The organism is Acinetobacter sp. T_3_1 (assembly GCF_025377055.1).
Taxonomy (GTDB): domain Bacteria; phylum Pseudomonadota; class Gammaproteobacteria; order Pseudomonadales; family Moraxellaceae; genus Acinetobacter; species Acinetobacter kookii.
Genome location: NZ_JACHVD010000013.1, coordinates 1 through 57,671, shown reverse-complemented (window position 1 = coordinate 57,671; position 57,671 = coordinate 1). Strand labels below are relative to the sequence as shown.

51 protein-coding genes and 1 tRNA gene (1 of these 52 running past the window's edge) are annotated in these 57,671 nt (G+C 44.8%); 17 read left to right on the top strand and 35 right to left on the bottom strand.

Features of this window, described 5'->3' with window-relative positions; genetic code table 11:
- From H4I94_RS12150 to H4I94_RS12140, 3 genes are all read right to left on the bottom strand, one after another.
- On the bottom strand, positions 1 to 110 hold the 5' portion of the coding sequence (locus H4I94_RS12150; RefSeq protein WP_086199767.1) for a branched-chain amino acid transaminase. Its footprint begins 817 nt before the window's first position; only the first 110 of its 927 coding nucleotides appear in the window; its start codon is at positions 108 to 110; its stop codon lies beyond the left edge, outside the window.
- 18 nt (positions 111 to 128) lie between these two features.
- Entirely contained in the window at positions 129 to 2,888 is a 2,760-nt protein-coding gene (gene glnE / locus H4I94_RS12145) for a bifunctional [glutamate--ammonia ligase]-adenylyl-L-tyrosine phosphorylase/[glutamate--ammonia-ligase] adenylyltransferase (protein ID WP_261183255.1), read from the bottom strand.
- Positions 2,889 to 2,962: 74 nt separating this feature from the next.
- Positions 2,963 to 4,237, bottom strand: a complete 1,275-nt coding sequence (locus H4I94_RS12140; protein WP_261183254.1) for a sensor histidine kinase — start codon at positions 4,235 to 4,237, stop codon at positions 2,963 to 2,965.
- A 1,183-nt stretch (positions 4,238 to 5,420) separates the two neighbouring features.
- Between H4I94_RS12140 and H4I94_RS12135 the strand changes: the two genes are divergently transcribed.
- Positions 5,421 to 7,652: an NADP-dependent isocitrate dehydrogenase gene (locus H4I94_RS12135; protein ID WP_092820319.1), complete on the top strand. Its 2,232-nt coding sequence runs from the start codon at positions 5,421 to 5,423 to the stop codon at positions 7,650 to 7,652.
- 131 nt (positions 7,653 to 7,783) lie between these two features.
- Here the strand turns inward: H4I94_RS12135 and H4I94_RS12130 are convergent, their stop codons facing one another.
- From H4I94_RS12130 to H4I94_RS12120, 3 genes are all read right to left on the bottom strand, one after another.
- Positions 7,784 to 8,110 (bottom strand): hypothetical protein, encoded by a 327-nt coding sequence (locus H4I94_RS12130; RefSeq protein WP_252152019.1) that lies wholly within the window; start codon positions 8,108 to 8,110, stop codon positions 7,784 to 7,786.
- Positions 8,107 to 8,466 carry a hypothetical protein gene (locus tag H4I94_RS12125; protein WP_261183253.1) on the bottom strand — a complete coding sequence of 120 codons (360 nt, stop codon included), beginning with the start codon at positions 8,464 to 8,466 and terminating at the stop codon, positions 8,107 to 8,109. Before H4I94_RS12125 ends, H4I94_RS12130 begins: the two co-directional genes overlap by 4 nt.
- A gap of 93 nt (positions 8,467 to 8,559) precedes the next feature.
- Positions 8,560 to 8,646 (bottom strand) — tRNA-Leu (locus H4I94_RS12120).
- A 194-nt stretch (positions 8,647 to 8,840) separates the two neighbouring features.
- Here H4I94_RS12120 and queA point away from each other — a divergent pair.
- The 7 genes from queA (at position 8,841) to secF (ending at position 16,292) form a co-directional block, all read left to right on the top strand.
- The gene (queA, locus tag H4I94_RS12115) at positions 8,841 to 9,878 is read left to right on the top strand and encodes a tRNA preQ1(34) S-adenosylmethionine ribosyltransferase-isomerase QueA (RefSeq protein ID WP_261183252.1); all 1,038 of its coding nucleotides are present in this window, start codon (positions 8,841 to 8,843) and stop codon (positions 9,876 to 9,878) included.
- Between the two features lie 26 nt (positions 9,879 to 9,904).
- Positions 9,905 to 10,933 (top strand): hypothetical protein, encoded by a 1,029-nt coding sequence (locus tag H4I94_RS12110; RefSeq protein ID WP_261183251.1) that lies wholly within the window; start codon positions 9,905 to 9,907, stop codon positions 10,931 to 10,933.
- Positions 10,934 to 10,963: 30 nt separating this feature from the next.
- Positions 10,964 to 11,530, top strand: coding sequence for a LemA family protein (locus H4I94_RS12105; RefSeq protein WP_261183250.1), 567 nt, complete (start codon positions 10,964 to 10,966; stop codon positions 11,528 to 11,530).
- Positions 11,531 to 11,794: 264 nt separating this feature from the next.
- Entirely contained in the window at positions 11,795 to 12,925 is a 1,131-nt protein-coding gene (gene tgt, locus H4I94_RS12100) for a tRNA guanosine(34) transglycosylase Tgt (protein WP_092820315.1), read from the top strand.
- A gap of 105 nt (positions 12,926 to 13,030) precedes the next feature.
- Positions 13,031 to 13,360 carry a preprotein translocase subunit YajC gene (gene yajC, locus H4I94_RS12095; protein WP_086195837.1) on the top strand — a complete coding sequence of 110 codons (330 nt, stop codon included), beginning with the start codon at positions 13,031 to 13,033 and terminating at the stop codon, positions 13,358 to 13,360.
- Positions 13,361 to 13,411: 51 nt separating this feature from the next.
- The gene (secD, locus tag H4I94_RS12090; protein ID WP_092820314.1) at positions 13,412 to 15,313 is read left to right on the top strand and encodes a protein translocase subunit SecD; all 1,902 of its coding nucleotides are present in this window, start codon (positions 13,412 to 13,414) and stop codon (positions 15,311 to 15,313) included.
- A gap of 10 nt (positions 15,314 to 15,323) precedes the next feature.
- Complete coding sequence (secF, locus tag H4I94_RS12085) at positions 15,324 to 16,292, top strand: protein translocase subunit SecF (RefSeq protein WP_261183249.1); 969 nt, start codon at positions 15,324 to 15,326, stop codon at positions 16,290 to 16,292.
- Positions 16,293 to 16,414: 122 nt separating this feature from the next.
- Here secF and H4I94_RS12080 read toward each other — a convergent pair whose 3' ends face one another.
- The 23 genes from H4I94_RS12080 to cysM all read right to left on the bottom strand — a co-directional run bounded on the left by H4I94_RS12080 (position 16,415) and on the right by cysM (position 38,844).
- Entirely contained in the window at positions 16,415 to 16,849 is a 435-nt protein-coding gene (locus H4I94_RS12080) for an excinuclease (protein ID WP_261183248.1), read from the bottom strand.
- A 20-nt stretch (positions 16,850 to 16,869) separates the two neighbouring features.
- Entirely contained in the window at positions 16,870 to 18,090 is a 1,221-nt protein-coding gene (locus H4I94_RS12075; RefSeq protein ID WP_261183247.1) for a beta-ketoacyl-ACP synthase, read from the bottom strand.
- Positions 18,090 to 18,815 carry a 3-ketoacyl-ACP reductase FabG2 gene (locus tag H4I94_RS12070; protein WP_092820310.1) on the bottom strand — a complete coding sequence of 242 codons (726 nt, stop codon included), beginning with the start codon at positions 18,813 to 18,815 and terminating at the stop codon, positions 18,090 to 18,092. Before H4I94_RS12070 ends, H4I94_RS12075 begins: the two co-directional genes overlap by 1 nt.
- A complete protein-coding gene (locus H4I94_RS12065; RefSeq protein ID WP_131274358.1) occupies positions 18,812 to 19,249 on the bottom strand; it encodes a 3-hydroxylacyl-ACP dehydratase in 438 nt (145 codons plus the stop codon). The genes H4I94_RS12070 and H4I94_RS12065 overlap by 4 nt, the downstream gene beginning before the upstream one ends.
- Entirely contained in the window at positions 19,246 to 20,445 is a 1,200-nt protein-coding gene (locus H4I94_RS12060) for a beta-ketoacyl-[acyl-carrier-protein] synthase family protein (protein ID WP_261183245.1), read from the bottom strand. Before H4I94_RS12060 ends, H4I94_RS12065 begins: the two co-directional genes overlap by 4 nt.
- A gap of 11 nt (positions 20,446 to 20,456) precedes the next feature.
- Positions 20,457 to 21,008, bottom strand: a complete 552-nt coding sequence (locus tag H4I94_RS12055; RefSeq protein ID WP_261183244.1) for a DUF3261 domain-containing protein — start codon at positions 21,006 to 21,008, stop codon at positions 20,457 to 20,459.
- 1 nt (position 21,009) lies between these two features.
- On the bottom strand, positions 21,010 to 22,308 hold the full coding sequence (locus tag H4I94_RS12050; RefSeq protein ID WP_261183243.1) for an NAD(P)/FAD-dependent oxidoreductase: 1,299 nt from the start codon (positions 22,306 to 22,308) through the stop codon (positions 21,010 to 21,012).
- An 11-nt stretch (positions 22,309 to 22,319) separates the two neighbouring features.
- Positions 22,320 to 24,653 carry an MMPL family transporter gene (locus H4I94_RS12045; protein WP_261183242.1) on the bottom strand — a complete coding sequence of 778 codons (2,334 nt, stop codon included), beginning with the start codon at positions 24,651 to 24,653 and terminating at the stop codon, positions 22,320 to 22,322.
- A complete protein-coding gene (locus tag H4I94_RS12040) occupies positions 24,628 to 25,212 on the bottom strand; it encodes an outer membrane lipoprotein carrier protein LolA (protein ID WP_261183269.1) in 585 nt (194 codons plus the stop codon). The genes H4I94_RS12045 and H4I94_RS12040 overlap by 26 nt, the downstream gene beginning before the upstream one ends.
- A gap of 68 nt (positions 25,213 to 25,280) precedes the next feature.
- Positions 25,281 to 25,700: an acyl-CoA thioesterase gene (locus tag H4I94_RS12035; protein WP_261183241.1), complete on the bottom strand. Its 420-nt coding sequence runs from the start codon at positions 25,698 to 25,700 to the stop codon at positions 25,281 to 25,283.
- Positions 25,701 to 25,719: 19 nt separating this feature from the next.
- Positions 25,720 to 27,252: a histidine ammonia-lyase gene (gene hutH, locus H4I94_RS12030; RefSeq protein ID WP_261183240.1), complete on the bottom strand. Its 1,533-nt coding sequence runs from the start codon at positions 27,250 to 27,252 to the stop codon at positions 25,720 to 25,722.
- Positions 27,252 to 28,130: an acyltransferase gene (locus H4I94_RS12025; protein ID WP_409976762.1), complete on the bottom strand. Its 879-nt coding sequence runs from the start codon at positions 28,128 to 28,130 to the stop codon at positions 27,252 to 27,254. The genes hutH and H4I94_RS12025 overlap by 1 nt, the downstream gene beginning before the upstream one ends.
- A gap of 55 nt (positions 28,131 to 28,185) precedes the next feature.
- The gene (locus H4I94_RS12020) at positions 28,186 to 28,920 is read right to left on the bottom strand and encodes a glycosyltransferase family 2 protein (protein ID WP_261183238.1); all 735 of its coding nucleotides are present in this window, start codon (positions 28,918 to 28,920) and stop codon (positions 28,186 to 28,188) included.
- Between the two features lie 12 nt (positions 28,921 to 28,932).
- Entirely contained in the window at positions 28,933 to 30,603 is a 1,671-nt protein-coding gene (locus H4I94_RS12015) for an AMP-binding protein (protein ID WP_261183237.1), read from the bottom strand.
- Between the two features lie 12 nt (positions 30,604 to 30,615).
- Positions 30,616 to 31,170: a septation protein IspZ gene (locus tag H4I94_RS12010; RefSeq protein WP_131274367.1), complete on the bottom strand. Its 555-nt coding sequence runs from the start codon at positions 31,168 to 31,170 to the stop codon at positions 30,616 to 30,618.
- Positions 31,167 to 31,415, bottom strand: a complete 249-nt coding sequence (locus tag H4I94_RS12005; protein WP_092820298.1) for an acyl carrier protein — start codon at positions 31,413 to 31,415, stop codon at positions 31,167 to 31,169. The genes H4I94_RS12010 and H4I94_RS12005 overlap by 4 nt, the downstream gene beginning before the upstream one ends.
- 9 nt (positions 31,416 to 31,424) lie before the next feature.
- On the bottom strand, positions 31,425 to 31,685 hold the full coding sequence (locus tag H4I94_RS12000) for a phosphopantetheine-binding protein (RefSeq protein ID WP_092820297.1): 261 nt from the start codon (positions 31,683 to 31,685) through the stop codon (positions 31,425 to 31,427).
- Positions 31,682 to 32,491, bottom strand: coding sequence for a lysophospholipid acyltransferase family protein (locus tag H4I94_RS11995; protein WP_261183236.1), 810 nt, complete (start codon positions 32,489 to 32,491; stop codon positions 31,682 to 31,684). The genes H4I94_RS12000 and H4I94_RS11995 overlap by 4 nt, the downstream gene beginning before the upstream one ends.
- On the bottom strand, positions 32,476 to 33,114 hold the full coding sequence (locus tag H4I94_RS11990) for a beta-ketoacyl synthase chain length factor (RefSeq protein ID WP_261183235.1): 639 nt from the start codon (positions 33,112 to 33,114) through the stop codon (positions 32,476 to 32,478). Before H4I94_RS11990 ends, H4I94_RS11995 begins: the two co-directional genes overlap by 16 nt.
- A 233-nt stretch (positions 33,115 to 33,347) precedes the next feature.
- Complete coding sequence (locus H4I94_RS11985; RefSeq protein ID WP_092820294.1) at positions 33,348 to 35,654, bottom strand: RelA/SpoT family protein; 2,307 nt, start codon at positions 35,652 to 35,654, stop codon at positions 33,348 to 33,350.
- Between the two features lie 29 nt (positions 35,655 to 35,683).
- Positions 35,684 to 37,075 carry a 23S rRNA (uracil(1939)-C(5))-methyltransferase RlmD gene (rlmD, locus tag H4I94_RS11980; protein ID WP_261183234.1) on the bottom strand — a complete coding sequence of 464 codons (1,392 nt, stop codon included), beginning with the start codon at positions 37,073 to 37,075 and terminating at the stop codon, positions 35,684 to 35,686.
- Between the two features lie 6 nt (positions 37,076 to 37,081).
- Positions 37,082 to 37,903: a 3'-5' exonuclease gene (locus H4I94_RS11975; RefSeq protein ID WP_261183233.1), complete on the bottom strand. Its 822-nt coding sequence runs from the start codon at positions 37,901 to 37,903 to the stop codon at positions 37,082 to 37,084.
- Between the two features lie 20 nt (positions 37,904 to 37,923).
- Positions 37,924 to 38,844 carry a cysteine synthase CysM gene (gene cysM / locus H4I94_RS11970; protein WP_092820291.1) on the bottom strand — a complete coding sequence of 307 codons (921 nt, stop codon included), beginning with the start codon at positions 38,842 to 38,844 and terminating at the stop codon, positions 37,924 to 37,926.
- Positions 38,845 to 38,997: 153 nt separating this feature from the next.
- On the opposite strand from cysM, the gene H4I94_RS11965 reads away from it, so the two are divergent.
- The 5 genes from H4I94_RS11965 (at position 38,998) to rsfS (ending at position 44,936) form a co-directional block, all read left to right on the top strand.
- The gene (locus H4I94_RS11965) at positions 38,998 to 41,808 is read left to right on the top strand and encodes an ATP-binding protein (RefSeq protein ID WP_261183232.1); all 2,811 of its coding nucleotides are present in this window, start codon (positions 38,998 to 39,000) and stop codon (positions 41,806 to 41,808) included.
- Between the two features lie 128 nt (positions 41,809 to 41,936).
- The gene (locus H4I94_RS11960) at positions 41,937 to 42,725 is read left to right on the top strand and encodes a crotonase/enoyl-CoA hydratase family protein (protein ID WP_261183231.1); all 789 of its coding nucleotides are present in this window, start codon (positions 41,937 to 41,939) and stop codon (positions 42,723 to 42,725) included.
- A 36-nt stretch (positions 42,726 to 42,761) separates the two neighbouring features.
- Positions 42,762 to 43,628, top strand: a complete 867-nt coding sequence (locus tag H4I94_RS11955; RefSeq protein WP_261183230.1) for an NAD(P)-dependent oxidoreductase — start codon at positions 42,762 to 42,764, stop codon at positions 43,626 to 43,628.
- A 34-nt stretch (positions 43,629 to 43,662) separates the two neighbouring features.
- Positions 43,663 to 44,457 carry a hydroxypyruvate isomerase family protein gene (locus tag H4I94_RS11950; RefSeq protein WP_092820287.1) on the top strand — a complete coding sequence of 265 codons (795 nt, stop codon included), beginning with the start codon at positions 43,663 to 43,665 and terminating at the stop codon, positions 44,455 to 44,457.
- Between the two features lie 77 nt (positions 44,458 to 44,534).
- Positions 44,535 to 44,936 (top strand): ribosome silencing factor, encoded by a 402-nt coding sequence (gene rsfS, locus H4I94_RS11945; RefSeq protein ID WP_092820286.1) that lies wholly within the window; start codon positions 44,535 to 44,537, stop codon positions 44,934 to 44,936.
- A 100-nt stretch (positions 44,937 to 45,036) separates the two neighbouring features.
- Here rsfS and H4I94_RS11940 read toward each other — a convergent pair whose 3' ends face one another.
- The 5 genes from H4I94_RS11940 to H4I94_RS11920 form a co-directional block, all read right to left on the bottom strand.
- Positions 45,037 to 45,657 (bottom strand): hypothetical protein, encoded by a 621-nt coding sequence (locus H4I94_RS11940; RefSeq protein WP_261183229.1) that lies wholly within the window; start codon positions 45,655 to 45,657, stop codon positions 45,037 to 45,039.
- A gap of 21 nt (positions 45,658 to 45,678) precedes the next feature.
- Entirely contained in the window at positions 45,679 to 47,013 is a 1,335-nt protein-coding gene (locus tag H4I94_RS11935) for an ammonium transporter (RefSeq protein ID WP_261183228.1), read from the bottom strand.
- A gap of 370 nt (positions 47,014 to 47,383) precedes the next feature.
- Positions 47,384 to 48,838: an NAD(P)(+) transhydrogenase (Re/Si-specific) subunit beta gene (locus H4I94_RS11930; protein WP_261183227.1), complete on the bottom strand. Its 1,455-nt coding sequence runs from the start codon at positions 48,836 to 48,838 to the stop codon at positions 47,384 to 47,386.
- Between the two features lie 3 nt (positions 48,839 to 48,841).
- Positions 48,842 to 49,165, bottom strand: coding sequence for a proton-translocating transhydrogenase family protein (locus tag H4I94_RS11925; RefSeq protein WP_092820282.1), 324 nt, complete (start codon positions 49,163 to 49,165; stop codon positions 48,842 to 48,844).
- Between the two features lie 11 nt (positions 49,166 to 49,176).
- Positions 49,177 to 50,304 (bottom strand): Re/Si-specific NAD(P)(+) transhydrogenase subunit alpha, encoded by a 1,128-nt coding sequence (locus H4I94_RS11920; protein ID WP_092820281.1) that lies wholly within the window; start codon positions 50,302 to 50,304, stop codon positions 49,177 to 49,179.
- A 977-nt stretch (positions 50,305 to 51,281) separates the two neighbouring features.
- Between H4I94_RS11920 and H4I94_RS11915 the strand changes: the two genes are divergently transcribed.
- Both H4I94_RS11915 and H4I94_RS11910 read left to right on the top strand, forming a co-directional pair.
- On the top strand, positions 51,282 to 52,208 hold the full coding sequence (locus tag H4I94_RS11915; RefSeq protein WP_261183226.1) for a DMT family transporter: 927 nt from the start codon (positions 51,282 to 51,284) through the stop codon (positions 52,206 to 52,208).
- Between the two features lie 186 nt (positions 52,209 to 52,394).
- The gene (locus H4I94_RS11910) at positions 52,395 to 53,582 is read left to right on the top strand and encodes an MFS transporter (protein ID WP_261183225.1); all 1,188 of its coding nucleotides are present in this window, start codon (positions 52,395 to 52,397) and stop codon (positions 53,580 to 53,582) included.
- Between the two features lie 60 nt (positions 53,583 to 53,642).
- Here H4I94_RS11910 and H4I94_RS11905 read toward each other — a convergent pair whose 3' ends face one another.
- Positions 53,643 to 54,287 carry a HEPN domain-containing protein gene (locus H4I94_RS11905; RefSeq protein WP_261183224.1) on the bottom strand — a complete coding sequence of 215 codons (645 nt, stop codon included), beginning with the start codon at positions 54,285 to 54,287 and terminating at the stop codon, positions 53,643 to 53,645.
- A 1,043-nt stretch (positions 54,288 to 55,330) separates the two neighbouring features.
- Here H4I94_RS11905 and H4I94_RS11900 point away from each other — a divergent pair.
- Positions 55,331 to 56,092 (top strand): glycosyltransferase family 2 protein, encoded by a 762-nt coding sequence (locus tag H4I94_RS11900; RefSeq protein ID WP_261183223.1) that lies wholly within the window; start codon positions 55,331 to 55,333, stop codon positions 56,090 to 56,092.
- 324 nt (positions 56,093 to 56,416) lie between these two features.
- A complete protein-coding gene (locus H4I94_RS11895) occupies positions 56,417 to 57,517 on the top strand; it encodes a hypothetical protein (protein WP_261183222.1) in 1,101 nt (366 codons plus the stop codon).
- The last annotated feature ends 154 nt before the right edge of the window (positions 57,518 to 57,671 follow it).

Here is a 57,671-nt window from a genome sequence, read left to right as displayed (position 1 = left end):
ACACCCATACTGTAGTGCAATGTATGAGTTAGGACGTGGATTTTCGCCTCACGCCAGTCAACCATTTGTCCATCTTGCCAGATAAAACCATCACGATCAGCCAAATTCATGGCACACACTCCAAATTTTTATACACAGTCATTTCTATCCAACGCAAAAGTAGCAGTTGGATCAATTAATCTTTGCCATAACTTGCAAACGACCTCTCGGGTATCGTACCAGTCGTCAGCTGCAACTTGCATGGATTGATTTGCAAGGGCTAAACGGTGGCTCTCGGCTCGTTCACGGAGATAAGCTTGAATCAATGCTGTCGCATCGGCGCTGGATAAGCGATCCGTTTTTGCGGCATCCTCAAGGATTCGTACGTTGTCGGAGTAATGGGCGAGATCAGGATTCGACCCACTCCATGCTAATACCGCATACTGTGCCATAAATTCGATATCAACGATACCACCTGCATCCTGTTTTAAATGAAAAATCCCATCTTTTTGCTGCTCTTTGGAAGAACCCAGATGATCTTTCATCTTCTGACGCATTTTCAGTACTTCTGCACGAACATTGGCCTCATCCCGCGGTTGAGTCAAAATACGGCAGCGTAAATCTTCAAATTTTTCTCGCAGTGAAACTTCACCTGCAATGGATCTAGCCCGGACCAGAGCCTGATGTTCCCACACCCATGCACTTTTTAATTGATATTGTTCAAAGGCTTTCAGGCTAGTCACCAATAGTCCCGCCTCACCCGATGGACGTAAGCGGGTATCAATTTCATAGACGCGCCCATCTAGGGTTTGGGTGGTCATCAGCGACATGAATTTCTGTGCCACGCGCATGGCAAACTCAAAACCGCTAATCGGTTTGATCCCATCGGTATCACCCTGTTCACTGATATAGTGAATAAAAACCAGATCCAGATCAGAACCATAACCCAGTTCAATTCCGCCCACTTTCCCATAACCAATCACGGTAAAAGCAGTATGATCCAGCGTACAGCGCTGACCTTCGGCATCCAAGGGAAAACCATGCTTTTTCGCCACAATCTGATAAGCCAGATTGAGCGTGGCATTCACTGAAACTTCTGCAATATCGGTTAAGGCATCGGAGACTTTCATCAGTGGACTTTCCGCCAGTACATCACTGGCCGCCACAGCCAATACATTGGATTTCTTGAATAAACGCAGCACGCGCATCTGATCTTCCACCTGATCAATCTCGATGCGTAACAGTTGCTGACGCAGTGAATCTTCCAGATCCTGACGTTTCGGCAATTCAAAATCCATCGATAAAAACTCATCCAGCAGTACCGGATAATGGGTCAGCTCCTCGCAAATCCATGGACTCACCGTGGCCATCTTCACCAGACGCTGCAGCGCACCTTTGCTTTCAATCAGCATCACCAGATATACGGTACGGCGCAGGACCGATTCGACCAAAGGCATCAAGCGTAACAGCGCCACTTGCGGTTTATCAGACTGCAAAATCGCTTCAATCAGGTGTGGCCAAAAAGTTTTCAGACGCTGTACCGCCTTGGCTGGCAATTTTTTCAGCGCATGTCCATACCAGAACTCATGTACCAAATTTTTGGCATCTTCATCCAGCACCTCATTCAGCTGTTTTTCTAGCTGGGTAAAACTTTCCACCAGTGGATCAGGCTCTTTTTCTTTAATTAAATGCTCAAACTGGTAGATAACCTTGGCACGTTTTTGATTCAATACTTCTAAAAATTGCTCCCAACTGTCAAAACCCAGCGTTTCAATCATGCGATTTCTTAAATCAGGCTCAACCGGTAAAGATTGGGTTTGCTGATCATTTAAAGCCTGAATGGCATGTTCAATGCGGCGCAGGAACAGATAGGCATCTTCCAGTTCAAGTACGGCATTTTGCTCTAGAAGCCCGACTTCTCCCAGGTGATGCAGGCTGACCAGACACTGGCGATCCTGCAGTTCAAGTTTTGAGCCTCCATAAATTAATTGAAAGACTTGAACAATGAATTCGACTTCACGAATACCGCCTGCACCGAGCTTGATATCATCTTCAATATTGCGGCGTTGTACTTCGCGTTCAATCATCGCCTTCATTTCACGCATGGCTTCAAAGGCGGTGTAATCGACATATTTACGAAACACAAAAGGACGGGTCATATCCAATAACTCATCCCCTTCTTTTCCACCCGTCACAATGCGGGCTTTAATCCAGGCATAACGTTCCCATTCACGGCCATGCTGGCTTAAATATTTTTCTAAGGCAGCGTGACTAATCGCCAAGGCTGAACCATCACCCCAGGGACGCAGGCGCATATCGACACGGAATACAAAACCGTCTGCGGTAATATGATCCAGCAGATAAATCAGTTTCTGCCCCCACAGAATACAGAACTGCTGTACGTCGATACATTTGCGACCATTGGTTTCACCCTGTTCATCAAAGGCAAAAATAAGATCAATATCACTTGAAAGGTTAAGTTCTTGCGCCCCAAGCTTGCCCATGGCCACCACAATGAGATCCTGCACGGCACCACCGTAGCCGATCGGCTCACCATGCTTGGCCAGCAAAGGTGCAAGGGCAAAATCTTTAGCCGCACAAATGGCTGCATCGGCAAAATCGGAAAGCTCGCGTGTCAGGGTAACCACATCCGTCAACCGGTTGGCATCCTGCCAGATCCAGCGGAACATCAAGCGCGCGCGCAGCACACGAAGGGCATGCATCCAGGTGCTTTCATCTGTAATCTGCTCTAGCGTGTTATGAACAAAATTCTGGATTTGCAGGGGGGTTAAAGGAAGGAGAAATTGATCAATTGCATAATCTTGTTCTAGTAAAGCGCTGTGTTTTCCCAACACCTGTTCTGCATATTGGCTCGCACGCAATGTGTTCTGCAATTGTTCCGCATTCATTTTAAAACCTTCAGCCTAGTTTTTTCCTAGTTATAACAGCTGAACACAAATACAGGAAAAGAAAAATTGATTTTCTATACTTTTACCTGTTCAATTTTAAGCTGTTCCTGGGCTAAAGCCTGATGGGCACTGGTGGCTGCCGGTAAAGTCACATTGAATGTGGTCCCTTCACCTTCTGTAGAATCTACAAAAATTTGACCATGGTTCAAATCAATAAAGCGCTTACACAAGACCAGACCCAGACCGGTCCCTTTTTCTCCTGCGGTCCCTTTAATACTGGCGGTAACCGATTGCTGGAACAGCTGATCCATTTGTGCCTGACTCATGCCCAGACCGGTATCCCGTACAGAAATATGCACCCCATCTTCGCACTCACTTGCCTGAATGATGACGCGACCCGTACCATCGGTCGGGGTGAATTTTAAAGCGTTGGAAACCAGGTTTTGTATCACCGAAGTGATCATGTTGATATCAGCATAGACCTTGATGCCTTCTTCAATCTGGTCAATTAACTGAATATTTTTCTTTACGGCCAGGCTATTCAATACATCACAAACAATCTTGCTGGACTGTTTTAATTCAAAATTAATAGGATGATAAATAAAACGTCCACCTTCAGCCATTGCCCAATTCAGCAGGCTTTCCAGCAGGTTATACGTCGATTGTGCAGTATCGTACAAATATTCGGCAATACTCTGTACGCTGGAATCATCCAGTGTTTCACGCTCTTGCGCCAGCACTTCTGAAAAGCCGAGTAAACCATGAAATGGAGCTCTCAAGTCATGGGCAATAATCTGGAAAAACTTGGTTTTGCTGAAATTGAGCGCCACTTGTTGCTCGTGCATTTCTTTAAGTTCAGCATGTTCTGCTTTAAGTTCAATAACATGGATTAGACTGTTGGTGAAGTCACTGACCGTTGCAATATCTTCAGGATTAAACAGTTTTTGCAGCTGATCGAAAAAGAGTGCATGACCAATTGAAGTTCCGTCATTTAAGCGCAGATCAAAAGCCAGATAACGCTTGGCCTCTACCCCAAATTGACTCACATGCTGCACCAGGTTCGAATATTGGCTATGCTGATGATCAATAAAATTAAGCGCTTCAAAATAGGGACTTAAACAGGTTTCACCAGGCGAGCAGAAAGCCTTAAAACCATTCGCGGAGGAATACCAGATATAAGGCTCATGATGAAAAGCCAGCACTGCCTGTTCAGCGCCAAGCATATTCCGGGAAAATCTTAAAAAACGCTCCACCTGATTGATTGGTGTAAAAACGCCTAATAATAGTGAAATTTTACATGCACTAAGCTGCTCGGTTTCCGAGCCTATTTCCAGCAACTGCACTTTCATATTTGGTTCATCCAATCACTATTACTTGTTGTTTTAAAAAAAATTAATTATCACCTTTTCATCTTATTAACAAAGTTTCATATCGAAGACAATAAACAAAGACAAACAGTGACAATTTAAGCCCATATGTACCTATAATTTTCACCACAACATCGGCAGCAAATTTCAACGCTATCTAGACAATAAAAAAACCGCGCTATTATTGGCCACTTAATTAGTCACTTAGATTCTTTACATGTATATCCCGAGGGTTGGACTCGAACCGGAACTTTAAAGCCTTTACCAGTCAGCGTTTGACTACAATTGCATGATACCCGATTTCCACCGGCACAGTGAGCGGATTAAATAGCTGCCTCATTATCTATTTGTTTAAACATGGGATAATTACTCCGCTCATCATTCCACTGTTCAAGCCCACTCTCTGTTACAAAAATCCTATATAGCAAATCGCCATATTTCTTTAGAAAAATTGAAAAATCACTATTTTATCCGGCCAGTTTTTTTAAGCCTCCCTCTCAATGCGTTCGCTGTCCCTTCAGAATGTTCTTTTTAAGTAATGTTACTCAAGGCAATAGCACATACTTCATATCTTCTCTTACATCAGGCCTGTAACATGCTCATTTTCGATGCCAGTGATGATCATGATAATTGCCAGAACATTTTTCAGCTGAGTCATAAATAGCATTAATAAAAGCATCTTTTCCCCTATCATTTTCCGGCCGATCTGAAAAGAAATTTACCGCTTGCTCCCCTGTGGATAATTTATTTCCATGATACCCAACATGTTTTAAGTAATTACTTTATAAATCGGCAAAAAATGGCTCTCCGATTTTTTTCAAGCAGAAGGCAAAAAAATAAAATTAAGTTATTGATAATAATATATTAAATATGTATTCAACTCAAAACCACTACTTGTCTGAGCAAGTGGGCGTAACCGCCACATGAGAGACTGGCAGCCCTGTCCCGATTCGAAAAATACCTAAATTTCGCGTAGAATAGAGGGATTGGTGAACAACACTGATGTATACAAATTTTCAGCCAAAGACCAATATGCAAGATATTGCTGTTCGGCTGAGGTGCAATAAGCACCGATATTTTTAATGTTTTATTTAAGCAAACCGGTTCGCAGGACTGAGCCAAAAGCTCGGTGCCTAAAAACTCAATCCAAAGCAAGGGGCTATATATGGCTGGTGGAAAGTCAACAATCATTTACACATTGACCGATGAGGCGCCATTATTGGCGACCTACTCACTGCTGCCGATCATTGAGACCTTTACTAAGCCAGCTGGCGTTGAGATTGTCAAAAAAGACATCTCTGTGGCCGTACGCGTGCTTGCAGAATTTACGGACTTCCTAAGCGATGAGCAGAAGGTACCGAATAACCTCGCAGAGCTTGGCCGTCTCACACAGGATCCAGACACTAATATCATTAAACTTCCTAATATTAGTGCTTCAGTTGGCCAGCTGACAGCTTGTATCAAGGAACTTCAATCGAAAGGTTATGCTCTTCCTGACTATCCGGAAAACCCGGCGACTGAAGAAGAGAAGTCAATCAAAGCTCGTTACAGCAAATGCCTCGGCTCAGCTGTAAACCCAGTACTGCGTGAAGGCAACTCTGACCGCCGTGCACCTGCCGCAGTAAAAAATTACGCGAAAAAACACCCGCACTCAATGAGCGAGTGGAAACAGTGGTCACAAACTCACGTTTCACACATGGATGAAGGCGACTTCTACCACGGTGAGAAATCGATGACTTTAGACCGCGCTCGCAACGTGAAAATGGAGCTTATCACCAAGAGCGGCGAAACCATCGTTCTTAAGCCAAAAGTTGCACTTCTTGAAGGCGAAATCATTGACTCAATGTTCATGAGCAAGAAAGCGCTTTGCGACTTCTATGAAAAAGAACTTGAAGATTGTCGCGAAGCTGGAATTTTGTTCTCTCTTCACGTTAAAGCGACCATGATGAAAGTTTCACACCCGATCGTATTCGGTCACTGTGTGAAGATTTACTACAAAGAAGCATTCGAAAAACACGGCAAACTGTTTGATGAGTTAGGTATTAACATCAACAACGGTATGGCGGGTCTTTACGAAAAAATTGAAACACTTCCAACTTCTGTTCGTGAAGAAATCATTGCTGACCTGCATGCTTGCCAAGAACACCGCCCTGCACTTGCAATGGTTGACTCTGCTAAAGGCATCACCAACTTCCATTCACCTAACGACATCATCGTAGATGCGTCTATGCCGGCAATGATCCGTGCCGGTGGTAAAATGTGGGGTGCTGATGGTAAACAGTATGATGCTAAAGCCGTCATGCCTGAATCTACATTCGCACGTATCTACCAGGAAATGATCAATTTCTGTAAGTGGAACGGTAACTTCGACCCACGCACTATGGGTACTGTGCCAAACGTTGGTTTGATGGCACAAAAAGCTGAAGAATACGGTTCACACGACAAGACATTCGAAATTCCTGAAGCAGGTATTGCGAACATCACCGACCTTGAAACAGGCGAAGTGTTGATGTCTCAAAATGTGGAAGAAGGCGACATCTGGCGTATGTGTCAGGTGAAAGACGCTCCAATCCGTGACTGGGTGAAACTTGCAGTAACTCGTGCACGTAACTCTGGCATGCCTGCAATCTTCTGGCTTGACCCATACCGTCCACACGAAAACGAATTGATCAAGAAAGTTCAAACTTACCTGAAAGATCACGACACTACCGGTTTAGACATTCAAATCATGTCTCAAGTACGTGCAATGCGTTACACGCTTGAACGTGTTGCTCGTGGCCTGGATACAATTTCAGTTACTGGTAACATCCTGCGTGACTACCTGACTGACTTGTTCCCAATTATGGAGCTTGGTACTTCTGCGAAAATGTTGTCTATCGTGCCGTTAATGGCTGGTGGCGGCATGTACGAAACTGGTGCTGGTGGTTCTGCGCCTAAACACGTACAACAACTTGTAGAAGAAAACCACTTACGCTGGGATTCTTTAGGCGAATTCTTGGCGCTTGCAGTGTCATTAGAAGAAATGGGTATTAAAGAAAACAATGCTCAAGCAAAATTGCTGGCTAAAACCTTAGACCAGGCAACAGGCAAACTTCTTGACAACGACAAGTCTCCATCACGCCGTACTGGTGAGCTGGATAACCGTGGCAGCCACTTCTACCTGGCTAAATTCTGGGCTGAAGCGCTTGCTGCACAAGACGAAGATGCTGAACTGAAAGCGAAGTTTGCTCCGCTTGCGAAAGCACTTGCTGAAAATGAAGACAAGATCGTTGCCGAGCTTGCAGAAGTACAAGGCAAGGCAGTAGATATCGGCGGTTACTACGCTCCTGATCAAGAGAAAGTAAATGCTGTAATGCGTCCAAGCGCTACATTAAATGCTGCACTTGCTTCAATCTAAGCTTTTGCAGAACTGACGGAAGTCTGTGATGTAAAAAAACCGGCGTTTAGGCGCCGGTTTTTTCTATGTCTGTCTATAACTATAAGACTCTAATTTTCATTCAAGACTATGAACTAGAATTCAGACCAAATTTAGCTTTCTTGCTTTTTAGGAATGCACCCTACTTTTAAATCATCATAAATTTCTATAGCCGCATCAATCGCACGAAATAGAAGACCAGAAATAATGGCGATAATCGTACCAATAACAAGAGTACAAATTCCTCCTGCTACTAATACCCATTCTGATACCTCTACTAGAGGAAACCAGTCTATTTTTTTGATAAGGAAGACCAAAATATTATTTAGAGGGATAATAATAATTGAGGATAAATATATCCCTGCTAAAATTATTCTTTTCTTTTTGTAACTTTCTTTAGAGGATTGTGCCGTAAGAATAATTTTATTATCTGCAATCAATGCCGTTTAAAATGACGCGCCGTGATTAATTTTCTTATCATAATGAAAAAACGTTGCGGAAATACTTTAATTATATAATCACCTTCCAAATGACTGGTTTTTTCAGAACATACCAATGCTTGTGCAGCGCAATCCTTCTCCAATTTATTTTTGTCCGAATTATAATAATTATCCAAGTATTCTTTAACCGCTTCCAAGCGATTCAAATAAAATTTCCGCCGATGCGTAAAACGCTTAGCTTTATCAAGCCAGACTAAAAAAGGGACAATAGCTAGAAATACAGGCAAAATTTTAATTAATAAATCAATCGTTATCATTTTCATAAAAATAAAGAATATTTTTAATAATAATAACATAAACCCTATCAGTGCTTTAAATTCGATTGTCAGACTTTCCCTCAAGCAATAAAAAACCCCAAGACTTAATATGCTTGGGGTTCTTCAAAATCTTGGTCCCGAGGGTCGGACTCGAACCGACACGTCATCTCTGACAGCGGATTTTGAGTCCGCCGCGTCTACCAATTTCACCACCTCGGGAAAGGTGTTGCAAGCTAATCAGCTTGTGGTGGCTATATTACTATCAAACTTGGAATTGTCAATTATCTAATTTAGCCGATCGCTCAATTTTAAATCAAAATCAAAAACTTTGTCTTAAAAAACATCAGATATCATCTGTTTTACCCTTTTCCAGCCTATAATGCGGATGTTTTTCTTATTTCAATACATTGAAGATGCAACTTTCCGACTTTAACTTTGATCTCCCTGACGAGCTGATTGCCCGTTACCCGCTGGAAACCCGTAGTGCTTCCCGTCTTTTACACTTAGACGCTCAAGGCCAATATCATGACCATCAATTTACAGATATTCTAAATTTATTGAATGAAGGTGATTTGCTGGTTTTAAATGACACCAAGGTTATGAAAGCACGCCTTAAAGGTAAACGTGCCACTGGCGGTGCGGTTGAAGTTTTGGTGGAACGCATGCTGGACAAGTTCATTGCGCATTGCCACATTAAAGCCAGCAATTCGCCAAAAGAAGGTGCAGAACTGTTCATTGGTCCAGATGAAGTCAAAGTCACGGTAAAAGGCCGTCATGAAAACCTGTTCATAGTCGAGTTTTCTCAGCCCATTTTAAATGTTCTGGATTTATATGGTGCTTTGCCGATTCCGCCTTATTTCAACCGTGAAGCAGAATCGATTGATACCGAGCGCTATCAGACTGTCTTTAATGACCCAACTAAACTGGCCAGTGTCGCGGCCCCGACTGCCAGCCTGCATTTTGACGAAGCCCTGTTAAAACAACTGCAAGAAAAAGGCATCCAGAAAACCTTTGTGACCCTGCATGTCGGTGCGGGTACCTTCCTGCCAGTACGGACCAACGATATTGAAAACCATATCATGCACAGTGAATGGTGTGATGTGTCTGAGGAGTCTATGGCGCTGATCCGTGAAACCAAAGCGCGTGGCAATAAAGTCATTGCGGTCGGCACCACCGCAACTCGTGCCACCGAAAGCGCTGCACAGGCCAATGGCGGTGAATTGAAAGGCTGGACTGGGGATACGCAAATCTTCATTTACCCGGGTTATGAATTTAAGGTGGTCGATCGCCTGATTACCAACTTCCATCTTCCCGAATCTACTTTATTGATGCTGGTTTCGGCCTTGTCGAATCGTGATAATATTTTAAATGCCTATCATCATGCTGTAGAAGCCAAATACCGTTTCTTTAGTTATGGCGATGCCATGCTGGTTGATAAAATCACACCTTAATCATTGTCAATAATAAGAAGTACGCCATGCCGCTCGATACTGTTAAACATTCGATTCATATTCGACGTAAAAAAAATGAACGGGTCTTTAACAATGTTGCGCGGCTTTGGGACATCGCCCGCAAGGCACAAACGCATCAGGATATTTTAGATGCGTTGCATCCCTGGAATGCCCCGATCGTGCTCAAATTTGAAAATGTCCTGCCGCTGCTTCTGGCAGCAGCAGGACTTTTTTTTATCCTGCTGATTTTTATCCATCCAGGCAATATCTGGGTTCAGATCAGCCTGATCAGCGGTTTTTTTATGATTTTCTGGGCCTACATTAGCTATGAAGAAAGCAAGCCCGTTGATGAAGTCATTGAATATCTAGAACAGCAGAGCATTGCCAAAAAATACCATCTTGCCTTTCAGCAACAGCCGCAGCATATTTCCGTTCCCCTGCAACCGGTTCTGTTTATTGCGCATTTAAAGCGCCTGTTTCCGGTTTTTAACCAGGGCAGCATTGCCAATGACTTTCCTTATTATGCCAGCACTCAATGGACCGATGATGAAGGCAAACAGCATCAGGTGATGGTATTTCAATATCATTATGTCAATGAAATCCGGATTCGTAATAAAGACGGCAATGAAGTACAGGTGAGTGAAGTACACAAAGATTTATGGGGTGTATTTGTTTTTGATGTGGAAGTACACGGTGTGGCAGTCACTACGGCCAACAAGGAGTTTTATTATCCTTACAGTTTTCCGTGGCATACCAGTGATATTCAAGTCAATCAGAAACTGAATATTTTTGGCAGCGATGAAATGCAGATGGCGAAACTGCTTACGCCGGCATTTGTGCTGAGACTGGATGAATTTTTTGCTCAGCGTCAAGGCGATTTAATTTTCCATCCCGACAGCCATATCTTATGTTTTTTAGGAACGGCCGATTTATTTCATATTTCAAGCCGGGCAAAAAATATTCACGATATTTCCGCATTACGTGGACACTTGCGTACTTTTAAACTACCGTATCTGGAAAGCTTGCAGCGTGATTTAACGCAGTTTTTAAAATAACAATCTTGTAAATGTTTGGGGGACAAATAAATGGGGCTGTTGATTTTTTTATTGTTGATTATTGCCGTGATTGTAGCCTGTATCATGATTCGCAATAATATTGTGCGTCATCACAATGCTTCTATTCGTGCCTGGTCAGATGTCGCCACCTATGAACGTCAGAAACTTAAGATTCTGGATGGTCTGCAACCTTTGGTTGAACAATATTCCAATTTTGAACAAGGCACGTTGGAAAAAGTGACCGAACTGCGCCAGAATATTCTTAACCTCAATGTGAACAATGCCGATGTTGCCCAGTTACAACGTATTGAAAGCCTCAACAAAGAGTTGATGCATAGCCTCAATGTCGTGGTAGAAAACTATCCTGAACTGAAAGCCAATGAAATTTATCTAAAAATGATGAATGAAATTGAAGAACAGAATGAAAATGTCGGTGCAGCCATCAGTATTTTTAACCGTAATGTCGAACTGTTTAACAACCATATTCAGATCTTTCCGAATAATATTGTGAACACCATGACGCTGAGTAAAAAGGCCATTCGCCCCTTCCGCGATCTGGCAGCTACACAGAGTTTTGACTATCGACCGAATTTTTAACATTTAGGACTTTTTGTACTCGTTATCCATCTCTCATTGCAAGAAGTCCGATAACCTAGAACAGTTCTATCATAGCAACCACAGCCTGACTTTACTCAACCAGGATCACTTTTCCCCTCTACCGTGAAAAGGAAAGTAGCGAGTTAAAATTCGACAACACTGGCGTTTATCTTCGTAATCAAGGAAAATAGCGGACTTTTGGCGGCGAACTGTTTTTTCGCTCTTGCACTGCACGCAGTGCTTTGCTCTCGTTCAGGATATTTTATGAAGTTTGAAAAGTTAGGTCAGTCGGGTCGTGCCCGTCGTGGTCGTTTAACGCTTGAACACGGTGTTGTGGAAACCCCTGTGTTCATGCCGGTCGGTACCTACGGTACAGTCAAAGGCATGCTCCCACGTGATGTTGAAGACATCAAGGCTCAAATTATTTTGGGCAATACTTTCCATCTTTATTTACGCCCAGGTCTGGACGTGATTCGTGAACATGGCGGCTTGCACGAGTTCATGAAATGGAACAAACCGATTTTAACCGATTCAGGCGGTTTCCAGGTGTTCAGCCTCGGTGCCATGCGTAAAATCAAAGAAGAAGGTGTCACCTTCCGCTCCCCTATTGATGGTTCAAAAGTCTTTTTATCTCCTGAAATTTCAATGGATATTCAACATACCTTGAATTCAGACATCGTGATGATTTTTGACGAATGCACGCCTTATCCGGCTACGCGTGAAGAAGCACAGAAATCTTTGCAGCTGTCACTGCGCTGGGCAAAACGCTGTAAAACCCACCACCATGATGTATTAAAAAATAAAAATGCCCTGTTCGGTATTATTCAGGGCGGCATGTATGAAGACCTGCGTGATGAATCGCTGGCAGGCTTAAAAGAAATCGACTTTGATGGCTTTGCCATTGGCGGTCTTTCTGTCGGTGAACCGAAAGAAGAAATGATCAAGATTCTGGATCATCTTCCACCGAAAATGCCGGAAAACAAGCCACGTTACCTGATGGGTGTCGGCAAGCCGGAAGACATCGTTGAAGGCATCCGCCGTGGCGTGGATATGTTCGACTGCGTCATGCCAACCCGTAATGCACGTAACGGTCATTATTTTGTGACAGACGGTCTGGTCCGCATCCGCAATGCCAAATATCGCCATGACCAGCGTCCGCTCGATCCAGACTGCGACTGCTATACCTGTCAAAATTTCACCCGCGCTTACCTGTTCCATCTGGAAAAATGTGGTGAAATGCTAGGTTCCATGCTGGGTACCATTCATAACCTGCGTTATTACCAAAGGTTTACACAAGACATCCGTGATGCGTTAGATAATGGTACTTTTGATGAATATGTACAGGATTTTTATGCGCGTCGTGGCCTGGAAGTACCCCCTTGTCCTGAAGATTAATCCATCAGCATTTGCGCTGAGGAAAAAGACAAGGTAAATTGCTGAACAAGTTATCTTATTTATCATCATATTGTTGATATACATTTTTTAGTTTAGGAAATTGAAATGAGCCTTTTTATTTCTACTGCTCACGCAGCAGGCGAAGCTGCACAACAACCAAGTTTGGTAACCAACCTTTTGATGATTGCGGTATTTGTCGCAATTTTCTATTTCCTGATCTGGCGCCCTCAAGCAAAACGCGCCAAAGAACACCGCACTTTGGTTGAAAGCCTGGGTGTAGGAAGCGAAGTAGTATTTGCGGGTGGCCTGATGGGCAAAATCACTAAAATTGAAGGCGATTTTGCAGTGGTTGAACTCAGCCGTGGCGTAGAAGTAAAAATTCAGCGCGCAAGTGTAATTTCAGTTCTTCCTGAAGGTACATTAAATAACCTCTAATCAAAATTAGTCGTGCCCTTGCACGACTTTTTCATTTTAAGAAGAAAACAGATGCGTTACCCAGCATGGAAATATCTGCTGATCCTCGTGGTTTTGGTGGTCAGCACATTATACGCCCTGCCTAGTTTGTACCCCGATGAACCTGCTGTTCAAATTTCCGGTGCCAAAGCTGGTACCCAAATTGACCAGAGCATCGTGCAAAAAGCAGAGCAATTATTACAAAGTGAAAAAATTTCAAGCCATGACAACAGCTTTAGCAATAATGCTGCCCTTTTACGTCTCGACTCCTCTGAAGCACAGTTAAAAGCCAAAGAAGTATTGCGTCGCGGATTGGGTGATGATTACGTTGTTGCATTGAACCTTGCGCCAACCACACCTGAATGGCTACAAAAAATTGGTGCCAAACCCATGAAACTGGGTCTGGATTTACGTGGTGGTGTTCACTTCCTGCTTGAAGTGGACATGGACAAGGCCATCAGTCAGCGTATGGAAACATCGGCGACTGATTTGCGCCGTCAATTGCGCGACAACAAGCTGAAATTCAACAGCCTGTCGTTGAACAACAACACAATTACCGTTCAGTTCGCCAATAACGGCGACCGTGAAGCAGTGATGGATTTCTTGCGTCGTAACGGCAATGAATTCAACCAGCAAGCGATTGCCTCTGAGTCCGGTTCAACTTTACGTTTGAACTATACCGACGTGCGCAAGCAGGAAATTCAGTCCTATGCCGTGAACCAGAACTTAACCACCTTACGTAACCGTATTAACGAGTTAGGTGTGGCGGAAGCATTGGTGCAAACTCAAGGCAGCAACCGTATTGTGGTTGAACTTCCGGGTGTTCAGGACACTGCTGAAGCGAAGCGTGTCTTAGGCCGTACAGCCAACCTGGAATTCCGTCTGGTTTCCGATTTGAATGACCAGTACATCGACCCGTATACCGGCAAATCAACCGGTCAGGCTTTGCCTCCTGGCACTGAAGCTTTTGCGTATGAATCGCTGGATAGCGGTCGTGAATTACTGCTCAACCGCAACCGTATTCTGACCGGTGAGCGTGTACAAAATGCCTCTAGCGGCTTTAGCCAGGATACTGGCGGTGCTGAAGTAAACATTACCCTGGACAGCGCTGGCGGCAAGCTGATGGCAGATGCCACCCGTAATGCAGTAGGTAAACGCATGGCGGTATTGTTCATCGAGAACAAGCAGAAGATCAGCTATGTTCCAGATCCTGTGACGGGTGCGCAAACGGAAGTTCGTACGCCTTATGCTGAATCGGTGATCATTAATGCTGCGACCATTCAGGCAGTGCTGGGTTCCCAGTTCCGTATTACCGGTCTGGATTCACCACAGGAAGCGGCTGAACTTGCCTTGATGCTTCGTGCTGGTGCTTTGGCTGCGCCAATGTACTTCGTTGAAGAACGTGTGGTTGGTCCAAGCCTGGGGCAGGAAAATATTGACAAAGGCGTGTTATCGACTCAAATCGGTTTCCTTCTGGTTGCGATCTGGATGGTGGTGTTCTTCCGCCTGTTTGGTCTGATTGCCAACTTTGCACTGGTCTTTAACCTGGCGATGATCCTGACCGTGATGTCATGGATTGGCGCTTCCCTCACCCTTCCGGGTATTGCCGGTATCGTGATTACCATTGGTATGGCGGTCGATGCCAACGTACTGATCTGTGAACGAATACGGGAAGAAATGAAATGGGGTGCCTCGCCCAAACAGGCGATTGTCGCCGGTTATGATCGGGCCTATAACACCATTTTTGACTCGAACCTCACCACCTTCCTGGTTGCATTCATTTTGTTTGCCATCGGTACTGGTCCGATCAAGGGCTTCGCGGTGACATTAATGATCGGTATTGTCTGCTCGATGTTTACAGCCATTACTGTAACACGTGCCATCGTACAGATTATTTATGGCAAAAAACGTAACTTGAAAAAGTTGAGCATTTAGGAGATCGAAGATGACTGATATGACTCAACCGAAAAAGAAATACGGTCGCCCGGATGATGAGCGCATCATTGACTTTATGAAGATTGCCAAACCGGCGGCAATCATCTCTATTCTTTTAACCTTGGCCAGTATTTTCTTTATTGCCACCAAAGGTCTAAACCTCGGTCTGGACTTTACTGGCGGTGTCTCTGCCGAGCTGAACTATAAACAGCCTGCCAATCAGGTCGAAGTTGTTCAGGCATTGAACCAGGCCGGTTTTAAAGATGCCGTGGTGCAAACCCTGGGCAGCAACAAAGACCTTCTGGTTCGTATGCCTGTTCAGGACATTGAAGTAGAAGATCTGAATAACGCCATCACCAAAGCGGCGCAATTACCGAACAACCCTGCAGTCGTGCATAAAGTGGATTCTGTCGGTGGACAGGTCGGTAACGAGCTTTATGTTCGTTCGGCAGGTGCCGTTGCCCTGGCCTTATTGCTCATGCTGGTTTACGTGACTATTCGTTTTGAGTTCAAGCTGGCGGTCGGTGCGGTGCTTTCGTTATTCCATGACGTGATTGTCACCATTGGTATTTTTGCCATGATGCAATGGCCGTTTGATTTAACCGTCTTGGCCGCAATTCTTGCGCTGTTAGGTTTCTCGTTAAACGATAACATCGTGGTATCCGACCGTATCCGTGAAAATTTCCGCAAGATCCGTGGTGCAACCCCGCGTGAAATTGTCAATATTTCCTTAACGGAAACTTTACGTCGTACCATCCATACCTCCATGACTTTATTGCTGGTCGTTGTAGCGATGATGTTCCTGGGTGGTGAAGGTCTGCACTGGTTCTCGATTGCGATGTTTATTGGTGTATTTGTCGGTACCTATTCTTCAATTTATATTGGTACTGCATTTGCATTATGGCGTGGCCTGAACCGTCAGGACTTTATTGTACAGGTGAAACCTGAATTTGATGAAGAACAGGAAATTCCAAAGTAATTTCTGTACTTTCTTTAAATTCGATAAAAAAGCCCATCATGCGATGGGCTTTTTTATCTGAGCTAAAAATACAAAAAGCTATCGCTTCAACTCGATATTTAAAAATCAGATGCCAATCAAGCTTATAGCTTTGCAAGATCGCCTTTTAAAGCTACGCCTGCAACAGCCATGCCTTTGGCACATTTGTACGTCGTGGTGCTCTTGGTTTCGTTAGACTTATAGAAACTCACAATATTGGTGACTGCATTGGCACCGTTGGCTTTTGCCGTATTCTGGAACTGGATTAAAGCTGAACGCAAGACATGATCACATGAGCTTTCAGCAGATTTGGCAAAACCGTTGGTTTTCTTGTTAGTGACCAAACCTTTTTTAATCACTTTGCCGCCCGCTTTGGTTCCAGCCAAATAAAATTTAACCGAACCGTCCAGTGTACCGTCAGCAACCGCACGATTGACCGCTTCCTGAAAGTTGAAGTCATGCATTTGATCTGCAGCCTGAGCTGAAACAACCCCACCCAAACACAATGCAGCTGTCAGTGCTAATTTTTTGATGAACATGATGTACCCTCTAGTTGTTGTTAGACACGTTTAAAAATCAGGGAGGTATTGATTCCTCCAAAAGCAAAGTTATTACTCATAATAATGTCGGCATGCATATTTCTTGACTGTTTGACGATGTAATCCAGATCGCCGCAGGCCGCATCAATTTCATCCAGGTTTAATGTCGGGATAAACTGGCTACGCTGCATCATTTCAATACTGAGCCATGCTTCAATTGCTCCGCATGCGCCCAGCGTATGCCCGAAATAGCTTTTTAATGAGCTGATCGGTTTTTTACCCACTACGCGAGCGGTGGCTTGCGTTTCTGCAATATCGCCCTGATCGGTAGATGTCCCATGCGCATTGACATAGTCAATCCGGTCTGCCGGAATTTGCGCATCTGACAGAGCCAGCTGCATACAGCGCCCCATCATCTCCGAATCTGGACGTGTCACATGTTGACCGTCGGTATTGCTGCCATAACCAATAATTTCTGCATAAATTTTGGCACCGCGCGCTTTGGCATGTTCATATTCTTCTAAAATTAAACAGCCAGCCCCTTCACCGACCACCAAGCCATCACGCTTGCTATCGAATGGACGCGGTGTTTTTTCCGGATGTTCATTTTGGCTGCTGGTGGCCATCAGCACATCAAACACCGCAGAACCTGCGGCGCTGAGTTCCTCCGCCCCACCGGCCAGCATCACGGTCTGCTTGCCATATTTAATCGCTTCATAAGCCTGACCAATTGCCATGGAACCTGACGTACAGGCACTGGATGTCGGTAAGGTTAAACCTTTCAAGCCAAAATAAACGGTCATGTTGACGGCACTGGTATGCGACATCATACGGATATAAGTCGTGGCATTCAGCTTGTTCATGTTGTTATCAATCAACATGCTGCCAAACTCGCCAATCGCATCGATGCTGCCTGCAGAGGAACCGAAGGCCACACCAGTCTGACCACTGCTTAAAATCGGGTCATTTAACAGGCCGGCATCTTCCAGGGCTTTTTCGGCACAGACCGTGGACATTAAGGCCACCCGTCCCATGCCGCGGGTCACCTTACGGTTAAAATGCTTGGGAATGGTATAGGCTTCGACCGGACCGCCCAGCTTGCTGCGCAAGTCCGTGTACACTTCCCAGTCCGGCATATAGCGAATGCCGCTTTTGCCCTGCTCAAATTGACTAAAAACCTGATCGGCCGTTTCACCCAAAGAGGTAATCCCGGCCATGCCCGTGACCACAACACGTTTCATCAAATCAAGCCCCCATTCACTGAAATCACCTGTCGGGTGATATAGCTGGCATCATCACTGCATAAAAATTTTACGACCTTGGCGACTTCATCGACCTGCCCCATACGTTGTAAAGGAATCATCTTCAAGGCATGTTCTTTGACTTCTTCAGTGACCATTTCGGTTTCGATCAGACCCGGTGCTACACAGTTTACGGTAATCTTGCGTTTCGCCAGTTCCAGTGCCAAGGCCTTGGTCGCGCCAATTAAGCCTGCTTTGGCGGCGCTGTAATTGACCTGTCCCCGGTTACCCATTAAACCTGAAACCGAAGATAAAGTCACAATGCGGCCGCCCTGTTTCAGACGAATCATTGGCATCACCAAAGGTTTGAGCACATTATAAAAACCGTCCAGTGAGGTTGAGACCACTTCATCCCAGTCGCTGTCGGTTAAGGCCGGAAATGCCGCATCCCGGGTTAAGCCTGCGTTCAATACCACGCCATAAAATGCGCCATGTTCTGCAATATCCTGTTCCAGCAATTGCAGCACTTTTTCACGATCATTTACATCAAATAACAACGCATGACTGGCTTGTCCCAATTCCTGAATTTCCTGCACCACCTGTTCGGCTTCCTGTTGTCTGGAGCGTGCATGGACGGTGACATCAAATCCTGCCTGTGCCAGTTGCAAGGCAATCGCTTTACCAATTCCGCGGCTTGAACCTGTTACTAAAATTCGTCTACTCACACTGACTTCCTGATCTCTTCTTTCATTTCTGGCGGCTCAAATACACTCAACATGGCACTAAAACGATGTTCCCGGTATTCAATTTCACATTGAAACTGCCCCAGCCCCTCATGTAAATAACCTTGTTCCGCTTTAATCCGTACGGTTTCCCCCAAAGCAAAATAAGGCACGGGCAACTGCATTTTACGCGTACCCAATAAAAATCCGATTTTAGGCGGCAAGCCTGACATTCGCCCTTTATGTCCTGCATAAGCGCTAATGGTCTGGGCCATCAGTTCAATACTGGTCCAGGTCGGTAAACCTTCCGCCTCACAAAACATCAGTTCAGGCCGAATGACCAGTTCGGCAATGGCAAACACATCATTGGCTTCAATCAGATGATCGACAAACACCATCGGCTGTTCATGCGGGATAAACTGTACTGCATCCATCATTTCAGTTTTGTTCCAAAAATCAAACTAATATTGCTGCCGCCAAACGCGAATGAATTGCTCATTACGTAATGGACCGGTTGTTGTAATGCTGCATCCAGCACATAGTTGGCTTCATCTAGTTCCGGGTCAATGCTTCCCGGATGATGCAGCGGCAACCAGGATTGATCAGCCAAAACCTGTTGGCAAATCACTGCTTCAATGGCACCGGCCGCACCCAGGCAGTGCCCAGTTTTATGTTTGCTGCTGCTGATGGGCACATCATAATGCTGGAACACCGTCTGTACGGCTTTGATTTCCATGGCATCATTTTGTGGCGTTGCCGTACCATGCATATTCAAGTAGCCGATATCATGAGCTGTAACACCCGCCATATCCAGCGCCTTTTGCATGGCTTCGGCTGCGCCTTTGCCTTCCGGATGCGGTGCAGAAATATGCCAGGCATCCATCGACTCGCCGGCTGACATCAGCATGACGGGTGCCGTTTCTTTGGACAATAAAAACAGCCCGGCCGCTTCACCAATATTGATGCCGTCACGCTGTGCGCCACAGGGCTGACATAAATCATTAGACAGACTTTCCAGACTATGAAAACCATTCAATGTCAGTTTACATAGGGTATCGACACCCCCAACCAGTACAGCATCGGCCAGACCGGCATTAATCAGGCGCTGTCCTGCCGCCATGGCTTTGGCACTGGAAGAACAGGCAGTCGAAATGGTATATGCCGGACCTTCCCAGCCCAGATACATTTGCAGGCTTTTGGCCAGGCTGCCCATTTCCTGTTTATAGTGACCGATTTCAATCTCGGTGTGATGGTTGAAATACTGTTTTAGCAGTTTTTCATTGTCGGCAATACCTGAAGTCGAAGTGCCCAGAATAATCGCCAGACGCTTACGATCGAATTGCGCGGTATAGTCACTGATTTCGGTTTCAATTGAACTTAAAGCGGTTAAGGCAAAACGTAGATTACGCGAATCTACATCTTGCAAAAATGCTGGAATATTATCGATTAAGGACTGTTGATAAGCCCCCACCCAAACCTGTTTTTCTGGAATAAATCCTGAAACCAAGCTCAAGGTATTTTGCGGCGTAGTCAGCGCCTGTTTGATCTGTTCAGCCGTATTTCCGAGTGCGGATAAACCCACACTAAACTGAATGCCCACTGCAGGATGTTGTGTCGTGATTTTATCGTCCATACCCATCCCTCTTATTCAGTGCTGTCCACATCAATATTTGCTAAGCCATCGTTGATGCGAGTAATGACCATCTGGTACGGCACCTGCAGATTATCCAGCTCAACCACATCATCCTGCTGCTGAATATTGAGCACATGCTGCTGATTGATCCATACTTTCCGGGTCTGAGCCGAAGTTTCAATACGGACATTCTGCTGCTGTAAGCGGGCAAAATCCGGATAGGTGGCATACAGAATATCGCGCACCACAAATTCAAATGGCAACAGCTTCATTTGCTCGATGCGCTGTTCGACATGCACTTTCTGACCATCAAAACTCAGCTTGAATAATTGCTGTCCGGTCAGGGTCAAAGCCAGCATTTCCAGCTTTGAACCCTGCTGTTGCTGATACAGCAAAAAACTGAAACTCTGGTCTTTCCACTGAATTTCTAACTGATCCTGACGCTGATAATTCTGTGCAACCCAAGCAGCCGTTGCCAGACCTGGTGCGTGAGGTAGCATGGACTGACAGCCGCCACACAGCAGGACTGCGCCGATGAACATCCCCGTCCATTTCAGTTTCATCTTAAGCACCATTCAGTTCTGTTTGCTGTAGCTGTGGATCACGGCAATATTCTGCCAAAGTATTTAAACGCTTTTTGGCATTTTTATGAATTGGATTACTGCTGTCCCAGGCATAACCGGCCAGTAAGGAAGAAACCATACGGCGGATTTTGTCCTCCTGATTTTTCGAGAACACCACATCCTGAAATTCACCGCTATACCACGACTCCACATAGGCACGGAATACCTGAATGCCTTGACGCAGCGGTTTTTCATATTGCTCCATCCAGTTCACCGGCTGGCCTTGCAGCACCTGATCGACCAGAGGAATCGCTAGACTGGAAGATTTCAGGGCAATAGTCACACCGGAAGAGAACACCGGATCGAGGAATTCACCGGCATTGCCCAGTAAGGCATAGTTACGCTGGGCCAGATGTTTGACATCGGCAGAGTAGCCCACCAGGGTACGTACCGGCGTGTCAAATTTGACATTGCGCAGCACATGCGACAGGCTTTCTTCATCTGCCAGAATACGCTTCAGCAAGGCTTCCAGATCATCATCGGCACTGCCCTTAAAGCCATAGCGCTCAAAGAAATCCTGTTCTGCCACCACCCCGAAAGAGGAACGGCCATCGGCAAAGGGAATCAGCCAGTACCAGGCGCGTGGGTCTTTGGCATGCACCGTAATCAGGATTTTTTCCCGGTCAAATTCCGGGTCATTTAAAATGCCATCTTCAATATGGGTAAACACGGCACGGCGTACCGGAAAATCGGACGGGCTTTCCAGATCCAGAAATTTTGGCAAGATGCGGCCAAAACCGCTGGCATCCAGTAAAAACCTGCCCTGAATCTGATAGACCTGCTGCTGTTCATCTTTGACCGTGAGTACCGGATGTTCCAGCTCAACATTGACATCAATCACTTCATGACCAAAACGGATATCGGCACCGTATTTTTCTGCCTGCTGTGCCAGCAAATGGTCAAAATTGGCACGGCGCACCTGCCAGGTGGTACCCGGACCGTCGCTAAATTTCTCGCGGAAATCATAAAAACTGCGCTGCGCGCCCTTTAAAAAAGCTGCACCATTTTTAAACTGGAAAGCAAACTGCTCGACATGCTCACGTACCGTATCCAGCAAGCCGGCTTCCTCTAAAAAAACCATGGATTGCGGCAGCAATGATTCGCCAATGGAAAAGCGTGGAAAATGCTGTTTTTCAATGATCGTGACCTGATAGCCTTTCTGGCGCAGTAATGCTGCTGCCGAACTCCCCGATGGCCCTGCGCCGATAATCAATACATCTGTGTGTTGTGTGGTGCTCATTGCACTGTACCTTATTCTCTCAGCTCTTTTGGCTGATACTGTTGAAGCACAACATGTCCGGCATCGGAAGATGTAAACAATGTTGCGTAGATAAATGAAAAAATAACCCCAAGTAATACCGTCAAGCCAAAGCAGTGAATGGCATAGGTATGGCTAAAGGATAATAACCCGAAACCTAATAAGGTCGACATCATACATAGGAATAAGGCCATGCCAACCACTTGCGGATGATCATGCCCGTGCCGGTAGAAAATGGCATAGTCCACCCCAATCCCGATAATCAGGAAAGTGCCCATGATGCTGAACAGATTGATTTCTACACCCAGCCAGGCCTGAATCGCAAAGGTGGTCATTAAGGCCAGACTGACCGGGAGCACCAAAGGCAAAATCGACTTGATGCCATAAATGATGCCCAAGCCAATCATCAGGCAGATTAAGGCTGAAACCAGTAACCACTGTGCCTGAATACGGTGCTGCTGGAACAGTTCGGACAACAGGTTCACCGGACGCAATAGCTGTGCCTGCGGACTATTCAGCTGCTGCAAGGCAGCCACATCATGCACATTTTGTAGCAGCACCAGACGCTCGGTTGGGCTCATTTGTAAAAAAGCCAAAGGATGCTGACTCATTTCGGCTGGGCTGAGTAAAGGCTGCTGAGAAAGCTGCTTTTGCCAGGCCACCACCTCGGCCGGATTCAGCTGCAATGCCGTAGCGTAGTCCTGTAAAGCACTGGTTGGAATGGCTTGCAGCAATGCAATATTGTGTTGCTGCTCTGCTTTGGAGGGTAGCCATTGGCCTAAGGCCTGAACACCCTCCAGCTTGTTCTGGTTCTGCAAAACCTGCAATTTCTGTAGCAGTTGCTGTTCATTCTGTTCCAGCTGCTGCACCGTATCGCCATGCACCACAAAGTATTCGCTGCTTTGCTGCTGCATAAAGCGTTCACGGACATACTGATCTTCCTGCTGGAGCGTCTTATCTATACTTTGCAGGTTACGGATATCATCATTGCTTTGCAGCAACAGCAGACTGCTGCCTGTAATCATGGCAATGATCAAGATAATACCATAACGTAGGCCCTTGCTGGCCTGTACCCAGGAGCGTGCCTTGCCAATAAAACTCAAACGGCGAATCGCCGGTTCGGCATTTAAAGGCGGCAATCTTGGCAACAATAAAACGCTGGTGATCCATGCCGCAGCCAGTCCCACCATGGAAAATACGGCAATCTGCCTAAAGCCAGGAAATGGGGTAAAACTCAAGAAAATATACGCGACCAGAGTGGTCATCAGGCCCATAAACAGGCTGGGCAACAGCGGTTTGAGTACGGCAAAACCGTCAATCTGCCGATGCTGTGACTGCATGGCCATAAAGTAAAATGAAAAATCGACACAGACCCCGACCAGACTGGCCCCAAACACCAGGGTCATCAGGTGAATTTCACCAAAGACCCAATGGGTGATGGCAAAGGCCACCAGACAGCCGGTACCGACGGCAACCATTTCAGTCAGCATCGGACGAACCGAGCGGAAACCGAACAGCACCAACAGAAAAATCCCGATGGTCGAACCGACTCCAATGGTGGAAATTTCTTTTTCCGCCGAGGTGGTGCCGAACTGGGCAAACAGCAAGGTCCCGGTCCAGTGCGGCTGTACCTGCATCTGTTTCAGCTTTAAACTTAACTGCTCAATCCATGCAGCAGTTTTTTCCTGGTAATCAATATTGTAAGGGCTATTTTTGAGCTCCAGAACGATAAGGCGGGAAATACCCTGCTCATCGCGAATGGTGGCAAAGCCATCTTCAAGTTCAATATCCTGATTGCCCTGTAAACTGGACAAGCCCACGGCATAGCGTGGAAATAATAAGAGCGGGTCTTGCTGTAACAGCTCAGCAGTCACCGGCATGCCCGGGCTCATGATCTGCAACAGGCCCTGTTCGCTCAGCGCGGCATAATCTTTTTGCTCCAGCAGCTTTTGATCCGCGGATGACAGCAGACCGGCACGATGCTGATATAACACCTGGGCAAACCTGTCACTGTCCAGCTGTGCATGTAGAGGTTGCCATAAATCTGTTGCCGCTACGCTCTGTTTAAAAGTCGCTGTGGCATTGCTCAGGGCAGCATCATCTTTGGCATTCAGCACCACAAAGACCTTGTCATTCAGCTGCTGACTGACATATTGCTGCGCCCGTTCCAAGCGGGGATCATGATGGGCTTCCGGCAGTAAGGCAAAGATATTGGTTTGAATATGAATGTCTTTTTTCAACCAAGCCGTACCCAGCGCGATGGCAATCACGCTTAGTACAATCAGCCAGAGCGCAGTAAATTTATTTTGCCAGTTGGAAAAGTGCATTTTCCTCAGCCGTTAAGGTTTGGGGTTGGGTGGTTTGCTGGCTAAAGCGAATGCTGGTGCTGTTATTGGCTTTCTCGCGAATCACGATACGGTCCACATAACGCTGCCCTTGTGCATCAACACGGACAAATAATTTCTTAAACAAACTGCTTTTCGGGGTTAAGGCCACACTCCACTGTGCCGGACTGTAACTGGCCGAAACAACATTGAAGTTTTTGGCCAAAGCCGCTTCATTCCCCGACATCAGCTGCAGGAACATGGTCGCGACCGAGCCATAAGGAGATTTATCAATTTCAATCTGGCTATGCGTGCGCTGGGTTTTCTGTACCAGTTTACGTGGGGTCACAATCAGGTCGGCCTTGACCGGAGTCTGGATTTTCCAGATTACGCCCTGTGACTTGGAAAACAAAACCGTGCCTTTGGACACGAAGGTCTTGTTCATGCTTGCCAGTTTTTTTTGCTGTTCAAAATTGGCCCGCACGGTTGGCGTTTCAGAGAGCTGGCTAAAGATTTGTCTGAGCTGCGGATTTTGCGCATGCACTGCTTGCGACAGCAACATGGTCAGAGACAGAACTCCTGCCAGGAATAATCCTGCTGCACGTGGTAGATTGAGAAAGGTCATCTGCTTTACTCCGCTTTAAACTCAGACCAGGCGTGTAAACGCTGCAATAAAATTTGCGGTGACTGGAAACACATTTCCCGGCTTTCAATATGCACCGCCACTTGGGTGGTATAGCCTTTGGTCAGCCTTTTACCGCTTTCCACATCAAAAATCTGGTATTCAATTTTCAGGCGGTTTTCCCATTCTTTTAAAATGGCACGCACCCGAATTTTCTGCTCAAACAGGATGCCATGCGCATAACGTACATGGCTTTCAATCACCGGCCAAGCATAGCCGGAATCACGCATCTGCTTGTAGTTATACTGAAACTGGTCCAGCAACTTGCAGCGCGCAATTTCAAAATACTTCAAATAATGCCCATGCCAGACCAGATCCATGGTATCTACATCATGAAATGGCACTTCAATTATTACATCGGCATGCATAGTCTGTTTCCCGTCAGATTTAGCGAACAAGTGCGCTATTCAATAATTCCAGATTTTCCAGTCGGTCGACCAAGTGTTGTAATTCGCCCTGTAATGGACGGTCTTCCACCACGTAATCAAAAGTTTGTAATACCCACGCCTTAAATGTGTCGAGGACTTCAGACAATTTTTCATCCAGGGTTTTTAAATGGATGGCTTGCACACTGGCACAGCACAGTGCCGCAATGACCTGTTCCGTTAATACAATGACGCGGCTGGCATCACGCGCGGCAATGGTGCCCATACTGACCTTGTCCTGGTTATGACATTCGGTCGAGCGCGAGAAAATCGAAGCCGAAAGGGTCTGTTTCAAGGCTTCTGCCGTCCATGCCGACACGCCAATCTGTACCGCTTTAAAGCCATGATTCAGCGGCAAGCGCTCATCGGTTGCCCCGGTTAAATTACGCGGCAAACCATTGTTCATTTTATAGTCGACCAGTTGCGCCAATTGCCGGTCCATGAGGTCGGCAATATTGGCGATCATGATTTTCAGGCTGTCCATGGCCTGCGCGATATGACCGCCATAAAAATGCCCGCCGTGCAACACACGCAAATTCACCGGATCAATCAGCGGATTGTCATTGCTGGAATTCAGTTCATTTTCAATAAACTGGCGTAGCCATACTTTCGAGTCTTCAAACACGCCAATAATATGCGGTGCGCAGCGTAGCGAATAACGGTCCTGCAGGCGTGAACTCTGATGCTCGGTTTGCACTTCACTGTTCAGCCAGTCACGCAGCTGCGCGGCAATATGCTGCTGGCCCGGATGCGGTTTTTGCGCAAACAGCACTTCATCAAAATGGCTCGGATTACCTTCCAAGGCCAAGACATTCAGTGCGGTAATGCAGGTGCTGGCCAAACTGATCTGTTCGGCTTTTTTATAGTTCAGGCAGGCAATCGCGGTCATCACCGCCGTACCGTTCATCAGTGCCAACCCTTCTTTAGGACGCATCACCAAAGACTGCATGCCTTTTTCTGCATAGACCTGGCCAATCGGAACAATCTGCCCCTGATAGTAAACATCACGTTCACCGACCAAAGCACCGGCAATATAAGACAATGGTGTTAAATCCCCACTGGCCCCAACCGAGCCTTCGGAAGGAATCACCGGAATCACGTTTTCATTCAGCATCCACACCAGACGTTGCAGCAAGGCATGTGAAACACCTGAATAGCCACGTGCCAGCGAGCACAGGCGTGTCACCACGACTGCACGTGCGCTAATTAAGTCCAGGTTTTGACCCAGACCACAACCATGAAAACGCGATAAATGCAAAGGCAGTTCATTGACCTGATGGGCTGGAATTTCCACCAGACAGGAATCGCCATAACCGGTGGTCACGCCATAAATCACGCCTTCATCTTGCAGCAACTGATCCAGGAAATCGGCACCGCGTTGAATCAATTCGCACCATTCAGCACTGGCCGGTAAAGCGACCGATTTTTTCTGACGCGCTACAGCGACGACATCTTCAATTGATAGCGGATTTTCCCCAACAACTAAAACTTGCATTAATCTTTGTTCCAAAAATTATAAAAATTAAACCATTGATAGGGCGCACGAATACAGTGCTGCTCCAGTAATTCCACATATTTACGGGTCGTCGTTTGCATGGCTTGCAGACGGTTTTTGCGTGGAAAATTCAGCTGTTCGGCAATCGCGTGAATATGCACTTCAAAGCTGTCGGCCACGCGATAACAGAACACGGCGAGCACCGGAACTTTCAGCAAACTGGCAAGAATCCACGCCCCTTGCGGCCAGTTTGCATCTTCGCCTAAAAATGAAATCGACTGTACCCGATCCGACTGCACCGGCACACGGTCTGCGGCAACAATCACCCATTCTCCGCGATCCAGTTTTTCTTGCAGCACCAAGGCTGTTTCAATCCCCAGTTCATCCACCGAAACCAGATTGACATCAGCATGGTCATTGAGCTTTTTTAAGAACTGGTTAAATTTGGTGGCATGCTTTTGATAGACCAAAACATTAATTTTTTGCGGATGTTCCGACTTAATGGCACGCAGCAATTCAATATTGCCAAAGTGCGACACCACAATCACCGCGCCTTTTTGGTAATGCTCACGAAAATATTCATGTCCATGTAAAACCAGTTGCTGTTCTGGGATTTTACCCAGCCAGCCCTCAATTTTGTCCAGAATGCATTCCCCAAACTGCATGAAATGCCGATAGCTCTGTGCCAGACTCGGCGTATGCAGAAATGGAGAATTTCTACCTGCAAAATGGTGCAATCGGGTCAGATATTGCAGTGAAGCCTGACGTGCGGCAGCCGCAAACAGCCAGTACCATAAGATAATAAAATACATCAATACCCGACACAGCCATCGGCCACCCAGACGGTAGAACGCCAGCACAAGACTCAGTGAGGTCATGCCGCCACGTTCCTGAATATCACTCCATTTACCTGAATTCAGCTCGGCCACAGAATCAACCTTTTACTTTCTGTGCCAGCAATTTTGGCAAACGAATCAGCATCCCGCCCAGCAATTTGGCATGAGCCTTACTCATGCCCAGATTGTCGCGCCAGACATGGTAATGAGAAATACCGTCTTCTGGATAAATGACTTTGGTCGGCACATTGATAAAAGGCACATTGGCCCATTTAAGACGCACCAGAATTTCACTGTCAAAGCCCATACGTGGCTGAAATTTTGCCGAATCCAGCACTTTAATGGTTGAGGCTAAGGGATAGACCCGGAAACCGCACATGCTGTCCTTAATGTCAAACGACAGGCTGTTAATCCAGACCCAGATATGCGTGGCATAACGGCCATACAGGCGTTTTTTTGGCACCGATTCATCAAAAACCGGCTGTCCGATGACCATTGCGTCCAGGTGTTGTTGGGAAATTTGCAGAAATTTTGCCACATCCTGCCAGTCATGCTGACCATCCGAATCGAGCTGCAAGGCATGACTGAAACCCAGCTTATGGGCATGACGCAACCCGGTGATCACGGCCTGGCCTTTGCCCTGATTATGACCATGTTCCACCAGTTCCACACTTGGATGCTGTTCAGCAATGCGGTGTAAAAGTGCAGTACATGCAGCATCACTGCCATCATTGACCAGAATGATCGGTTTCTGAAACTGTTCCAGATGGGCGACCAAAGCCTCAATATAATGAGGATGGTTATAAACCGGAATCACAAAACATTGCTGCATATACATCTACCTTTAAATCTGATCGCTCGGCGTTTTAAACAGCAATCGTCCAGAGGCCAAGGTCTGATCCGCATGGGTGAGTTCAAAACTGACTTTGTGCAATTTTCTGGTCAATTGCAATTGCAGCACCATAAAAGGCTTGATCAGATCCTGAAACTTCAACTGCTCGAAACCATTGCACCATTCCAAATCGGCCCAGGTCTGGCGGGCAAAATGCTGAATAAACCCGATCTGCCCCACCCCTGGAAAAATAGGATAATCTGGAAAATGCCCCTTAAAGCATTCCAGTTCAGGTGAAAACTCCAAACGGTAGGATGCCGAATCCGCGACATGCTGTTGTTCCAATACAATAGGCAATAACATAGGCTGAAATAAGGATTTCATGTATTGTTTATTCAGCTTGGATTGGGAGTTTTGCGGTAATTGTGTCAAAAAACGCCACTGTCTTGGAATGGCAATGCTTTCCAGTTTGGCTTTCAGTTGGGCTTTTAAGGCCGCAATATACTGCGCTTTGCTGCCCTTTTGCAGTTGCTGTCTGGCCTGCTCGGACAATACCGCAACACAGGCTAAAATCTGGCGATGTTCCCGTTCCAGAATCAGCACATGACATTGTACGATGTCATCCAGCTCGACAATTTTTTGCTCGATGGCATCCAGACTTAAACGTTTTTCTTCCAGTTTGACAATCCGGTCCAAACGCCCCAACAAACGGAATGGACTTTTTAAATTGCCGGCTTCAACCCGCTCTACTTTATCACCGGTAAAAATCCAGTCTTCACTAAAGGCATGATTGGTTCTGACCTGGAGTTCCTGTTGTGCACTGGTCTGTATATCGACATTGGCAAAGGGTATCCACAAGGCATCATCCTGCTGCCGGTGGGCAATGCCGCCGGTTTCCGAACTGCCAAACACTTCGGTAATCGGACGGTTCAGATAGGGTCTTACACCGGATTCCAGTTTCCCACCAGAGGAATAGACCGTTAAACAGTCTTGCAGCAGCACATCCTGAGTCCAGCGTTTTAACAGTGCCGGACTGGAAATCACATAATTATCCATCTTGAAAACAGTTAATTTTTTCTGGATATCGGCGACATCTTCAGGAAATGCCAGCTGTGCCTGATAAAAGCAGCGACCGCTTGCCAGTGGCCAGAGCAACTTAAACAGCAGACCATAAATATGTTGATGACTGACCGTGGCAATCGCAATCGCCTGCCCAGGCAACTGAAAACTGGCATCCAGCCCCTGCACTTCATTCAGCAACTGACGCAAGCTGCGCGGGATTTTTTTCGGCTGTCCGGTAGAACCGGACGTATAAAAATAAAGCTGTGCCTGAGTCAGAAAGGCATCATCCAGATCGAGTTCAATCGGCTGGTTGTAGCTATGGGATACAGGCTGGCGCTGTAAAAAATAAATATTCTGCCCGGCCAGTTCTTTTTCCAGATCACTGACCCGGTTCGGAGGCAGCAGTACCTGTTTTTTGGCCAGCAGTGCTGCAAATAACAGCACTAAAAAATGGTAACTATCAGGTTCCCAAAGCGCCCAACTTTCCTGTGAAAGTGCCTCAATGGCATGACTTTGTTGCATCACATCCTGCCAGAAATCCTGAAAGCGGATCTGGCTTAAATCAGGCTGAATACACAGCGGTTTCAGTGAATGGAGATGATTTTGAAAATGACACAACATAATATTCTGTTTTTATTCCTGAAGTTGATTTAAGCGCTGCTGTCGCTTACGCAAGATAAATTCGCCCAGTAGTAACAGCCCCATCAACACATAGGAAATAAAGCCGTTATACAATACCCAGACCTGCATAGAGGCAAAGAGTACGGTCGCCAAGGCAATCAGGGCATTCAATACAAAAAAACCGCACCATACAAAGGTGACTTTTCGGGTCCAGATCACCCCAGCTTCGGGCAAATCCGGTTCTGCCAATCGGGCAAAACGCTCAATCATGGATGGGGGGCGGATTAAAGTCGAGGCAAAAATCATACATGCCCCCACACTCATCAACACCGGATACAGTTTTAGCCAGGCATGATCTTTTAAAATCAGGCTCAGACTGCCACACAAAATAGCAAATCCGGTTAAGGGCCACAGCAAGGCATTGCCCTTGCTGAACAGACGCAATAAGCCCAAAACAATCAGCAGGCTGCTGACCCAGACATATTGTCCATGTGCCAAACTATAGCCCACTAAAAAGGGATAGAGCATCAACCCGATTGCCACTATCCCTTTAAAGATCAGTTTCATGCAGCAGACATGTTCTGAATCACAGTCACCACATCCTGTACTGTGCGTACGCTTTTAAAGTCTTCAGGATTAACCTGTTTACCGGTCAATTCCTTGATTTTGACCACCAGATCAATCGCATCGATACTGTCTACGTCCAGATCGGTGGCTAAATTTGCATCCAGCTGCACATCTTCAGGGCTAATCTCAAACAGATCTTCCATCCATTCTCTTAATTTTTCAAGTACTTGTTCCTGAGTTAGCATCACTACCTCTTATGCCTGTTGCTGTGCTTCAACCAAAGCCACCAGACTTTGAATTGATTTAAAATGTTGTTTGGTTTCCGCCGATTCAGCATTCAAATGAATGTTGTAACGCTTTTTCAGCGCCAGGCCCAGTTCCAGTGCATCAATCGAATCCAGACCCAGGCCATCCCCAAATAAAGGTGCTTCGGTTTCAATATCATCTATGCTGATGTCCTCAAGGGCCAGAACATCAATAATCATTTGCTTTAATTCATCAGCAAGATTGCTCATTTTTTAGATAACTCTTGGTTAAAAAATTGGTGTAATTGATGATTCAGCTGACGCACGTGTTTCGGATTCACCGTTACATCCTCGAGCAGATCATCGACTTGTATGGCATCCAGTACCTTCACATGAATATGGAAAGGCTTGGAAGGAACGTGATACCACTTTTCATTCTTGGTTAAGGTTGAAGGCGTGCAGCTAATTAATACGGGACGAATCGGCACGTTGGCACGAATGGCAATATTGGCCGCACCGCGCTGAAATTCGTTCAGCAACTCGCCTTTTGCAGTCCGGGTACCTTCAGGAAAAATCAGCAACGATGCTGCCTGATCCTGCTTTAGCCTTGCCACGCAATCATGAATAAACAGTTCCGAACCGGCATTTAAAATATAACCGGCATTCTGCACCGGACCTTTGGTAAATGGATTTGACCATAAAGCCTGCTTAACTACACAGTTGGCTTGTTCCATCAGCCCGATCAGCACCACCACATCCACCAGGGTAGGATGGTTGGCAATCACCAGTTCCTGCTTACTGTGCTGTAATTTTTCCAGGCCTTCAATGTCATAGGTCATAATTCCGAGTTTTACCATCATTTCGGTAAAGCCCTTGAAGCTATGCTTAATGACTTTTTGGGTACGCTGCTGCCTTAAACCGGGATTCTGAGTCGACAGTTTCACTAAGGGTGCAATTAGCCCCCCAATGGCCACGCCGCCAATCCCGAAACTGGCGAAACTGAAACCGGTTGCGCCCACACGCCACAGGTAGTTGGCTTTTTGCTTGATTTGATCGCGCTTTAACATTTTTGCCATGCCTGAGTTTGAGGATAATCAAGACGCTGTTCAGATTGCTGCCAGAAATCATAAAAATTCTGCGCATCAATATATTTATGACGATGGTTGCCTAGCGCATGTATATCCAATTGCAGGTTGGGCGCTTCAAGACTCACCATTGCCGACATGGCAAAAGCGATAAAAGGCTCAGCTTCGTGATAAATTTCCGGTAATGTCTCATCGTAATACACCACCAGAACGCGTGGATTCGGTTGCGTTGCGGTTTTTAACCAGGCATAAGCTTCAATCAGGGCTTCACTCCACGAAGCCGCCAGACTGGTCGATGGGGTCGCATCCTGACATAAAATGGAATACAGTCCGGCAATGGCATTATGTACGGAAGTTGAAAACTGGGTCGGTGACGGCGTCTGATCTTGTAGTACATCGGCCAGAATTTTTAAAGTCTTATGTTCATCGCCATATTGTGAAGCCCAGACAATATAATCTGCCGATTTGGAATTCAGCGATTGAATAGCACTGCTTAACGCGAGTTTGGCAATCCCTGACAAACGTCTGCGCTGCATGGCTGGAATTTGTTCTAAGGCGGCAACGGTTTCATCGGCACGACTTATGCACAGTTGTGACACATTGATTTGAAGCATTGCCCTAATTTTCCATACCCTAAAATATTTTAGCTCGAGGCTATTTTAATGGGTCGGATTATAGCATTTGTAATAAAAATTACACAAAATGTATCTTGTATAATATTGATTATTTAAAATTATAGTTTTGATTTCATTGTTTATTTTGTTTAAAAACCCTTAAAAAACCGATCAGGCATAAAAAAACCAGCAACACCTGTTGCTGGTTTTTATGGCATCAGTGCAATGCTGGATTAATTGCCTTGCACCAAACGACGCGCACTGATAATGCCCGGCTGTTGTTCCAAACGTGCCAAAAGACGGGATAACTGGGCCAAACCTTTCACCTCAATCAACAATTTCATGTTGGCAATACCATCCGCTTCGGAAATGGTATTCACCTGACGAATATTGATCTGATCCGAGAAGATCACTTGAGTCAGGTCTTTGAGCAGACCACGGCGGTCATAAGCCTCAACAACAATCTGTACACTTTGACCACGGGTCGGCTGCATTTCCCAATCGGCTTCGACGGCACGTTCAGGTTCCTGGGAAATCATGCGTACATAATCCGGACAGGCCACCTTGTGAATACTGACGCCACGATTCAGGGTGATATATCCCCCAATGGATTCACCATGCACCGGCTGACAACACTGGGCAATATGCAGTTCCACATTGTCCAGACCGTCAATTAAAATGCCATGTGCAGACAGGGTATGACTGGCACGCGGATTCAAGGTCGGTTTGAGTACCAGTTCAGGCTCATCCTGACCGATATGCATATGACGGTTGACCTGATTGATCAGGGCATGCAGGCTGATGTCGCCATTCACCAGTCCGATCAGGATATCTTCACCCAACTTGACATTGAAATGATTGCAATAGTCACTTAAATCAATACTTTTGGGATGAATCGCCAGGCGTGAAAGCTCTTTGTTGAGAATTTCACGGCCGACTTCCAGATTTTTACTGCGGTCTTGCTGTCTGAACCAGTGACGCAGCTTATCCCGCGCGCGGGCAGTTTTAATATAACCCAGCGAATTGACCAACCAGTCCCGGTTCGGCTCGCGATCTTTCTTGGTTAAGATTTCAACCTGCTCACCGGTTTTCAGGGTATAGGTCAGCGGCACATAGCGCTGGTTCACCCGTGCGGCATAGCACTTGTTCCCCACTTCGGTATGCACGTGATAAGCGAAGTCCAAAACAGTCGAACCACGCGGCAATTCTTTAATATCGCCATCGCGGCTAAACACATAAATTTTTTCAAAGCCTTCAAAATCTTGAATCTGTTCAAAATTTTCTGGCTCATCCTCTACTTTATGCGCACTGGCATCATTGCGTTCCTGGTAATGTTCCAGTACGGCACGCAATGAATGTAAACGATGATTGAAGGAATGATCGGTATTCTTGGCACCTTCTTTATAGTTGAAGTGCGAACATACCCCAAGCTCGGCTTCTTCATGCATATCCTTGGTGCGGATTTGCACTTCGAGCGACTTGTTCTCTGCAATCACGGCAGTATGCAATGAACGGTAGCCATTGGCCTTGGGATTGGTAATGTAATCATCAAACTGATGCGGAATATGGCGCCAGATTTGATGCACAATGCCCAAGGAGTGATAACACTCGGGTACGGTTTTAACCAGAACCCGCACCGCACGGATATCGTACAGCTGGTCAAAGCTTAAGTTCTTGCTTTTCATTTTTCGATAAATCGAATAAATGTGCTTCACCCGTCCGCTAATTTCGGCTTCAATTCCATGGCTGGCCAGTTCGGTTTTCAGCTTATCAATCACAAACTGAATGTACTGCTCACGCTCCAGGCGCTTCTCATTCAGCAAGGAGGCGATTTCTTTATAACGTTCCGGGGCTAGATAACGGAAAGCGAGATCTTCCAGCTCCCATTTCAGCTGGGCAATCCCCAGGCGGTGTGCCAAAGGCGAGTAAATGGTCAGAATTTCACGCGCAACACGTTCCTGGCGTTCCCGAGAAGCTTGGGTCAGTTCACGCAAGGCGTAGGTACGTTCGGCCAGCTTGATCAACACCACGCGAACATCTTCAGTCACGGCAATCAGCATTTTATAAATGCCGCTTAAATGTTCACGCTGGTTGTTATTAAAGTGGTCTTCCAGACGCTTGTTCTTTTCAATCAGCTCGGACAGCTTCCCCATCGCCAGTGTGCCTTGCACCAGGCCATAGACTTGCTCGCCAAAATGCTCCTGCACTTCTTCCAGCGTCATCACGCCTTCACGAACGCTACGATATAGCATTGCGGCAGACAAGGTCGCCTCATCGACATGCAGATGCGCCAGAATATCGGCCATTTCAATGCCGGTATAGAAGGTATTGGAACGATGGTTGACCGTACTTTGCAGTTCTTTCTGCAAAGTTAAATGCGCTACATCTTCGAGTTGTTTTAGCGCCGTATCATCTAATATGCCACGAACCCGATTTAACCATTCAGCCAAATCTTGTTGGGCTTGTTCGGCATGTTCTACAGTCGCTTCCTCCGACAACTCATTGAGACGTCCAGGAAGCTGCTCACGTACTGTGACCATACCCTACTCCTACTTTTTTACACTTCATATTATAAATCGTTTATTTCGTTGTATTTTTCGAATAAGGCAATAGATTCCACATGTCCCGTATGGGTAAACATATCCATTACCCCAGCCTTTTTTAATCGATAACCATGTTTTACCAGCACTCCCGCATCTCGCGCCAGTGTGGCAGGATTACATGACACATAAACGATTCTTTTTGCACCAAATTTGGGCACATAATACATTATTTCCTCCGCCCCTGAGCGTGGAGGATCAATCAATAATGCATCAAATCCCTGATTTGCCCAAGAATGATGCGCAAAATCTTTTGTTAAATCTTGTGAATAAAATTTTACGTGACTTATACCGTTTTTCTCGGCATTTTCTGCACCACGTTGAACCATTTCCTCACTTCCTTCAACAGCAACCACTTGTCCGGTTTCACCGACACAACGCGCCAAGGGTAAAGAAAAGTTTCCTAAACCACAAAACAGGTCGAGTACACGCTCACCTTGCTGCAATTGAAGCAAATCACATGCCAGCTTCACCATCTGCGGGTTAATGGTGGAGTTGACCTGAGTAAAATCAAGCGGATTAAAGCCAAATTTCACATCAAATTCGTCCAAAGCATAATGCAAACGCATCGCCGCGGCCGGATCATCGACACGATGCAAACTGTCGCCCCCTGCAGGCTGCAAATACAGTTGCCACTGTCTGTTTAACGCAAACTGTTTTAATTGGTTGACATCATCGGATGACAATTTTTCAGTATGGCGCACCAGCAGTGCAATATCCTGATCCCCCATGGCCAATTCTACATGACCAATCGCTGCTTTGCCCTTTAGACTTTGGAGTAGTTGTTTCAGTTCGGTCATGGAGCCAAATTCACGATCCAGCACCATACAGCGGTCAATCGGCGTCAGCTTATTGCTTTGGCGTTCACGAAAGCCCACCACCAGCTGCTCTTTGGCTGGAATATAACGCACACCGATACGTGCTTTACGGCGGTAGTCTTCACGTTGTGAGCGTAAAGGTGCCAACCATTGTTCAGGCTGGATGCCGGCAAAATGTTCCAGATGCGACTTCAAGACATCCTGTTTCAGTCGAATTTGTTTATCTTGCTGAATATGCTGCATATTACAACCACCACAAACACCAAAATGCGGGCATTGCGGCTGAACACGCAAATGTGAAGGCTCGCTCAGGATCTCTACGCAATCGGCTTCTTCTAAACGTTTCACCACATGGGTAATTTGTGCTCTAACCGTCTCCCCCGGCAAGGCATATGCAATAAAAACTTTTTTACCGTGCTTGTCACTCGGATGATCGGGATGCGATCCATAGTGCGCGATTCCCCGTCCTTCATGTGAAAGAGACTCAACCTGAAACGTATAAATCGGATGCTGAGCTGGACGTGGCTTGGTTCTATGTTTCATGAATACCTAGGGTGTGGGAGAGATAAAATCTGTAGCGGTAAATTCGGTATGCTGTGAAGTTTCACGCCATACCTGAAGAAAATCTGCGTGTTGCGGTTGATGCTGTAAATACTGGATGGTGGCTTGAACCCAGTAACGGTGATCTTCAGCCAGCAATTGGCCTTTCAGCAATAGCCAGCGCAAATAGATCAACCAGGTATTCAGCACATCGCCTTCACAGTAGCTGGTTAATTTTAACCACTGCTGTGCACGGACATATTCCGGAACATGGTAAGCACCATCACCGCGCTTGCCCGGAAATCCCAGCAGATGTGCAACATCATCCAGCTTCTGGAAATGACGGCCATTAAACATCGCCATGACATCCATTAAGTCGACATGACGCTGATGGTAACGGTTCTGGTAATTATTATAGCGCTTTTGCTGATCAATTTCGCCCTGATCGAACAAACTTGGTGCCGACAAGCCATGATACATGGCACGGAACAGAATTACCGGCAGATCAAACTGTGAACCATTCCAACTGACCAGAGTCGGATGGCGCTTATCAAAAATGGACAGAAATTTTTTTAAAATTTCCGCTTCGCTATACTGTTCGCGGCTAAATGAAAACAGTGTCATCGCCCCGTTTTCATCAATCCAGAGACCGGAAATACAAACAATTTCATGCAGCGGCAAACGCTGGAAATCCGCCCCTGATTCCTGACGGCGCAATTTCATTAACGCCTGCTCAAGATCTGCTTCGGGCAAATCCAGATGATATAAATGCGCACCTGACTTTAAATCGGTCAGCGTTTCGATATCAAAAATCAAGATAGGTAAGCGCATTTCATCTCACAGTTTTTTAATTATTCAGGGTCGACTACAGAGAATAAACCGGTAGACAGATAACGGTCACCACGGTCACAGACGATGCAGACAATTACGGCACCCGGATTTTCTTCAGCCAGTTTAATGGAAGCCCACACGGCACCGCCTGATGAGGTTCCGGCACTGATGCCTTCTTTGCGCGCCAGTTGACGTGCGGTTTTTTCCGCTTCAATTTGCGGAATGTCCATAATGCGGTCAACCCGCTTAGGATCAAAAATGGTAGGTAGATATTCTTGTGGCCAACGACGGATACCGGCAATATTGGAACCTTCCGAAGGTTGCAAACCGACAATCTGAATATCCGGATTTTGTTCTTTTAGGTATTTGGAAATCCCCATAATTGTGCCTGTCGTTCCCATGGAACTGACGAAATGGGTAATTTTACCGCCGGTTTGCTGCCAGATTTCCGGACCGGTCGTCCGGTAATGGGCGTCCACATTGTCCGGGTTGCCAAACTGGTTTAAGACCAGTCCTTTTCCTTCTTCTTGCATTTGCAGCGCCATATCACGCGCCTGTTCCATATTCTCGGACTCGATCAGCTCGGCGCCATAAGCACGCATGGCATCTTTGCGTTCTTGACTTGAACCTGCAGGCATAATGAGTTTCATTTTATAGCCACGCATGGCAGCCACCATGGCCAAGGCAATTCCCGTATTTCCACTGGTCGCTTCAATCAATGTATCGCCTGGCTTGATTTGACCACGTTTTTCAGCCTGCATAATCATGTTGTACGCTGGGCGGTCTTTTACCGAACCTGCAGGATTGTTCCCTTCAAGTTTCGCCAATACTGTTGCTTGAGTGTGACTTGCCAGACGTTGTAAACGCACCAGAGGCGTTTTTCCTACATAGTGATCCAGTAAAAATTCGTCAGCTTGGAAATCAGGGGTGGTATTACTCATTATTTGCACCTATATCGAGGTGCGCCTATTGTATGGAAAAATGCTTCCTCCTGCACCCATTTAGCAGGCTTTTTATTGAAAGTGATTAAAGCACAGCCAGTTTTAAATAAAGCGTGCTAATATGCAAAGCATAGGGAATCAACTGCTTTAACCATGTCAAATATCAATAAAAAGTTATTTAAGCGTCTACACTTAAATCATGCTTATGGACAACTCATCGCCATGATTTTTGTCCCCATTATGGTTTTGGCATGTGTGGGGGCATTGCTGGTTTTATCCGAAACATCCAATGCCTCACGTGCGCAGCAACGTCAGATGGCTATTGCGATTGTGACCCGCTATCAGCTTACCGCCGAAGCTGCATTCGATCTGCTCAACCGCTATCCATGGCAATATGATCAGGCTCGTAATACCCTGCAAGTGATGCTGGATGAAAAACATCTCATTCGTGCCGCAATTATCGATCCCCAAGGCAGAAACCGTTTAAGTATTGGTTTTCAGGATCAGGAAGCTTGGCCCAAGATTGACGCTAAAGCCGATTTTGTCGGGCCTATCCTGCATAATCACAATCATATCTATGCCTTAAAAATTAATGAACATACCGATAACCCGGCCACACTGGTAATTGAGCTGGATAACCAGCCCCTGGAAATTGCCCACTACCGGGTCATGATTGTGCTGATTGCCACCGGCCTGCTGACGTTATTGCTGCTGTTACTGTGCCTGAATTTCTACTCACGGCGCTGGATTGCGCCAATGTACGAAATCCGGATGCAGTTACAGCGCCTGAATGCCGACACGCTTGATCAGCACATGGTGATTAACAGTACCGGGGAATTGCGCTTATTGCAGCGCGATATTGCCAACGTGGTGAAACGCCTGCACTTTAGCTTTCTGGAACTCAAAGAACATACCGAACAGACCGAAGATGATTTGCGCCGTACTTTAGATACCCTGGAAGTTCAGAACATTACCTATCGTCAGGCACGCGACCAGGCGATTTCAGCCAACCAGTCCAAGTCGGTGTTTCTGGCCAATATCAGCCATGAACTGCGTACTCCCTTGAACAGTATTGACGGTTTTATTCATTTATTGCTGCGCCAAGGCAACCTGAGCAATGAGCAGAACCTGTATTTGCAAACCATCCGTAAATCATCTGCGCATCTGCTGGCGCTGATTAATGACGTGCTGGATTTCTCCAAGATTGATGCCGGCAAGCTGGAACTGGAAACGGCCCCGTTTGACCTGGAAGAAGCCATTTTTGACGTGATGGATATGCTCTCGCCATTGGCTGCGCAAAAGCACATCGATATGGCATTCTATTATGCCGACAATGTGCCAACGCAAGTCATTGGCGATGCCTTACGCTTCAAGCAGATTCTGACCAACCTGATTTCCAATGCCATCAAATTTACCCCAGATGGCGAAATTATTGTCCGTACCCGCATGGAACATGATGACATTGGACAATGCCTGTTGCACTTTAGCGTGCAGGACAGCGGCATTGGCCTGAGCGGTACAGACCGGAAAAAACTGTTTGAATCCTTCTCGCAAGGTGATGCTTCGGTGACCCGTCAATTTGGTGGTACAGGACTTGGCCTGGCCATTTCCAAACAGCTAGTGCATTTGATGCAGGGCCAAATTGGCTTTGAAGACAACCAGGAGCGCGCACCGACCGAAAAAGGCTCGACCTTCTGGTTTACCGCCATGTTTGTGGTGGATGAAGACATTGAAATTGTGCATCCGCACTTTGAACAAATGCAGGTGGTTTCCTATTTGGCCCATCCTGCAACCGCCAACATTCTGCGCCATTATCTGGAAAATTATGGTGTGCATCATGTGGAAACCGGCTCGATTCTGGACCTGTTCAGCCAGCTGAATAAATTCCCGACCAACGATGAAAATACCTGGCTGATTGTCGACCATAGCGGCGATGGTGAAGCACTGCTGAAAGAAATCCGTCAACGCTACCACGGCAATATTGCCGTGTATGGCTATCAGATGGCGCTCGATCCAAACATGCTGAACGATTACCGCGCCCGTCCGCTGTATCAGCCTTTAAGCCGTAGCGCTTTAATTCAGTTACTCAGCAATCAGCCTATTTTCGAGCAAGACGTACATGAAGAATTTAATGGACAAGGTTTGCATGTACTGGCTGTGGATGACCATTTACCGAACCTGATTGTTCTGGAAGCACTGCTTGCAGAGCTGAATGTCACCACCACCAAGGCCTTAAGCGGTCAGGAAGCCATTGAAATTATTCAGCAGCGCATCGAGCAGGAGTTGCCGGCATTTGATTTGGTGTTTATGGATATTCAAATGCCAGTGATGTCCGGAATTGATACCACCCGTGCCATTCGCTCGCTAGAGTCGACCCTGGAGAATCATAAGCGCCTGCCGATTATTGCCCTGACTGCACATGCCTTGGCGGATGAAAAGCAGAAACTGTTGCAGGTCGGTATAGATGATTACGTCACCAAACCGATTCAGATGGAACAGATTATCCAGATTTTGACTCACTGGACCTCGGAAAGCTTTAAGAAAGCGAAAAGCGTAGAGAAATCCATTCTGATTGAAGCTCTCGATCCCAATATTCTGGATTGGCAACAAAGCCTGCAACTGGCGGCCAATAAAGAAGATCTGGCGCTCGATTTACTGAAAATGCTCACTGACAGCTTCCCGACCGAGCTGGAAGAAATGCAGCAATTAATCGAAATGGAAGATTTTCCGCAACTGGAACATGTGCTGCACCGCTTATATGGGGCGACCCGTTATGTGGGGGTGCCTCGCCTTCAGGAAGTCAGCGGTGGATTTGAACAGTTTGTTTCTTCCTTACGCAAGGAACGTCGCAAGGCGGATGAAGCCTTTATTCATGAAACCCTGAAACGCTTTGATGAGTTGCAGTCGGTCATTCAGCAGGTTGAACAGGCTTCACAGCAAATTTTAAACAGGCAAAGTATCTGATCATGGTCTAGCCGAGTTCTAGAAGCCACGTCTATGTTTAGATGTGACTCTGCTGTCATGTATCGCGGCATGTATCAGAGAAATACCCATGTTATGCTCAAAACCATATGAAAATACAGGTCTACCCCATGGCATTACTTCGCATAGAAAAAAACAATGGCATCGCAACCGTTTCCTTAAACCGTCCAGAAAAGCGTAATGCCATGAGCTTTGCTTTACTGCGCGAACTGGTCAATGCAGCCAGACAAATTAAAAAAGACCGCTCCATTCGCTGTGTCATTTTAACCGGCGAAGCGCATGTGTTTAGTGCCGGAATTGACCTGGCTGACTTAAATGCGCCGAAAAATACCGCTTACGCTGCTTGGGAACTGCTCAAACCGGGACAGAGCCTGTTTCAAAAAGCCTTTTTAATCTGGCAGGAACTGCCTGTACCTGTGATTGCTGCAATTGAAGGCTATTGCCTGGGTGCCGGCATGCAACTGGCACTGGCTGCGGATATCCGTATTGCCCACCCGGACACCAAAATGTCGATTATGGAAAGCCGCTGGGGACTGGTGCCGGACATGGGACTCAGCCGTTCGATTAAAGGCATTGTTAATGTCGACCTGGCCAAGGAACTGACCCTGACCGGGCGTATTTTCGATGCCAATTATGCCAAAGAGATAGGTCTGGTGACGCATCTGGATGCATCACCGATCAGCAAAGCCCAGTCAATTGCAGAAGAGATGTTGCAACGCTCCCCGGATGCATTGGCGGCCGCCAAACAGGTTCTTGATGCCATGGAACACGCACCGAGCAAATCGTTACGCCTGGAGAAAATCTGGCAACTCAAATTACTGTTAGGCAAAAACAGTAAACTGGCGCGTAAAAAAGACAAAAACCCGGAAGTTCAGTTTTTACCGCGTCAATATAAGTAAAATAGAGCCATAACAGGATCATTCAGAGAAAAACAGATGAGTTTTGATCGTAATACAAAAATCGCATTCCTAGGCATGGGTCTCATGGGCAGCCGCATGGCGACCCGGCTGATTCAGGCCGGTTTTGACGTGGGGGTATGGAACAGAACGGCATCCGCCTGTGATGTGCTGATTGATATGGGCGCTACGGCCCTAGACTTGCAAAATATTGGGCAATATCCGGTGATTCTGACCTGTCTGGCCGATGATGCTGCCGTACAGGCAGTGTTTGATCACATCCAGGGCCAACTCACTGCGGGTCAAGTGATTGTGGATTTCTCCAGTTTATCTGTGGATAAAACCAAAGCTTTGGCACAGCAGGCACAAAACCAGCAAGTGCAATGGATTGACTCGCCTGTTTCCGGGGGTACCGCAGGTGCCGAACAGGGCACACTGGTGATCTTTGCCGGTGGCGACACGCAAACCATTCAGGATTTATCGCTGATTTATAATGTGCTCTCGCAACGTGTGACGCGTATGGGCGAAACAGGTACCGGGCAAGCCACCAAAATCTGCAATCAGCTGATTGTTGCAGCAAACAGCACCTTGATTGCAGAAGCAGTAGCCTTAGCCAAACAGGCCGGGGTAGATACCACCTTGCTTGCCCCTGCGCTTGCCGGTGGTTTTGCCGACTCGAAACCGTTTCAGATCTTAAGCCCGCGTATGGCAACGCATACTTTTGAGCCGGTGCAATGGAAAGTACAAACCCTGTCCAAAGACCTGAATAATGCCATGCAGCTGGCTGAACAGTTCAATTTAAATATTCCTGTCGCAAAACAGGCTCTTTCACAATTGAAAACCCACCAAAATAACGGCTATGCTGAGGCTGACCTGGCAACTGTCATTCAACTGGTTGAATCTTGAGCAGACCATTTCTTAGCACGCAAGGAGTAACAGCATGATGAAGCTGGCGGTAAATTTATCCATGATTTTTACTGAAGTACCTTTGATTGAGCGCTTTGCTCTGGCGCGCGCGCACGGATTTCAGTATGTGGAAATTCAGTTTCCCTATGAACTCAGCATTGAACAGATTCAGACTCAACTGACCCTGCATGATCTTGGCTTGTGCCTGATTAATGTACCTGCAGGTGACCTGATGCAAGGCGGCAATGGGCTGGCTGGCGTACCGGGTCAAGAAATTGAATTTCATCGTGCCCTGGAAAAGGCCATTGAATATGCCACCGCACTGAATGTATCCAGTGTGAATATTTTGGCCGGCAAGCAACCCCTCGATTCAGATTTGTTGCCTTGCTTAAATACACTGGCAAAAAATTTAAAACTGGCCTGTTCCATGTTTGCTGTACACAACATCCAGCCGGTGTTTGAAATGATTAATGGCACCGACATGCCGCGCTTTCTGGTACAGAATATTGCCCAAGCCCAAGAGATGCTGGAAGCTGTACGGCACCCTGCGCTGAAAATGCAATATGACTGCTATCACATGGCGATGATGGGTGAAGATGTGCTGCAAGGCTTAAAGGAAAATATTCAGGATATTGGGCATATCCAGTTTGCAGACTGCCCGGGACGTCATCAGCCTGATACTGCACAAATTCCATACGCAGACATTTTTCAATGGTTAAGCCAAAGTCCCTATACGGGTTTCACCGCGGCAGAATACAAGCCCCAAGCGCATTCCAGCCATTCCTTTGCCTGGAAAGATAAATATTTTGCAAAACATCCACAAAGTTAAATTATGAACAGATTTGAAATTTAGCCCCAAAACCGCTATATTACACAGTGAGATATTGTCCGGAAATTAAACCTTTTATGAATTTAGAACCATCGCCCAGCGCTTCTAATTCTCTCGAACACGCAATGAATGCTCATGCTAAAGATGTACAAGCTTGCTTAAAAGTTGTACATGAAGCCCTCTTAGATGTAAAAGCAAAAGATATTCTAGAACTTGATGTCAGCTCAATCAGCAATGTGGCAGATGCCATGGTCATTGCGAGCGGTACATCAACCCGTCACATTAAAGCCCTTGCAGACAATGTTGCTGAAGAAGCACGTAAAGCAGGTTTCCGCCCTCTCGGCGTTGAAGGTGAACGTGATGCCGAATGGATCCTCATCGATCTTGGTTTTGTTGTCGTTCACGTCATGCTTCCAACAGCGCGTAAATTTTACGATCTGGAAAGCTTATGGCGCGCAACTCCAGAATCAGTAGCCTAAATTAAAAAAGCGACCTTCAGGTCGCTTTTTTTGTGCTGCTGTTTTGGGGATGCCCAGCCTGAACTTTAGACCGAACATCCACTTCATCAAGATTGATCCGCTATAATAAGTGATGTAAATCCACGGATGGATATTTGCTCTTGATGTCCATTTTCACCCGTGCATAGACCTGATCGGCCTTGCTTGGGCCATAGAATTCGCAATAGCATTCATAGGATGCAGTAATCACCTGAGCATAACTGGTGAGCGGCAAACATTCCGTAAAAGCAGCATCATTCAGATTCGCGGATTGCTGAATGGCAATGCCTAGGGCTTGGACATGATTTTTCACTTCCGCATTAAAATCATTCAGATCAGCGGTAGCTACTGTCTGCACCACCCCATTGATCAAATCAAAAAAAGCATCGGAAAAATCGGCTGAAATCGGCACCTCTGTCAGCACTTCCGTTTGCACTTTCGGCTTGGTATCCAGTAGTACCTGTTTTTCAACCGCCGACATTTCGCATAACACCTGTTTCAACATTTCTTTGCGCTGAACACGCAACTCATCGGTATTGCAAATATCATTCATAAAACGGTTGAGTACAAATGAAGGCTTGTCACCATACTCCTGTTCCCAGTAATTCAATACCCGTTCCAGTACAGTTCCTTGCAAATAATGGCTTAAACCGCGCTCAATTGCCTGTTTCTTTTGCATTACAGTGAGTAATTCATTTGGCATAGCTAAACTCCCCTTCTTGGTTCAGTGGCGTCTGGTAATATCATCTGTTTCAAAAGTCACATCGCGCTGAAATTCAGGATAAGACAGCTCGGCATGTTCGGTATAATCCAAACCGCGCTGTTCATGTTGCGTGCCGACACGCAAACTCCCCAGCATTTTCTTTAGCACTTTAAAGGTAATCATCGCGATTCCAAATCCCCAGGCAAATGCTGCCAGTACCCCTAGCACCTGAATGGAAACAATTTGTGAGTTGAACATATCGGCTTCAAAAAACAGGCCTGCAGCCACTGTTCCCCACGCCCCGCAAAAACCGTGTACCGTCACTGCATCCACGACATCATCCAGTTTTAATTTTTCCATTAAGACCGGCAAGGTACTTACTAGCAAACCTGCAATGGCACCGGTAATGACGGCAAAAAGTGGCGACATGGTTGCACAACCTGCCGTAATACCCACCAAACCGCCCAATGAAGCATTAATGGTGGTCTTCATCAGGATTGCCTTGCCACGAACCAAGGCATACAACATATAAGACACTGCAGCAGCACAAGCGGCCAGATGGGTATTTAAAGCAATACGGCCAATACTGACATTGGCATTCACCGTTGATGCCGCATTAAAACCAAACCATGCAAACCACAAGATAAAACCACCCAAGGCTACCAAGGGCAAGTTATGTCCCGCTAAAAAATGACTTTGCCCATTACGACCAAAACGTCCCAAGCGCGGCCCCAAAACAATGATTCCGGCCAAAGCGACCCAACCACCGATGGAATGCACCACGGTTGAACCGGCGAAGTCGATAAACCCCAAGGCCTTTAACCAGCCTGTACCCTCAAAAATACTGCCCCATGCCCAACTACCAAAGACAGGATAAATAAGGCCACTGACCACGGCAGCAACGACAATATAAGCGACAAAGTGAATACGCTCCGCCATGGCACCACTGGCAATTGTGGTTGCAGTAGCGGCAAACATCATTTGAAAGAACAGCAGATTCCAATGCCAGCCATCCATGTTATCGGGTGCAAAATGACTGGTGCCAATCCAGCCCGAAGCGTTCATGCCGAACATCAGCCCAAAGCCCACCAACCAGAAGACCAATCCCCCCAGACAAGCATCCATATAGTTTTTCATTAATACGTTAACGGTATTCTTGCTGCGTACAGAGCCACTTTCTACCATTGCAAAACCGGCCTGCATCAAGAACACCAGAATCCCGCCGATGACCACCCAAACGCTGTCGAGTGATAAACGTATTTCTTGAATATTGGCTGTGTTTGTCGCAGCTTCACTTGCAAATGCAGGTAGTGAACAGACGCATAACAGCAATACTAGACACTTTATTATTTTCATGAACAGTCCCCCTAAAACTGAATCACAAAAATGCAAAAGAAATGCCAGATTATCGAGATTTATCTTTTTATTTAAAAAGGCCGGCAAATGCCGGTCTTAGCACAACTTAATTTCTAAAAATATCACTAATCAGCAATATCTATTTAGAAATAAACAGTTAATTGCCATTTTATAAAGCATTTTTGTAATATCGCTTGATCAGACAGCACCAAATAAAACAAGAAACCATATCCTTATAAAAATGTATCCTGCTCTATTCTTCAATTTAATTATTGAAAAGTCATATATTCTAGAAACAAAAAACCACCCGAAGGTGGTTTTAATCTCCCTAAATCCCTCTTTATGAAAGAGGAACTTTTGAAGCGTGGATTTAGTGACCGCCGCCGTTAATGGCTTTAGTCATATCTTCCACAACTTTCTTGGCATCACCGAAAATCATCATGGTTTTTTCATTATAGAACAAGTCATTGTCCAGACCTGCATAACCGGTTGCCATAGAACGCTTGATCACCATAATGGTACGCGCCTTATGTGCTTCAAGAATCGGCATACCATAAATTGGTGAACTTGGATCATCTTTCGCTGCCGGGTTGACGACGTCGTTTGCACCAATGACCAACACCACATCAGTTGCCGGGAAGTCAGAGTTGATTTCATCCATTTCCAGAATGTCTTCATAAGCCACGTCAGCTTCAGCAAGCAATACGTTCATGTGACCAGGCATACGACCTGCAACCGGGTGAATTGCAAAGCGTACTTTAACGCCTTGTTCTTTCAGGATTTCACACAGTTCTTTTACGGCATTTTGTGCACGGCCTTGAGCCATACCATAACCCGGAACAATCACTACGCTGTCTGCATTTGACATCAGGAAGCCTGCATCATCTGCTGAACCTGAGCGGTGGTTACGCTGAACCTGCTCGCCCTTGTCACCAGAAGCCACTGCTGCACCACCCATTGCACCACCAAACAATACGTTGATGATTGAACGGTTCATGGCTTTACACATGATGTAAGACAGAATTGCACCTGAAGAACCTACCAGGGAACCGGCAACAATCAGCATATTGTTTTCTAAAGTGAAACCAATACCTGCTGCAGCCCAGCCAGAGAATGAGTTCAACAGTGACACCACAACCGGCATATCGCCACCACCGACCGGTGCAATCCATACCCAGCCAAATGCAAGTGCAAGTGCAGTCATTACCCAGAAAGATGTCATGTCGCCGGTTAAGAAGAAGTTGATACCACAACCAAGCATTGCCAGGAAAATAATCGCCTGTACCGGCTTAACCCAGCCACCCGAAATGGTTTTCGCCCATTTCTTCGCAGCCAGTTTACCGTAAGCAAATACGGAAGCTGTAAAGGTGATTGCACCCACGAAACAACCCACGAACAATTCAAATAAATGAACGCTGCTCATATGTGCATGCTGAACACCAGCTGCTGTTAACGCCGCTTCATTCTGTGCAAATAGGGCAGTTAACTGGTTGTTATGCAAAATCGCGGCAATGGCAATCAATACCGCAGCCAAACCAACCAATGAGTGCATCAAAGCAACAGTTTCTGGCATTTGCGTCATCGGTACGGTACGTGCACGGGCAATACCCACAACAGCACCAAGAACCATTGCACCGACAATCATCCAGATCACAGGATGTTCAGCCACAAAGAAAGTCGTGATCACGGCAATCGCCATTGCGATCATACCGTAACGGTTACCGGCAATTGCAGTCTTTGGACCCGACAAGCCGCGCAGGGTCAAGATAAAAAGAATGGCACCGATCAAATAGAACCAATTGGCATATTCTCGAATAAATTCCATTGATTAGCCCTCTTTTTTCTTTTGCTTTGGCTTAAACATTTCAAGCATACGTGCAGTCACGGCAAAACCACCGAAAATGTTGATACTTGCCAGGAACACTGCAACCGCGCCTAAAATGCTCACGATGTTTACGCTTTGAAAAGCCACGTTGGCATCGACACCAATCACTGGCAAGCCTACGGTTTGAATCATTGCACCAACGATAATGATCGAAGACAATGCATTGGTTACCGCCATAAGTGGCGTATGTAAAGCAGGTGTTACGCCCCAAACCACGTAGTAACCTACAAAGATGGCAAGGACGAAAATTGTAATCGTTTCAACCATGATGACTCTCCTTAACCACGCTTCAGCAGTACTTGACCGCCATGAGTTACCAGAAGGGCTTTTTGAATTTCCTCTTCCGGATTGATGGCAAAGTTTTTCTCTGCATCAAACAGGGTATCGAGGAAATTAAAGACGTTACGTGCATACAGTGCTGAAGCTTCAGTCGCAACTGTAGAAGGAATATTTGGAATACCCAAAATGGTCACGCCATTATCCGTCACGACATTTTCACCGCATTTGGAACCTTCCACGTTACCGCCAGACTCAACCGCCATATCCAGAATGATTGAACCCGGTTTCATTTTGGCCACTGTTTCAGCACGAATTAAACGCGGTGCATCACGGCCCGGCAACAGTGCAGTGGTAATCACGATATCGGCATTGGAAACGGCTTTATCGACAATGACCGCCTGGTCTTTGATGTATTGCTCACCTGGCATCCATCCATAACCATTTTTAGCAGCGTCAGCAGCTTTCTGCTTTTCTTCATCCGACATTGGCACATCGAGCCATTTACCGCCAAGCGATTCGACCTGGTCACGTGCAGTTGGACGTAAATCGGTTGCTTCAACCACAGCACCTAAACGTTTTGCAGTTGCAATCGCTTGCAGACCGGCAACACCTACACCCATAATCACCACACGGGCCGGTTTTACCGTACCGGCAGCCGTCATGAGCATAGGGAACATGCGTTGATATTCTGCTGCCGCCAAAAGTACCGATTTATAACCGGCCAAGTTAGCTTGAGAAGACAGCACGTCCATGTTTTGGGCACGAGACAGCGTACGCGGCAAAAGCTCTAATGCAAATGCAGAAACCTGCTGCGCTGCAAACTGATCCAGCTCAGTGTTGCGATACGGGTCAAACATCGCAATGACTGCGGTATTTGGCGCAAGTTTTTGAATTTCTTCGCCTTGAGGGGCACGAACTTTCAAAATAATCTGACTGCCGGTATAGGCATCATCCGTAATTTTGGCACCGACCTGTTCATAGGCACTGTCAATATAAGCGGCTTTTACCCCTGCTCTACGTTCAATGACTACAGTATGACCAGCACTGATCAACTTCTTGACTGTTTCTGGCGTTGCCGCCACACGATTTTCACCGACAACAGTTTCGGTTGGGATTCCGATCTGCATGAGCGTTCCTCAAGCTAATTTTTCTTAAGTAAACATCGCCGTAAGCAATGTTTCCCCCTAGATGCGTTTTTGTTGAATTTTTGGATTCTAATTGAACTTTTTTAAATTACCACCCAATATTTATTTAATAAATACCCATATTTTGAACTGGTGATTCATAAAAATAATCATACGATATATCATTTATAGGTTTAGCATTTATTTCAGCTGTGCTGAATGACTTTAACTACCACGCTCAATATTTAATGTTTGGCTTTACTTAAGTGCCTGGGCCGAAGCTGCCCTACCTGACCAAAATCCGAGATTGATCTTTCTGACAATACAGCCTTGCTGGCTTGAATTTATTTCTTCCCTCAAATTGCCTGATTTATTTATAAAATTATTAAAATTAAATGGTTTTTTTTATTCATTGACTCTGGTGACATCTGAAAGGCTTTTGTTGTCTTGAAAAATATCCGTCACTGAAAAACTCGTGCTGCGACGATTGCATATTTTTACAACACTAAAAAATAGATAATTTTCTTATTTTTATGCTTTTTTTGCTCTTTTATGTTTATTCGTCCTAAGTCTAATCCGATTCAAAATTTAATAAATATTTTTTTCATCGTCATTTCGCATGATGATGTTTTAAATTTAATCAGCGGGTTGCGCGTATTTATTGCACCCATTTGGTGCAAATAATCGACTTTTAGGCTGATTTCCGACTTTTCATTCACAAATTCACTGATCTTTAGCCTAACAAACCCTTGGCAGAAGTATTGTCCGGATAAAATTTATTCAAGACTGATTGCCCGGATTTCTAACTTTCGCAGAAAATTGTAGCGACGGATAAAAATCAGCCTGAGTTTAGCGATCAATTATTCCATACAGGAATCATCACCATCATATTTTTGCATTTAACCTGGGCGGCCAAAAACTTTATAATTCACATTTAGTTCCTGATTGCTCTGATCAGCAACCCTCATCAAGTAGATAAAATGAAACTGAGTCTAACCAAAACACAACTGGGTTCATTGTTTGCGATCTGTGCTGCTTTCCTGTTTAGTACCAAAGCCATTTTTATTAAGCAAACCTATGCCCTGTCACCTCTGGTTGATGGCACAGTGTTAATGGCTTTGCGTATGGCCAGCGCCTTACCGTTTTTTTTGCTGCTGTGCTGGTTCAACCGTCATCACAATAAAGCGCTGGCAGCGAAAGACTGGGGTTTATTGATTGTTGCAGGGCTAATAGGTTACTACTTTTCAAGCTGGCTGGATTTTGTCGGTCTGATGTATATCAGTGCCTCTCTGGAACGGATTATTCTCTTTCTTTATCCGACCCTGACCGTTTTGGCTTCCAGCGTGATCTATAAACAACGCTTGAGCCTAAAAAGCCTGTTTGCTATCGCTTTAAGTTATGGCGGTACGGTTATTGTGATGTTGCAGGAACAAAGTAATGTCCCTCATGAAGGTCATTTCTGGCTGGGAGCAAGTCTGGTCTTTGCCAGTGCAGTATGTTTTGCTGCCTACTTACTGCTGACCCCACGCCTGATTCAACGGTTTGGTTCATGGAATTTTACCGGTTTGGCCCTGAGTATTGCCTGTATCGGCACCTTAACCCACTATTTTGTTGCCACACCACACCCCCTGAACTTACTGTCCCAGCTTCCTTCCAGTGTAATCTGGTATGGAGTCGCTTTAGGCTTTCTGGTCACCGTATTGCCCACCATCCTGATGGCGCAAAGCATTGCCCGGCTGGGTGCTGCACAGTCTGCCATGATTGCTTCGATCGGGCCAATTCTGACCATTATTTTGGCCACCATTTTTCTGGGTGAGCATCTAAATGCCATTCAATGGCTGGGCTGTATGCTCAATATTGTTGGCGTCATGATGATTACCCTGTCAAAAAAGAAATTCTCACATTAATTTTTTTAGTCTGATTCAAGCCTTGTGCCACCTAAAAGGTGCGGCTTTTTAAATAGCCACAGGACACCGAATAAAGACCGCTTTTCCCGTATATTTGTACGTCCAGACTGTTAGCGCTTGCTATACTCTGCAGGTACATCGCAATGCCGGCAAACTTTGCCTGCCTGAAACAAAACAAGGACGGTTATGAAAACTTCTCTCGACATCAGCCAGGATAAATCTTTGCTCTGGCTGATGGCCATAGCCTGTGGTCTGTGTGCGGGAGCCAACTATTATTGCCAGCCTTTAATCCATTCCATCCAGCAATATTTTCATGTTCCTGAATCACAAGTTGCCTTAACCGTGACGTTTGCCCAGGTATCCTATGCACTGGGCTTGCTGTTTATTGTTCCAATGGGTGACATTGTCAATAAAACCAAATTCATTCCTTTACTGATGATCATGGCGGCCATCGGTTTATTTCTATGTGCTTTTGCCGTCAACTTACCCATGCTTTGGCTGGGAACCATGATTACGGGACTATTTTCAGTTGCGGCACAAGTCCTGATTCCCCTAGCCACCATGGCCGTCAAACCGGAAAAAACCGGTGAAGTGGTAGGTTTCCTGATGAGCGGACTGCTGGTCGGACTGCTGCTATCCACCAGTCTTGCGGGTTTAATGTCTAACCTGTTCAACTGGAAACTGATCTATATGCTCAGTGCGGTATTGATGCTGATTTTGGCTTTTCTACTCAAAGCTAGACTGCCACACATACCCATATTAAAAATGAGCTATGCGCAAATTTTTAAATCCATGGCAATTTTACTGAAACAGGAGCCGCGTTTAGGATTTCGTTCCTTGATTGGCGGTTTTGTATTTGCTGCCATGAGTACCCTGTTTTCGACCATTGCCGTTTTGCTGACCTCATCCCCGTTTTATCTCTCTGATGTGCTGGTCGGTGTTGTAACTTTGGTGGGGGTATTCGGTGCATTGTCTACGTCTAAAATTGGCAAAATTGCCGATCAGGGCCATACTCAATCCCTCACCTGGATAGGTCTGTTCACCCTGATTGTGAGCTGGATTTTTCTTTATTTCGGTGGGCAATCTCTGCCAAGCTATATTTTGGGTTACGGCGTCATCAGCCTGGGTCTGACCATTGTGCACACCAGTAATCAAAATATTATTTTCCGTTTACGTCCAGATGCCAAATCACGGATCAATTCTATTTATATGACCTCTTACTTTATTGGTGGGGCGTGCGGTTCCGCATGGGGCGTTTATTCATGGCATCATGGTGGCTGGAGCATGACCTGTCTGGCAGGATTGAGTCTGGTGCTCTGCGCTGCCTTTTTTGCCTTTCTGGATATGCGCTATCACTCTGCTGCCTCCACTTAGGCATAAAAAACTGGCAAATAAAGAATTTTCTGCCCGACTCGGCTGATTGCAAAATAGAATTTAACAAACTTGTACGACGGGATAAAACGGTTTGCCCAAATCCAGACTATGCGCATTTTCTAGCAGCACAAAGATAAAGGTCGGTAACAAGGCGGCCAGAATATTACAGGCATCCTGCAATTGCCGGCGATTGACCGAACTGTTATAAGTGGCACCGCCATGAATGATCTGATTGCGCAAGGTATAAAGACGATTAAAAACAATAAATAAAATATCTACTGAGGCCTTTTCCTGTAAGGCTTTTTGGACTTTTTTCTTCTCCTGTTCAAAATCTTCTTTCCAGCTGTGCTGGCTGATTTTTTGATTCTGATAATCCCAGAACTCCTGATACACATAGGGATTTTCTAGAAGCAGACGGATGGGTTGGCTAAATTTATCCCAAAGCACATGATAAATTTTATGTTCTCGATCTTTCTGACAAATTAAATATAAAAACTGCCTGAATGTCTGCTTGTCCTGATTGAAGACAATATCTTGCGCATAAATGGCATTAAATGAAATCCACAGGCTCATGAATTTAAGATCAAGGTCGCTATCGAGTTCGAGTGATTTTTTTAACCAGCTTAAGCCGCGATGGATTCTCAAGTTGAAATAATCTGAATGCTCTGCCTTTTTACTTTTAAAAACTTCTTCCAAAATGAACATTTATATTTTCTCTATCCATTATTCTTTTCTTTATAAGAACATACTGAATTCGAGAAATTTCCACAATATAATCAAAGCACTCAATATTCATTTTTTAATGAATAATCAGTACATTTGAGCCTGTTGCATTTTTTGTTTCTTCTCTTGTCTTGGGGCTTTAAGCAGACAGCAGATATAAACCGTGCTTCGGTCGTGCTGATAACGGATTGGATAAATTGTTTTCCTTATATTTTAAGTCAAATTGTTATGTTACGAAGTTCAAGAATAAAGCGTTATAATTTAAGTCAGGAATAAAGATTCACTAAACTTTTACACTAATTATTTAATTTGCTCTACTGAGCAAACAACAGCAACACAATTATCATGAATCTTTGATAGCAATCAGAGTCAAGATCTAATTACTCATTTTTATATGATCAATCTTCTATAAATAATAATTTATGGAAATAAACTGTACCGAGATTGTCGAAAACCCACTTTCCAGAAAAGAATGTCGCGATGACAAAATCAAAATAGACACCTAAAATTAAAGAGCGTACGGTACACTTAGTTAGTGAATGCGAGAATATCCATCAACATGCTGGGCTACAATTACTGCACTCGCTTAAGTTCGAATGTACTCTTGTAGTACTTCTACCTTGATAAAAAAAAGTATCCAGATCAACAAAAATCAATTACTGTCTGATCAACAATGCATCTCAACTTAAATATGAGAACAAAAAACTGTAACAGGTAAATGAAATTCTTCGTAACGCTGCAGCTTTTTTCGCCTAGGCAGAGTTTGACTATCCACAGCAATAATAATTAATTTCATTCAGAAAAACAAAATGCTCAATGGTGTTGAAGCTATCTGAAACTCTTGCTGATTGCACCCTTACGAAACAATGCTTTTCATAGCTTAAATTCTGATTTATAAAGATCTGCTTTAACTTTTAAATATTTATACATCCAAAATCATGAAAAATTTTATATAATTTAACTCGCCCAACTTAAAAAAAAGCAATAGAATAAACTTAAATCTTTTAATTCGTTAAATATATAATATGGGTTTAAATATTGATATTTCTGTAATAACACCAGCCTACAATGCTGAAAAATTTATTACCAGAACATATAATTCTCTTAAAAATCAAAAATTTAAAAAATTTGAATGGATTGTTATTAATGATTACTCCAATGATAGAACTGAAGAATTGATAAAAAAATTTATTACTGAAGCACATTTTAAAATTATCTTAATTAATAACATTGAAAATGTTGGTGTGGCAAAAAGTCGAAATAATGGATTAGATTTAGCAACAGGAGAATATATTTGCTTTCTTGATGCTGATGATTTTTGGTCAGAAGAAAAATTATTGGTACAGCTTCAATATATGAATGAAAATAAATGTTCAATCAGTTATATGGATTACCGGCACGTAGATTATAAAGGCGAGTTTATCAAAGATATCATTACCCCCATAGAATGTAATCGAAACCATCTATTAAAATCTAACTGCATTGGAACATTAACTTGCATGGTTAGTAAAGAGCTAATTAAAGATAGGAGATTTATAAAACATGGACACGAAGATTATATATTCTGGCTTGAATTACTATCAAGCACAGAAAAAGCTGTTAAAGTTATTACTGAAAAACCTTTATGCAACTATACCATATCAAAAAATTCCCTCTCAGGAAAAAAAATAAAATCAGCGCAATGGCAATGGAAAATTTATAGAAATATTTTACAAATAAATCTAATTAAATCTTGTTATTATTTTACTCATTATGCCGTTAAAGGACTATTAAAGCATAAAATTTAGTCATGCATTATGAGAAAAATAAATTGGCTTGATAGACAGCTTTGTTAGATTAAAAATTTTAGTTTATCCAGGAATCCATAATTATTTATAAGTAAATTTAACTAGAACAATTTGTTAATGGGAACCTAATAAAAAAAATTAGGTATAATTATTAACACCATAAGCTCTCATTAATATTTTATTAAAAACAATTATTTATTCTTGTTAAAATTTATTATTTCAATTTATTAAGCATAATTCCAAAAAAATAATAAATTTGTAGAAAAAATAGACTTTATAAGAAAGTCTATTTACAATTGAAAAATTTCTCTTTTTAGTAATGATATGCTATTTTTCATTAGATCATATATACCTGACTTTGATGGTAAAATTCAAAAATACTTTAATGTTCTAGACACTTTAGAGGTTTCTTATCGTTTTATTGGTTGGGATCGTATAGGTGAAAGTAAAAACAATGATAAAAATATTCTTTTTGAAAAAAAGGGTTATATAGGCGGAGGTCTAAAAAATTTTTTCAACCTTATTCTCTGGAATATTTTTATTTTTATTACTTTATGTAAACATCATAAAAAAATTAATATAGTTCAAGCTATTGATTTGGATACCGCATTTACAGCATTTATCTTTTGTAAATTTTTTTCTAAAAAAATGATTTTTGATATTTATGATAAATATACAGATACGCATGGGATAAATGGGAAATTTAAGAAAATTTTAGATAAAATTGAAAACTATCTCATAAAACAAAGTGACTTATGTATTTTAGCGGATGAAATAAGAAAAAAACAACATAGTGTTGATTCGAAAAATATTATTATAATAGAAAACGTACCAAGAGATACGAACCTACCGAATTTAAATTCAGATATTCAAGATAACTCAAAAATTAAAATTGGTTATTTTGGAGTCTTAGAGAAAAAATATCGAGGAATTGAACATCTGGTAAACTCAATAGCTAAAAGAAATAATTTAGAACTTCATATTATAGGCTATGGTCCTTTAGCTGACTTTATAAGTAATCAGCCCAATAAAAATATCATATTTTATGGTTCTGCTTCATTAAGAGAAGGACTTTCCATTATGTCTAAAATGGATATTATAGTAGGTATGTATTATAAAGATATATTAAATCATTTATATGCAGCACCAAATAAATATTATGAACACTTAATGCTAGGTAAAGCTTTTCTTACCACTAAAGACATTCCTCCAGGTATAAAAACTGAAAAATTTAATACAGGTTGGTCTATCTCTGAAGGAGAAGATAGTTTAAATGATTTCTTTGATAGTTTAATTAATAAAGAGCTGATAAAAATAAAATCAATCAATGCAAAAAAATTATGGGAAAACCACTATAAAAATTATTATGAAAACGTATATTTAGATTCATATGGAAAAATCATAAAAAATTTAAATATTAGTTAAGGTTAGGCAATATTTTTTAGTACTTAGATTAGCATTTGAAGTGCAACACCATGTTGTTGCCATAATACCTGACTCGGACTTTTAAAGCCGAGTCTTTTTCTTGGGCGATGATTCAAACGTTGAGTGATTTCTGCAATATATTCATCCGTATAGG

Coding starts and splice junctions, on each gene's coding strand:
- glnE (WP_261183255.1), bottom strand. CDS start 2,888: ATGAATGCGGAACAATTGCAGAACACATTGCGTGCGAGCCAATATGCA.
- H4I94_RS12140 (WP_261183254.1), bottom strand. CDS start 4,237: ATGAAAGTGCAGTTGCTGGAAATAGGCTCGGAAACCGAGCAGCTTAGT.
- H4I94_RS12135 (WP_092820319.1), top strand. CDS start 5,421: ATGGCTGGTGGAAAGTCAACAATCATTTACACATTGACCGATGAGGCG.
- H4I94_RS12125 (WP_261183253.1), bottom strand. CDS start 8,466: ATGTTATTATTATTAAAAATATTCTTTATTTTTATGAAAATGATAACG.
- queA (WP_261183252.1), top strand. CDS start 8,841: ATGCAACTTTCCGACTTTAACTTTGATCTCCCTGACGAGCTGATTGCC.
- H4I94_RS12110 (WP_261183251.1), top strand. CDS start 9,905: ATGCCGCTCGATACTGTTAAACATTCGATTCATATTCGACGTAAAAAA.
- H4I94_RS12105 (WP_261183250.1), top strand. CDS start 10,964: ATGGGGCTGTTGATTTTTTTATTGTTGATTATTGCCGTGATTGTAGCC.
- tgt (WP_092820315.1), top strand. CDS start 11,795: ATGAAGTTTGAAAAGTTAGGTCAGTCGGGTCGTGCCCGTCGTGGTCGT.
- yajC (WP_086195837.1), top strand. CDS start 13,031: ATGAGCCTTTTTATTTCTACTGCTCACGCAGCAGGCGAAGCTGCACAA.
- secD (WP_092820314.1), top strand. CDS start 13,412: ATGCGTTACCCAGCATGGAAATATCTGCTGATCCTCGTGGTTTTGGTG.
- secF (WP_261183249.1), top strand. CDS start 15,324: ATGACTGATATGACTCAACCGAAAAAGAAATACGGTCGCCCGGATGAT.
- H4I94_RS12080 (WP_261183248.1), bottom strand. CDS start 16,849: ATGTTCATCAAAAAATTAGCACTGACAGCTGCATTGTGTTTGGGTGGG.
- H4I94_RS12075 (WP_261183247.1), bottom strand. CDS start 18,090: ATGAAACGTGTTGTGGTCACGGGCATGGCCGGGATTACCTCTTTGGGT.
- H4I94_RS12065 (WP_131274358.1), bottom strand. CDS start 19,249: ATGATGGATGCAGTACAGTTTATCCCGCATGAACAGCCGATGGTGTTT.
- H4I94_RS12060 (WP_261183245.1), bottom strand. CDS start 20,445: ATGGACGATAAAATCACGACACAACATCCTGCAGTGGGCATTCAGTTT.
- H4I94_RS12055 (WP_261183244.1), bottom strand. CDS start 21,008: ATGAAACTGAAATGGACGGGGATGTTCATCGGCGCAGTCCTGCTGTGT.
- H4I94_RS12050 (WP_261183243.1), bottom strand. CDS start 22,308: ATGAGCACCACACAACACACAGATGTATTGATTATCGGCGCAGGGCCA.
- H4I94_RS12045 (WP_261183242.1), bottom strand. CDS start 24,653: ATGCACTTTTCCAACTGGCAAAATAAATTTACTGCGCTCTGGCTGATT.
- H4I94_RS12040 (WP_261183269.1), bottom strand. CDS start 25,212: ATGTTGCTGTCGCAAGCAGTGCATGCGCAAAATCCGCAGCTCAGACAA.
- H4I94_RS12035 (WP_261183241.1), bottom strand. CDS start 25,700: ATGCATGCCGATGTAATAATTGAAGTGCCATTTCATGATGTAGATACC.
- hutH (WP_261183240.1), bottom strand. CDS start 27,252: ATGCAAGTTTTAGTTGTTGGGGAAAATCCGCTATCAATTGAAGATGTC.
- H4I94_RS12025 (WP_409976762.1), bottom strand. CDS start 28,130: ATGACCTCACTGAGTCTTGTGCTGGCGTTCTACCGTCTGGGTGGCCGA.
- H4I94_RS12020 (WP_261183238.1), bottom strand. CDS start 28,920: ATGCAGCAATGTTTTGTGATTCCGGTTTATAACCATCCTCATTATATT.
- H4I94_RS12015 (WP_261183237.1), bottom strand. CDS start 30,603: ATGTTGTGTCATTTTCAAAATCATCTCCATTCACTGAAACCGCTGTGT.
- H4I94_RS12010 (WP_131274367.1), bottom strand. CDS start 31,170: ATGAAACTGATCTTTAAAGGGATAGTGGCAATCGGGTTGATGCTCTAT.
- H4I94_RS12005 (WP_092820298.1), bottom strand. CDS start 31,415: ATGCTAACTCAGGAACAAGTACTTGAAAAATTAAGAGAATGGATGGAA.
- H4I94_RS12000 (WP_092820297.1), bottom strand. CDS start 31,685: ATGAGCAATCTTGCTGATGAATTAAAGCAAATGATTATTGATGTTCTG.
- H4I94_RS11995 (WP_261183236.1), bottom strand. CDS start 32,491: ATGGCAAAAATGTTAAAGCGCGATCAAATCAAGCAAAAAGCCAACTAC.
- H4I94_RS11990 (WP_261183235.1), bottom strand. CDS start 33,114: ATGCTTCAAATCAATGTGTCACAACTGTGCATAAGTCGTGCCGATGAA.
- H4I94_RS11985 (WP_092820294.1), bottom strand. CDS start 35,654: ATGGTCACAGTACGTGAGCAGCTTCCTGGACGTCTCAATGAGTTGTCG.
- rlmD (WP_261183234.1), bottom strand. CDS start 37,075: ATGAAACATAGAACCAAGCCACGTCCAGCTCAGCATCCGATTTATACG.
- H4I94_RS11975 (WP_261183233.1), bottom strand. CDS start 37,903: ATGCGCTTACCTATCTTGATTTTTGATATCGAAACGCTGACCGATTTA.
- cysM (WP_092820291.1), bottom strand. CDS start 38,844: ATGAGTAATACCACCCCTGATTTCCAAGCTGACGAATTTTTACTGGAT.
- H4I94_RS11965 (WP_261183232.1), top strand. CDS start 38,998: ATGTCAAATATCAATAAAAAGTTATTTAAGCGTCTACACTTAAATCAT.
- H4I94_RS11960 (WP_261183231.1), top strand. CDS start 41,937: ATGGCATTACTTCGCATAGAAAAAAACAATGGCATCGCAACCGTTTCC.
- H4I94_RS11955 (WP_261183230.1), top strand. CDS start 42,762: ATGAGTTTTGATCGTAATACAAAAATCGCATTCCTAGGCATGGGTCTC.
- H4I94_RS11950 (WP_092820287.1), top strand. CDS start 43,663: ATGATGAAGCTGGCGGTAAATTTATCCATGATTTTTACTGAAGTACCT.
- rsfS (WP_092820286.1), top strand. CDS start 44,535: ATGAATTTAGAACCATCGCCCAGCGCTTCTAATTCTCTCGAACACGCA.
- H4I94_RS11940 (WP_261183229.1), bottom strand. CDS start 45,657: ATGCCAAATGAATTACTCACTGTAATGCAAAAGAAACAGGCAATTGAG.
- H4I94_RS11935 (WP_261183228.1), bottom strand. CDS start 47,013: ATGAAAATAATAAAGTGTCTAGTATTGCTGTTATGCGTCTGTTCACTA.
- H4I94_RS11930 (WP_261183227.1), bottom strand. CDS start 48,838: ATGGAATTTATTCGAGAATATGCCAATTGGTTCTATTTGATCGGTGCC.
- H4I94_RS11925 (WP_092820282.1), bottom strand. CDS start 49,165: ATGGTTGAAACGATTACAATTTTCGTCCTTGCCATCTTTGTAGGTTAC.
- H4I94_RS11920 (WP_092820281.1), bottom strand. CDS start 50,304: ATGCAGATCGGAATCCCAACCGAAACTGTTGTCGGTGAAAATCGTGTG.
- H4I94_RS11915 (WP_261183226.1), top strand. CDS start 51,282: ATGAAACTGAGTCTAACCAAAACACAACTGGGTTCATTGTTTGCGATC.
- H4I94_RS11910 (WP_261183225.1), top strand. CDS start 52,395: ATGAAAACTTCTCTCGACATCAGCCAGGATAAATCTTTGCTCTGGCTG.
- H4I94_RS11905 (WP_261183224.1), bottom strand. CDS start 54,287: ATGTTCATTTTGGAAGAAGTTTTTAAAAGTAAAAAGGCAGAGCATTCA.
- H4I94_RS11900 (WP_261183223.1), top strand. CDS start 55,331: ATGGGTTTAAATATTGATATTTCTGTAATAACACCAGCCTACAATGCT.
- H4I94_RS11895 (WP_261183222.1), top strand. CDS start 56,417: ATGCTATTTTTCATTAGATCATATATACCTGACTTTGATGGTAAAATT.